This window comes from Hyphomicrobiaceae bacterium (assembly GCA_041397645.1).
Classification (GTDB): domain Bacteria; phylum Pseudomonadota; class Alphaproteobacteria; order Rhizobiales; family Hyphomicrobiaceae; genus Hyphomicrobium_B.
Window position 1 is genome coordinate 173,015 of the sequence record JAWKWE010000006.1, and the last position, 57,671, is coordinate 230,685.

Consider the following 57,671-nt stretch of genomic DNA (forward strand, 5'->3'; position numbering starts at 1 on the left):
GACGATTCCCGACGGTTTGTGAACGAGCCGCACCGCGGATTCGGTGCGGTTCACGTGCTGACCGCCGGCACCTGATGACCGCGCAAACGAGATCTCGACATCGGCTGGATTGATGTCCACCTCGATGGAATCGTCGATCACCGGAAAGACGCCGACGGAAGCAAAACTCGTATGCCGGCGCGCGTTTGAGTCATAGGGCGAAATGCGCACGAGCCGATGAACACCGGCTTCGGTCTTGAGCCAGCCGTAAGCGTTCGGCCCCTCGATTTCCATGGTCGCAGACTTGATGCCTGCTTCCTGACCCGGACTCTCGTCAATAAGCTTGACCTTGAAGCCGCGCCGCTCAGCCCAGCGCATGTACATGCGCGCCAGCATCTGTGCCCAATCTTGGCTCTCGGTGCCACCCGCGCCAGCGTTGACTTCAAGGTAGGTATTCATCCCGTCGGCTTCACCCGACAGCAGAGCTTCGACGGAACGGCGCTGTGCTTCGCCTTCCAGGCGCTTCAACGCCTGCTCGCCTTCTGCGACGCTGGCGTCGTCGTCTTCTGCCTCGCCCAGCTCGATCAGCGTCAGCGCATCATCGTATTCACGCTCGATTCTTTTGAGATCCGTGATGTTGGCCTCGAGCGTCTGACGTTGACGCATGACCTTCTGAGCGGCGGCCGGATCATTCCAGAGTGCAGGATCTTCCGCCTTGGCGTTCAATCCGGCGAGGCGTTCCTCCGCGGTCTCCCAGTCAAAGAGACCTCCTCAGGAGGACGATTGCCTCCTTGATGGCATCTGCGAGCTTTTGCGCTTCTGCGCGCATGGTGGAATCCTCCAAAGTGTGTTCGGGGCGATTTCGTACAGCCTATAGCTGCTCCGCGGTGTTTGGGGCGCGAGATATAGAGAGCGGCCTGGACGATGTAAACGCATCTGCGCGCCGCATCAGTCTTCGTGGCCTGCCAAAGCAGATTACCGGCAGCCACCTTGGCAACTCCAGGTCGTTCTTACCAAACGCCGCCCCGGCCTGAGCCGATCCCGGGGCTGGAGCGCTCGACCGGCGGCGGCGGCGTCGTCCCGGCTGGCGCCGCCTGATAGGCATCACCCGAAGACGCGGCAGTAGTCGAAGGGGTGTTGTTAGCCAGGCCAATCACGGAATAGGCGTCGTCAGGCTCCTCGTTGGGCTTGAAGGCTTCCATGATCGTATCGGTATCTGTCGCGCTGGCGCGCAATCCAGTCTTCAGGCTGATCCGGATGAGCTTGATGCCCGGAGGAATACGGAACGGAACCGGCGGTGTGTCCGCAAGAGCCGTCTTCATGAAGGCACCGAAGATCGGCGCAGCAACCGCGCCGCCAGTATTGCCCTTGCCCAGAGGTTTAGGGGTGTCGTAGCCAACGTATACGCCGACCACCATGTCCGGCGTGTAGCCGATGAACCAGGTATCTTTTTCCTCGTTGGTGGTGCCCGTCTTGCCCGCCAATGGCCGGTTCAACGACTTCAACGATGTTGCTGTACCGCGCTGTACCACACCCTCCAGGATAGAGGTCATCTGGTAGGCCGTGTGCGGGTCGATGATCTGCTTTCGGTCATCAATGAGCTCAGGCTCCGGCTGATGCGCCCACTTCTCGGCCATGCAGCCCATGCACTGGCGCTCATCATGCCGCCAAACGGTCTTGCCCCAGCGATCCTGAATTCGGTCGATGAGCGTTGCTTTCACCTGCTTGCCGCCGTTGGCAAGCATGCAATATGCAGTCGCCATGCGCAGCAACGTCGTCTCGCCGGCGCCAAGCGACATCGACAGCACCGGCAACAGATCATCGTAGATTCCGAACCGGCGCGCATATTCCGTGATGATCGGCATCCCAAGATCCTGCGCCAGCCGCACGGTCATCTGGTTACGCGATTTCTCGATGCCGAAGCGTAGCGTAGAGGGCCCGGCAGAATGGTCCTTTTCGTAGTTTTCTGGACGCCAGATGTCCTGGCCCGGCCCCTGCTCGATCTCAATCGGCGCGTCCAGAATAATCGACGTCGGCTTGTACCCGTTGTCGATCGCCGCCGCGTAAACGAACGGCTTGAACGACGATCCCGGCTGGCGCTTAGCCTGAATTGCCCGGTCGAACTGGCTCATATCGAATGAGAAGCCGCCTGCGACCGCGAGCACACGCCCCGTATGCGGATCCATTGCGACCATACCACCGCTGACCTCGGGAATCTGCATTAAAGACCACGCACCGCGTACATTATTGGGATCGGTGGGGGACACATAGATAACGTCGCCCGGCTTCAGCAGATCGCTGGTCGCCGTTGGCGTCGTTCGCTTGCCGGGTACCTTTGCCCATTTGATCTCGTCGAGCGCAACCTCAACGGCCTCACGTTCCTTGATGAGCTTGCCATCCTGCTGCTTGCCGGGTTTCAAGCCAACAACGGCCTTGGTCTTTTGCGCATCGAGCACCACGCCTAACCGCCACGGCTCGATATCCGAAGGGCTGTCGATAGCGCCGAGCGGAACGCCCCAATCTCCCGAAATGTCGACCTTGGCGACAGGGCCCCGCCAACCCTTCTTGCGATCGAAGGCCACGAGGCCGTCAATCAAGGATTGGCGAGCGATCTTTTGAAGCTTGGGATCGAGCGTCGTTCTGACCGATAGGCCACCACCATAGAGCTTGTCTTCGCCATACTGAGTGAGCAGCGTACGCCGAACCTCTTCAGCAAAGAATTCAGCTGTCGAGATGTGCGCGCCCGTCTGGCGCAGATTCACGGTCAACGGCTTCTTCTTGGCCTCATCAGCCTCTTGCTCTGTGATGTAGCCGTTCTCGGCCATCTGACCGATGATCCAGTTGCGACGCTCGGTGGCGCGCGCCTTGTTGCGGAAGGGATGGTAATTGCTTGGCGCTTTGGGAAGCGCCGCCAGATAAGCCATCTCCTCGATGTTGAGATCCTTGAGCTCCTTGTTGAAATACGTGAGCGCAGCCGCTGCAACGCCGTAGGAGTTCAAGCCTAGATAGATTTCGTTGAGGTATAGCTCCAGGATCTTGTCCTTGGAGTAGGCGCGCTCAATGCGGATAGCGAGGATCGCCTCTTTAAGCTTACGTTCGATTGAGCGTTCGTTCGTTAGCAGGAAGTTCTTTGCGACCTGCTGCGTGATGGTCGAGGCACCCTGCGTCCGCCGGTTGCCGCCACGTAGCTTGGTCTCAATGGCCGAATAGACCGCGCGCGCGATGCCCTGGAAATCGAGACCGCCATGTTCATAGAAGCGGCGATCTTCGGCGGAAAGAAATGCGCCCAGCACACGCTTTGGAATCGAGTTCACCGGCACGAAGATGCGCCGCTCGCGTGCAAACTCGGAGATCAGTGAACCGTCATGCGCGTGGATTCGCGTCATCACTGGAGGCTCGTACTTCGCGAGGCTCTCGTAATCGGGCAGATCCTTGGACGCCTGATACAGCAGCATTCCGACAGCGGCTGAGCCTGCTACGAATAGCAAAACACCCGTCGCAAAGCCGAACCCAAGAAAGCTCAGGAGCCAGCTTTTGCGGCGACGCTTTTTCTTTCTAGGCGCTGCCGGCGGCGGTAGCGGTGGCGGTCGCATCAGAAGCGAAATTCCGTTTGATTGAGAGCGCGTTGTAACGGGTTTACCGCAATGCAGCAAGCGGGCCCCTCCGAAGCCCAACATACCATGGAATATGGCAGCAAGCAGTCCGCGCCAGAGGTTAACTAGCGTTGGACGGCAGTACGCTTGTTGAAATACTGGTCAATCGCCGCCTTGATGGCGCCAGACACCTTCAATTGCCACGCCGTTGTGGTCATTTCGTGCTGATCCTTCGAGTTGCTCATGTAGCCCAACTCGACCAGCACCGAAGGCGCATGGGTCTGCTTAAGCACTTTGAAAGCCGCGGACTTTTGGGGGTCGCGCGACATTACGATGCTCTTTTGCAGGCGCGTGACCAACAGATTAGAAAAATCCGCGGAAAAATTTGACGTTTCCCGCTGCATCAGATCGAACAGGATGTCGCGGACCTCGTCATTGGCTTTCTCCCCTACCCAGGAGAGGCCCGCGATCAGGTCGGAGGCGTTTTCCTTCTCAGCCATCAGCCGGGAACCTTCGTCAGACGCCCGTTCCGACAGCGTGTAGACGGTCGCCCCGCGCACGCTCTCGGCAAATTGTGTCTCCGAAATCGAATCGGCGTGCAGCGATATAAAGAGGTCGGCCCCGAAATCGGCGGACATCTTGACCCGCTTATCCAGCGACACGAAAACGTCGGTGGTTCGCGTCATGCGCACTTCGTAGCGGCCGCTCTTGCGCAAGACATCGGCGAGATGACCCGCAACCGCGAAAACAATGTCCTTTTCCGACACACCATTGCCAATTGCGCCGGGATCGATACCGCCGTGGCCCGCATCGACGACAATGATCGGACGGCCCTTGTGTTTGCCCGGAGGTTTCGGGTCCAGCTTAGGTTCGGAGGGTGCCTCCGCTCCGCTCTCGTCGCGGCGCGGATCGGGTTTGGCCATAGCGGCCGTGAAGGAGGCAGGATCGGTCGTCTTCAACGCAATTTTGAGGATCACAGCGCCCTTCTTGCCGCTTCTTTCCATAAAGGCGGACGCCACCGCGACAGGCTCCGTCGTCTCGATGACGACGCGCGCCTTGTGCTCGGCAAACAGGCCGTAGCGGAACACTTTGATGTGGCCGAGCGGCTTATCCCCGGTTCCAGCCGGCAACCGGAACGCGACGCTCGGCAAGTCAACGATCACGCGGTAGGGGTTGTCGAGGGTGAAAATTTCAGCCGTCACGCCCCGACTCAGGGTCAACGCAAACACCGTTTGATCCGCGCTTTGGGTCAATTGAGCTGCAGTTGCATAGGCAGGAGGGTTGGACGGCACCGCAGGTTTTGGAGCGGCCGATGCGGCACCCCAGATGATGCAGGCAAAAAATGCCAAAGACACAGCCGCCAACCGTGCCGGGCACGAACACGCGCGGATCAGGCCCCTCCAGACCAATTGGGAATTGTTGCATACCATCCGTTTGGTGACGCCCCTTCGCACCAAAAGTCATCCCCTCGCAGTGCTTGCGCCCTATAGAGCGCCAACTCACGACCCCGAGCACGAATCAAAAGTTAACACTTTGTTTTTTCGCAATAATGCTCGTCGAGGCTTGAGCGAATATTACGTCGGACCAAGGCCTTTATAGCACTTGCCACCGGAAGGGCGACCACGTACACTTCCGCAACCGTTCGGTCATGGTTCATGAGCGACAGAACGTGCCTGTGCCTCGTGCCTGTGCATATTGAACCGGCCCAGGGCTCGATCGGCCTGCTGCAACAACCACATCATGTTGCTTTCACAGGTAATCGAGTTCGACCGAACGACCAAACGTAAGACAGTGTGAGGGCGCTTTCGCGGCCCCTCGGCGTCTTCGAGCGCTACTGTCGCTTGTTGTTTAACTCGCGATCAGGTTGCGAACTTAGAAGTTTGGCCACCACCGGTCGTTCCGCAGAAAGAGGGCATCCGGGAAATGGCAGCGATCTTCTCAGTCACGAGAGGACGACCACCGCTCAAGAATTCCAGGCTTGCGCCGCGCAGCTGACGCGGCGGCGCTGCAGGGTTTTTACCGACAGGGGCAATGACGACCGTACGCACCAGCCACGAGATCGCAAAGCCGGATCAACTCCGCGCGCGCGATGACGTACGCCCGGACAAGGCTTCGCGCTTTGCCGGCGGCAGCAGGATGGACGCACGCACGCCGCGCCTCGCTAATCTCCACACAAACAATGCGCGCAGCCGCGCCCCGCTCGCCAGACTGTTCCCGTCGTTTTTCGACGCGGGCGGGCCGCCGGGAACGCGCGCGAAGGAACAAGAGAAATGTCCAACTGCAAAATGCTTATCGATGCGACGCATCCCGAGGAGACCCGGGTTGTTGTTCAGCGCAATGGCCGGGTAGAGGAATTCGATTTCGAAAGCGCTGCGCGCAAACTTCTGCGCGGCAACATTTACCTAGCTAAGGTCACCCGCGTGGAGCCTTCGCTACAGGCAGCCTTCGTTGACTACGGTGGCAACCGCCACGGCTTTCTGGCCTTCAACGAAATCCACCCCGACTATTATCAGATCCCCGTTGCCGACCGGCAGGCCTTGATCGACGAGGAAGCCGCCGCCGAGGCCGAGCTTGAAGCCGCGGCAGATAGACGAGCCGAAGCCCTGGAACGCCGCGCACGCCAGCGGGGCGGCTCAGGCCGCTCCGATCAGCCGCAACAGCAGGGCGAAGAGGCGATTGAGGCCGCCGACGACGACGGCGAAGGCAATGACGAGGAAATTTCCAACATTGTCGACGTGGAAGAAGACGACGAGCAGATCGAAGTCGTTGGCGGCGAAGACAGTGACGACGATGCGCCCACGACGTTTGCGGCTGCCGTCGCTCGCGAGGAGACGATCTCCGAAAAAATAGACGTTAAGATCAACACGTCCGACGAGGATGCCTCGGGCCGCGATAGCGAGGATGGACGCCAGCCGGTCGACGTCACCAGCGCCGAGTCTCCGATAACGGCTATCGCGCACGACGATGAGCCCTCGGCACCGACCGACGGCGACACCGCTGACGATGAGGAGAGCGACGACGACGTTGTCGAAAGCCTCGGCGCGCGAGATCATGCCGTCGATGATCGAGAGCCCGAGAGCGCTCCCACCGGAGAGCATCATCACGGCGAGACCAGCGAGACCGGCCGGGCAAGCGGTGGTTCGGATATGCTCGAAGAGATGCCGGTTCGCCCCCGTCGGCGGCCGCGCAGCTACAAAATCCAGGAAGTCATCAAGCGCCGCCAGGTCATTCTGGTTCAGGTCGTCAAGGAAGAGCGCGGCAACAAGGGCGCTGCGCTCACGACTTATCTTTCGCTTGCTGGCCGCTACACCGTGCTCATGCCCAACACCGCGCGCGGTGGCGGCATCTCGCGCAAGATCACCAACCCTCAAGACCGCAAGCGCCTGAAGGCCATCGCTCAGGAGCTCGACGTGCCGGAGGGTATGGGCCTCATCATCCGAACCGCTGGTGCCGCGCGCACCAAGCAGGAGATCAAGCGCGATTTCGAGTACCTGCTGCGGCTGTGGGAAAGCGTCCGTGACCTGACGTTGCAATCCACCGCGCCGAGCCTGGTTTATGAGGAAGGCGACCTTATCAAACGCTCGATCCGCGATCTCTATAACAAGGACGTGGAAGAGGTCGTTGTTGCGGGTGAAGGCGGCTATCAGGAAGCAGCCGACTTCATGCGTATGCTGCTCCCCAGCCACTCCAAGAACGTGATGCCATACGACGACCCCACGCCACTGTTTGCGCGCTACGGGGTGGAACGGCAGTTGAATGCAATGTTCTCGCCCCAGGTTACGCTTCGCTCGGGCGGTTATATCGTCATCAACCAGACCGAGGCACTCGTCGCCATTGACGTGAACTCCGGCAAGTCGACGCGCGAATTCTCCATCGAGGAGACCGCGTTGGCGACCAATCTTGAAGCCGCCGACGAAATCGCGCGACAGCTCAAATTGCGCGACCTCGCGGGCCTCATCGTCATCGACTTCATCGACATGGAGGAGAAGCGCAACAACCGCGCTGTCGAACGTCGGTTAAAGGATGCCCTGCGCCATGACCGCGCGCGCATCCAGCTCGGACGCATCTCTCACTTCGGTCTGATGGAAATGTCGCGCCAGCGACTACGCACGGGCGTGCTTGAAGGCTCCACCTCGCAGTGCCAGCATTGCCAGGGAACCGGCATAATCCGCTCCACCGAAAGCATCGCGCTTGCTGTCCTGCGCGGTCTTGAGGATGCGATCACCGCAGGCGCACATGTTCCCTTGATTGCAACGACCACCAATGCCGTTGCTCTCTACATCCTTAATTCCAAGCGGCCCTACGTCACCGATATGGAGGCTCGTCACGGCTATTCCGTTACAGTTATCGGATCGGACCGTGTTCATGGCGCCAATTTCACGATTGAGCGTGGACAAGCGTCCGCTGTACCCCAGCGCCGTCCGGAGCGCGCCGCCGTCAATATGGATTGGGGCTTTGAAGGCGAGGACGACGAAGCACCTTCGTTCGAGACCGGTGGCGTCATCGTCGACAGCGAAAACGACGGCGAGGAAGCCTCACGCGAGCGCCAGTACGGCCGCGATGGTGACGAGGACGGCCGCCGTGGCCGCCGTCGGCGTCGTCGCCGCGGTGGTCGTCGCGGAGACCGCAACGACGACAACAGGCAGACTTCTGTCGCCGCGTCTTCCGACGAGGACGATCAGGAGGATTCCGACGCAGTTGGCTTCGACGAGGCGGGCGACGTTGAGATTATCGAGGGCGAGGAAGCCGGTGACACGATCGACAACACCCGCAACGCTGCTGAGAGCGAGGAAGGCGGCGAACGCCGCCGCCGCCGCCGCAGAGGCCGTCGCGGTGGCCGACGCGGACGTGGCGACCGCCATCAGACAGCCGATGCATCGGCAATGCCGCTGTCAGGCGACGACGCCGAAAACTCCGACGACGCAGACAGCGAAGACGTGGTGGAAGCCGCCGAGGGTGATGACGAACCAACTCTCGACCTTTACGTCCCTCAACCCGATACCAAGTCGTCCGAAGATGGAGACGTCGAAGGCGAAGAAGGACAGGTGGAGCAAAACGACGCCACCGAGCGAGCGCCCAAGGCCACACGGGGACGCGGCCGCCAACGTAGCGAACGCAAGAAGCCCGAACGCCTCTGGGACGTTCCCGCCTCCGAGGAAGATAATCAGCCTGGTTCGACGACAGCAGAAGCCGAAGCTGCTGACGCGCCGACAACGTCGGAACACAGCAAGGTATCTGCTATCGAGATTACAACCGAAAGCATGGCGGCGATCGAGACCACTGTCTCGCCTCCCGCGCTCAACGGTAACTCGAATGGCTCTGCCGCGCTCGATGGTGAAACCGCACCTGAAAGCAAAATCGCCGATGAAGGCAAGCGCGATGCGCGACCCCGCCGCCATGAGACCGGATCATCAGAGCCGCGCATCGAGCGCGTCGTGATGCGCCCCAATCAAGGAGAAAACTCCGGCGACGAAACCCCGCCCGCACCCCAACGTAAAGGCTGGTGGCAACGACGGTTTGGTGGCGAGTGAATTCGCTCTCACGACGTCGCGTATTGTTTGGACAATGCAAGCCGGGCCTAAAGCCCGGCTTGTTCCTTTTTCGCCCCATATTCAAGGCAGACCTAAGGGCCGCGCCACGCCCGCAGACGCTTGGCCCCCTCGGCAATGGATTGCGTTGTTCCCGCATACGAGAAGCGCAGGAAATGATGACCGCGTTCGGCATCGAAATCGAGCCCAGGCGTCACCGCGACCCCGGCTTCATCAAGGATCCGGCGAGCGAGGCCCATACTGTCGTCAGTGAGCGCGCTCACATCGGCATAGAGGTAGAATGCACCATCGGCGGGCGCGAAGGTCGTAAAACCAGCGCGCGGGAGCTCATTGAGAAGCAGCTCGCGGTTGGCCGCATAGACGGCTCGGTTGCGCTCCAGTTCATCTAAGGCGTCGAATGCGCCGATGGCTGCGATTTGCGACACCGCAGGCGCCGCGATGAACAAGTTCTGCACGAGCGGTTCAATGACCTTCACCAGCCGCTCTGGCACGATCATCCAGCCGACCCGCCAGCCCGTCATTGAAAAGTATTTCGAGAAGCTGTTTATCACGACGGCGTCTTGCGAGAACTGCAAGGCGGTCGCCGCCGGCTCGCCGTAGGTAAGCCCGTGATAGATCTCGTCTGAGATGAGAGGCACGCCGTGGGATCCACACCACTGCGTAATCTCGGCAAGCCGCTGCGGTGTCAGCATCGTGCCGGTTGGGTTTGCGGGACTTGCCAGAAGCAGTCCGTCGAGATCGCCCGCCGCCTCGATCTGAGGGATTGTCGGCATCCAGCCGGTATCTGGCCCGATCTCGATCAATGCCTTTTCGCAATCGAGCGCCCGCAGGATGTGGCGATAGCAAGGATAGCCCGGCGACGTCAGCCCGACGCGCGCGCCCGCGTCGAATAAAGCCAGGAATGCCAGAACGAAAGCGCCTGACGACCCGGTTGTTACCACGACACGATCCGGCGCGATCGTCAGGCCGTACCAGCGCTTATAAAGTCGTGAGATATTCTCGCGCAATTCAGGTAGTCCCAACGCGAGCGTATAGCCGAGATTGTCACGAGAGATGCCAGAAGTTACCGCTTCGAGTGCTGCGCGCGGAGCCGGGGTTCCGGGCTGACCCACCTCCATATGGATGATGCTGGCGCCCGTCCGTTCGCGCTCGGCCGCTGCGCGCATGATGTCCATTACGATGAAACTCGCTATGGAGCTGCGCTTAGAGGCTTGAATTGCAAGGCTGGGCGGCACGGAAGGATCTACTTTCACGGTTGTAACGTCCTCAAGGTCGTCTTCGACTCACACCTGGAACAATTCCACATCCTGGCCATGATTGGGCGACATTTGTTGGCGCAGCCAATGCTCCCGGTGTGGGGACTAGCCCCTGGGTAGTCCACCAGTGCCTCATTTGACCATCAGGGCGAGGCGACCTACCCTTGCGGCGATGAGTTCGAGGCTGGCAGTGCCTTGCCGCAATTAAGAGGACTTCAATGCGGATGCATTGCATCTTTAGACTGGCAGCCTTGCAGCATGTCGTGATTGGCGCCGTCTGTGCGGCGATCGCGCTGGTCGGCGCGATGCCGCAACGCGCGCACGCACAGAACCTTCCGCTCATCCGCGACAGCGAGATTGAGGCTCTGCTCAACGACTATGCCCGGCCGATCTTCAAAGTTGCAGGATTGGGTAGCGCGCGCGTGCAGGTGCGTATCGTCAAAAACGATAATTTCAACGCTTTCGTGCTCGACGGCCGCAACGTGTTTGTCCACACCGGCACACTCATGCAGGCTAACACGCCCAACGAAGTGATTGGCGTGCTGGCGCACGAGACCGGCCACATCGCCGGCGGTCATATGGCCGCGTTACGTGCGCGTATTGCCAAGGATCAAACCCGCGCCCTGCTCACGCAGATCATAGGCATCGGCGCGATGGTCGCGGGCGGCGTTGCGGGCGGCGACACTGGACGCGACGTGATGGGCGGCGGTCAGGCTGTCCTTCAAGGCGGAAACGAAGTCATCATGCGTGGAATTCTTTCCGAACGGCGCTCGCAGGAAAGCGCCGCTGACCAGGCGGGCCTGAAGTATCTCAATGCCACCAAGCAGTCCGGCCGAGGCATGCTCATCACCTTCGAGCGCTTCCAGCAACAAGAGTACATTTCGGATCAGTACAAAGATCCATTCGTGCGAAGCCATCCGGTGGCGACCGACCGACTTGCGCGGCTGCGCCAACTTGTCGAAGCAAGCCCGTACGCAAAAGAGAAAGATCCTGCAGACTTGCAACTGCGCCATGATCTGATGCGCGCCAAGCTGGCGGGATACCTCGAGCGGCCCGACATCGTGTTCAATCGCTATCCTTCCAAGGATACCTCGCAGCCCGCGCGTTACGCGCGCGCAATTGCAACCTATTTCCGCGGTGGCAACGGAGCGCTAGAGTCCGCGCTCAGCCAGATGGACACACTCATCCACGACCAGCCGAGCAACGGCTATTTCTATGAGGTGAAGGGCGATCTTCTAATGCGCACCGGCAAAATGCGCGAGGCAATTCCATTCATGCGGCAGGCGCTGAAGCTTGCGCCCGACAGCCCCCTCATTCGCGTGCAGCTAGCGATTGCGTTGCAGCAAACCGAGGATGCGGCCCTCCTTAACGAAAGTGTCACGTTATTACGCAAGTCCCTGATCGACGACCAAAATGCCCAGGCTTACAGGATGCTTGCATCCGCCTACTACAAGCAGGGTAAAGGCCCGGAGGCTGATGCCATGACTGCGCAGGCCTACTTCCTTGAAGGAAACCTCCCGCAGTCCCAGATATTTGCGAAGCGAGCGCGAAGTAAGTTGCGTACGGGCTCTCCGGAATGGATAAAGAACGACGATATCATCAACTATCGCCCGCCTGACCAGAACTAGCGTGGCTGAGACGGAAACTTAATCACCTTGCAACGGACCAGAATGCCTATGTCATCGAACGAGAAGACCCAGCGCGTATCGCCATCCGCGACGAAGCGCGGATTCGGCGCACTTAAGATCGCCGGCTGCGCGGCCCTTCTGGGTGTCGGCGCCATGCTGTTTAACGTCATGTCCCGCGAGGCGATCGAGCCGGCGCGCGCTGCTGATGCTTTCAACGATGATCAGAAGGCGGCCATTGGCGCCATCGTGAAGGACTATCTGCTCAAGAACCCTGAGGTCATCCTCGAGATCCAATCCGCGCTCGAGGCCAAGATGGAGAAGGAGCAGGCGGACAAGCTCAAGGCCTTCATGGCCGAGAACGCAAAGTCCATATATCGCAGCCCGAATGCTTCGGTCGCGGGCAATCCCGATGGCGACATTACCGTTGTCGAATTCTTCGATTACAACTGCGGCTACTGCAAACGCGGTATGCCCGAGATCAGAAAGCTGATCGAGAAAGACAACCGCGTGCGCGTCGTATTCAAGGAGCTGCCCATTCTCTCGAAGGGCTCCGACGAGGCCGCCCACGCTGCTCTCGCCGCCAAGCGCCAGGGCAAGTACTGGGAGTTCCACCAAGCGATGCTGTCCAACAAGGGACAGGCAAACGAGGCCTCAGCCCTCAAGGTTGCTCAGTCGCTCGGCCTCGACATGGATAAATTCAAGGCTGACATGGCCAGCAAGGAAGTGGCCGACGAGGTCGATCAGATGAAGGCGTTGGCCCGGAAGATGGGCATCTCCGGCACGCCGCACTTCCTTGTCGGCGACAAGTCGATCCCCGGCGCACCTGAGGATCTACACACCCAGCTGGAAAGCCTCGTGGCCGATTTCCGCAAGTCAGGCTGCGGCTATTGCTGACGGCAGGCGCTTCGCCCGCAAGGCCGAGCTAAAAAATCACCGCATATTCAAGGTGTTGAGGAGCTGAAACTCCTCAACATGCTTCTGCAATGGTGCCCTTTCGCGGCTTCTTGAAAGCTGGTAGACCGCTTGTGGCGTGAAACACCCCGCACAAGTTGCGTGGGTGCACGCCTAACTACCTGAGTTCCTTATTCGCTTTCAACTGAACCCGCCCGTCGATATGGCAAAACCCATCTTTGTTCTCAACGGCCCGAACCTCAACATGCTGGGGACACGAGAGCCGGCCGTCTACGGCAGCGACACTTTGGATGACATCAAGGCGCGTTGCGTGGCGCGCGCCAAGACGCTTGGGCTGTCGGTGGATTTCCGTCAGTCGAATGCGGAAGGCGAACTGGTGGGTTGGATTCAGGAAGCGCGCACCAAGGCACAGGGCATCATCCTGAATGCGGGTGCGTACACACACACTTCGATCGCAACGCTCGACGCTCTTCAGGCGGCCGAGTTGCCGGTTGTGGAGGTGCATCTGTCCAACATTTTCCGCCGTGAAGATTTTCGCCAGCACTCGTTTGTCTCCCTGGCGGCTACCGGCGTGATTTGCGGACTGGGTGCCAGAGGTTACGAACTTGCACTGGAGGCCATGGCAGATCTCGTTAAACGCCGCACCAAGGCTTGACCCTCGAGACTGCGAGGCGCTCCAGCATTCGCACAACAATACGATCAGAAAAGGAAGACTGACGCGATGACGGGCAAAGATCACGGCGCAAAGCCGAGCGCCGAGGGCCAGCTGATCCGCGAGCTTGCCGAACTGCTCAACGAGACGGGTCTCACCGAGATCGAAATGGAAAAGAGTGGGCTAAAGGTCCGCGTCGCCCGCAAGATCCACGTTGCTGCGACCGTACCGATGGCGGCCCAAATGCCCGTGGCGGCTGCCCCAGCAGCGACCGCCGCCGCCCCAGCTGCTAACGCCGGCGCTGCCGATCCCGGTAAGCATCCAGGCGCCGTCAAATCGCCGATGGTTGGAACCGCTTATCGTTCGGCTGAACCTGGCGCTGCACCCTTCTGCGAAGTCGGCTCGAAGGTCTCTCAGGGCGATACGCTTCTAATCATCGAAGCGATGAAGACCATGAACCAGATCCCGGCACCGCGCTCGGGCACTGTCACCGCAATCCTGTTTGAGAATGCCCAGCCGGTCGAATACGGCGAGCCGCTTATCATCATCGAATAACTTGCCAACGACGTACCACTCGAAGCCGAGCCAGAAGGTGCGTGACGATTTCAAAGAGTGACTCAGAAAGCCACCTGCATATGTTCGACAAGGTACTGATCGCCAATCGTGGAGAGATCGCGCTGCGCATTCAGCGCGCATGCAAGGAATTGGGGATAGCGACCGTCGCGGTACATTCCACCGCCGACGCCGACGCCATGCACGTGCGACTAGCTGACGAAAGCGTCTGCATCGGTCCGCCGCCCGCAGGCGAGAGCTATCTCAACATTCCTGCCCTTGTGACCGCCTGCGAGATCACCGGCGCTGATGCGGTTCATCCCGGCTATGGCTTCCTGTCTGAGAACGCCCGCTTCGCGGAAATTCTCGAAGAGCACAAAATCACATTCATCGGACCGACCTCCGAACACATCCGCATTATGGGTGACAAGATCGAGGCAAAAGAGACCGCCAAGAAGCTCGGGATTCCTGTTGTCCCCGGTTCAGACGGTGCAGTCACCAGCGAAGCGCAAGCGCTGAAAGTCGCCGAAAGCATGGGCTTTCCCGTGCTGATCAAGGCGGCGGCCGGCGGTGGCGGACGCGGCATGAAGGTAGCGCACTCCAAGGCCGATCTGGGCCTTGCACTCTCAACCGCGCGCATTGAGGCCAAAGCTGCCTTTAAAGACGACGCCGTCTACATCGAGAAGTATCTACAGAAACCAAGGCATATAGAAATTCAAGTGTTTGGAGACGGCAAAGGAAACGCGGTTCATCTCGGCGAGCGTGACTGCTCCTTGCAGCGCCGACATCAGAAAGTTCTGGAAGAAGCACCCTCGCCTGCACTCAACGCCGCTCAGCGTGCCAAAATCGGCGAAACAGTCGCCGACGCAATGCGCAAGATTAAGTATCGCGGAGCCGGGACGGTCGAATTCCTCTACGAGGACGGCCAATTCTATTTCATTGAGATGAACACGCGGCTGCAAGTCGAGCATCCCGTAACTGAGATGGTGACGGGATACGATCTTGTGCTTGAGCAGATCCGTGTTGCATCAGGGGCGTCGTTATCCTTCAAGCAGGAAGATATCGTGCTTTCGGGTCACGCCATCGAGTGCCGCATCTGCGCTGAGAACGCGAGGACATTTGTCCCCTCCCCGGGCCAGATCAGCTATTGGCACCCACCAGGCGGCTTGGGCGTGCGGGTCGACAGTGGCGCCTATCAGGGCTATCGGATCCCCTCCTATTACGACAGCCTCATCGGTAAGCTCATTGTGCACGGCAAGACGCGAAATGACTGCCTGATGCGCCTGCGCCGGGCGCTCTCCGAGTTTGTGATCGACGGGATCGACACAACCATTCCCCTGTTCCAGGACCTCGTGCGCCAATCCGATATCGTTGACGGTCTTTATGACATCCACTGGCTCGAAAAGTACCTGGGAATGAAATAAGGTTCTTGCAAGCCGCGATGCGCGCGGCTTCAATTGCCTCATTGAGCGTTTTTTCGAGACTGGTCGATGGCGTCGCACGACGAACCTGCGATGGAGATCACCCCGCAGGTTCTCCTTAAAGCCTATAGTTGCGGCATCTTCCCAATGGCGGAAAGTGCCACTGACCCTGCTTTGTATTGGATCGAACCGCAGCACCGCGGCATCCTTCCGCTTGAGAGCGCGCGCTTTCCGCGCCGGCTACTGAGAACCGTGCGCACGACACCATTCCAAGTCAAAATCGATACCGATTACGAAGGCATTATCGACGGATGCGCGGCGCCTCGTCCCGGACGCACGAGCACATGGATCAATAGCCGCATCCGCTCACTTTATCGCGAATTGTTCGATATGGGCGCTTGCCACACTGTTGAAGTCTGGTCTGAGAACCGGCTTGTCGGTGGTCTGTACGGCGTCGCACTCAAAGGCGCGTTCTTCGGCGAGAGCATGTTTTCCTACGAGCGCGATGCCTCGAAGATTGCCCTCGTACATCTCGTTGCGCGCCTGATCCAGGGCGGTTTTCGTCTCCTCGACACCCAATTCGTGACCGAGCACCTCAGACAGTTCGGCACCATTGAAGTCGACCGAGATGCGTTCCAACTGCGTTTGGAACATGCGCTTCAGGTGAACGCCGACTTCTTCAGCCTGCCGGCCAGCCCCGACATCAACGACGTCGTTCGCATTGTCGAAGGCTAAGCTGGAGCCCGATCCGGCTTGTTCCAGGCGTAACAGCCCCTCCCGTCTTTTGATGACATTTTGCACCCAGTGAACGGCGTCGCGCCGCCACTAGCTAAACAACGCCCTTCGCATGGGCTTCACCAAAGTTTCAGGAGATTTGCTTGATGTCTAAGACTTCGACCATCGTTGCCGCTCTGGCTCTCGTAGGCACGCTCGGCGTAGGCGCCGGAAGCGCCAGCGCCCATGGCCACTTCCATGGCTTTCACCGTCCTCATGGTCTGTTCTTGAGGGTGGGCCCGCCGGTGCGCGACTGCAGCTTCTATCGTGAGATGTGGGAAGACACCGGTCTGCTGCGTTGGAAGCGTCGCTACTTCATGTGCCGAGGTTGGTGGTAAGCGAGCCGCCCGGCTGGGCCCGAACTCCTCCCTCTGCCGGGCAATCTTCGTGACACCACCGCCGCCGGTCCCAGATATTTCTCGGGATCGGCGGCCTTTACTTGTCTTAACCTTCCTTGCGCCCCCAGGGATACTCACAGCGAACACAAGCCGCAGACGTGCTTGTTTCCATGGGCCAATCTGCGAACGCCAGAAAAATTCGCTCCTTGGCTCAAGGACGGAGAATAAATCCTGGGCGCCGTCGTTATCAGTGCGTTGGTCTCACGTTGTCTACCCGCAAAGGCAGGTGTGAGAGCCGCAAAACGTCTCGACTGGTTTCGCGTAGAATTCGAGACGACGCTGGTGGGACAGGACCCCGCATCCTGTCCCACTAATTTTTTGTGCAGCCCCCTGGAACCGGGAACGCCAACTCAAGTTTCCTCTCAATAGCCCGGTGATGTTTTCCGAACGGAGTGTATTGAAACGCTCAATTAACGAGAGCACTGTGGGCTATCGGTCCGGCCTCGCAACGACCGGACGGGACACAAGGAGGCAACAGTAATGCGCGTATTAGCAACAACGGCGCTTGCACTGATGACCGCGTTCTCGGCCATGACAGTGAGCGCCAACAAAGCCGAAGCCCGCTACTACAGAGGTGGTGCAATCGCATTCGGCGTGGCGTCCGCGGTCGTCGCCGGCATCGCTCTGTCACGCTACAATCGATACCGCTACAATAGCTACTATGACGATCCATATTACGACGACTACTATTACGCTCCCCGGCGCTATTACAGCTATGGCTATTATGCGCCTCGCCGCTACTACGGATACTACGGTCCGCGCTACCGCTATGGCTACTACCCTCGCGCACGCGGCTACGCATATGGATGGCGCCACCGTGTGGGTTATCCGGGCGCTCGCGTCCATTATCGCCACCATGGATATCGACGCTGACAAGCGCAACGCAGTTCCAGCGATTGAGGCCCGCCGCAAGACGGGCCTTTATCGTTTCTGGACGTTGATAATATCCTCAGCCCCCAGCGCGCTAAGGGATCATTCCCACTCGATTGTGCCTGGTGGCTTCGACGTCACGTCATAGACGACGCGATTAATTCCGCGAACTTCGTTGATGATGCGCGTGGCGGTGCGGCCCAGAAAGCCCATGTCGAAGGGGAAGAAGTCGGCTGTCATACCATCAACCGACGTAACCGCGCGCAAAGCCAGAACGTGGTCGTAGGTTCGCCCGTCACCCATGACACCCACGGTGCGCACAGGTAGAAGAACCGCGAACGCCTGCCAGATTGCATCGTAAAGCCCGGCGCGACGGATTTCGTCCAGATAGATCGCATCGGCCTTGCGCAGAATGTCCAGCTTTTCATGTGTGATCTCACCGGGAACACGGATAGCCAACCCGGGACCGGGAAACGGATGGCGACCAACGAACGCCTCGGGCAACCCCAACTCGCGACCCAGCGCGCGCACTTCATCCTTGAACAACTCGCGCAGCGGTTCCACCAACCTCATATTCATGCGAGCCGGAAGGCCGCCCACGTTATGGTGCGATTTGATCGTTACCGAAGGCCCGCCGGTAAAAGACACGCTCTCGATCACATCAGGATAGAGTGTTCCTTGAGCGAGAAATTTTGCGCCGCCGATCTTCTTGGCCTCGGCTTCGAACACGTCGATGAAATGCTTGCCGATTGTCTTACGTTTTTGCTCCGGATCCGCGACGCCAGCAAGCGCTGTGAGAAACTGCTGAGAAGCGTCGACGTGAACGAGCGGAATGTTGTAGTGATCTCGAAACAGCCCGACGACTTCCTCCGCCTCGCCCTGGCGCATGAGCCCGTGATCGACGAAGACGCACGTCAGCTGATCGCCGATTGCTTCGTGAATCAAAACGGCGGCAACCGCGCTGTCGACGCCGCCCGACAGACCGCAGATGACACGCTCGTTGCCGACTTGCGCACGGATGCGCGCTGTCATTTCTTTCCGATAGGCAGACATCGTCCAGTCGGACTTCAGGTCCGCTATGCGATGCACGAAGTTGGAAAGCAGACGTGCGCCGTCAGGGGTATGAACGACTTCGGGATGAAATTGCACGGCATAGAATCGGCGTTTCTCGTCTGCGACTGCCGCAAACGGTGCGTTTTCGCTGGTCGCAATCACTTCAAAACCGCTCGGCAGTTTCGTGACACGATCACCATGGCTCATCCAGACCTGATGACGCTCTCCCTTCACCCACACGCCTTCAAAGAGCGGGCTGTCCCGCATGACCTCGACGAGCGCACGGCCAAACTCGCGATGATGGCCGCTCTCGACTTTGCCATCGAGCTGCGCGGCCATGGTCTGCTGGCCATAGCAAATGCCAAGCACGGGAATATTGGCGGTGAATACCGCTTCAGGTGCCCTTGGGCTTGCATCCTCGGTCACAGACGCAGGCCCGCCCGAAAGTATGACCGCCTTGGGCTTCAGCTTGTCGAAAGCCGCGGTGGCGTTTTGAAAGGGGTGGATCTCGCAATAGACGCCTGTCTCACGCACGCGCCGCGCGATCAGCTGCGTGACTTGGCTGCCGAAGTCGACGATGAGAACGGTATCGGTCATGGGATGCGGGTTCGATCCTGAAAGGACAACGGAACGCTCTACGGGAAGAGCTTGAAGGGATAGACCACCCTGCCGAAGCGGGGTCAAGGTGGCCGGCACGAGGGGCCCGTTTTGCCGCGGATCTATAGCAAAATTTGCGGGGAAAAACGCGCCAATCCGCGTTCAGACTGGGAGTACGCCAGGGTTCATCAGATAGATCGCCGCGTTAAGCGCGCAGGCAAACGTGACCCAAAGGAGGTATGGAACGAACAGGTAGGCGGATAGGCGTTCAACGTGCCAAGAGGCGACGATAAAGCAGAGTATGGATCCCCAAAGTACGCACACATCGATAAGCGCCAAAGCGATGTCATGACGGCCGAACATCAAGTACGACCACAAACCGTTAAGGACGAGGCCAACTGCCCACAGCGCGAGTGAAATACCAACGCCCTGACGCTTCCATATCAGCCAGCCCGCAAGGGCGACCATAAAATACAAGATCGTCCACGCTATCGGAAAAAACACATCGGGCGGCGTCCAGGACGGCTTAGCCAGCGCATCATACCACGGGCCCGGCGCAAATTGCGCGCCCGACGTCGCTGCGACACAGACAAGCGCAATGAAGAAGATCAATGAATTATAGCGCAATGCCCCCTCCCAGGGCCGGCGAGAAATTTGGTCTCCAGCAATCTCTTCTAGACAACGCATATAATAAAATTGGCTAGCGGCTCGACTAAGCGGGAAGTTTCGTAATTGATTTTATAACCTCTCCAACGTGATCCAACACCCAGAAATGTCCCTCACCCTTAATGGGCCTGTAGTCGCAAAACGGTAGTATGCTCGCTAGATATTCGCTGGCCTCCAACGGAACGATTCCATCCTCCGTTCCCTGCCAAATGATCGATGGCATCGTGATACACGCTGCATCGATGCCCCAGGAGCGGCCGTAGATGGCGAGATCGGATGTGCCCCCACTGGATCCCTGCTTGAATGCTTCCGACAGCAAGGACGCGAAAAAGGCGCGTATCTCCGGGCGTGCGAACAGCAACGCATCCGAGCCGCCCGATATGCGTGCTCCAATGCCCGACACAGTTATGGGAGAGCGCTTTATCAGCTGACGCAGCAGCGCCGCGACGGGATTCGTCAACCAGAGATCCTGGCTGATGTGCAGAAAGAACCTGCGCTGAAGAAATGCTATCGGCTTTGTCTTGCCTTGCGGCGAGTTCTGATAGTCAGCCACTGGTCCCAACGGCGACACCAGCGCCAATCCGCTTATCCGCTCTGGCATTAGCGCCGACAGCGCGACCGCATAGGGCGCGCCCCCCGAAATACCAAGAACCCGAAAACGGGAAAGCTGGAGCGCATCGACAAAACGCGACAGCCATTGCGCGCGCGTTGCTAGGGCTGGATCGCGATCCGGCGGCGTGAGCCCGTAGCCTGGGCGATCCGGCGCGATGATCAGCACCCCTTGCGCGCGCGCCTCCTCGTCCGCAATCGAGAACATCAATCGGCAAGCCGGCGCACCATGCAGCGCAAGCACCGGCATACCGTCTGGATCGCCGTAGAGCCCGTAACCCACGGTGCTGCCATCGCAGAGCTGGACAAGCATATTTTCTTTGTCGGCAGCCGGCATTCATGCCTCGCGTGCGGGACGAGAGCGTGCCGCCAGCTCAACCCGCGCGTTTGAGAATTGCGATGAAGAAACCATCCGTGCCATGCATGGCCGGCGTCAACACCAAATGATCGCTTGAACCATCCGCCGAAGCGGGCGGTTCGCCCGGCAGACATTCGCGCCAGACATCGCCAAAAGGCACGGTGGCAAAATCGTCATGCTCGGAAAGGAAGGCGGCGATTTGGTCGCAGTTCTCATCGGCCAGCAAAGAGCAGGTCACGTAAACCAGACGCCCACCCGGTTTCACAAGCTCGGCCGCCAAAGCCAAAACCTCGCGCTGCTGCTTTTCGCGATCTGCCAGGTTGTTCGCCTTCAGCTTCCATTTGGCGTCAGGTCTGCGCCTCCAGGTGCCCGTCCCAGTGCAGGGCGCATCCACGAGAACGACATCAAAACGCGGGCCGAGCGCCAGCAATGCTGCCTTGTCACCCGCCCGCAAAATCTGCGCGTTGCGCACACCGGCACGCTTCACCCGCTCGAAGATCGGCTTCAGACGCATGCGATCTTCGTCGTAAGCATAGATCTGTCCGGTATTTTGCATGACGGCAGCCATGGCAAGCGTCTTGCCGCCACCACCGGCGCACAGATCTAGCACCTGCTTGCGCGGCCCCGCGCCAGCGAGAGCTGCTGCAATCTGGCTGCCTTCGTCCTGGATCTCACACCAGCCTGCCTGGAACGCGGCTTCGGCCTGAAGGTTGGGCGTGCGTTGCGGTCCCGAAGGCGGCGGAACCCTCACGCCCAGCGCAGAGTACGCGGTTTCCTCTGCGCCGAAGCTTTCGAGCGCCTTCAGAACTTTCTCCCGTGTCGACTTCAAACTGTTGACGCGAATGTCAGCGGGCGCGCGCTTGCTCATCGCAACGCCCTCCTGCGCAGCGCGGGCTCCAAACGCATTGACAAACCTTGGCCAGAGCCACTCAGGAACGTTGGCGCGTACATACTCAGGCGCATCATCAAGGGCGCGCGTCAGTCCATTGCGTTCGGTTTCATCCAATGGAGGCGGCGAATGATTTTCTCCGTCGCACGCCGCGATAACTGCATCTGTGCTCATGCCAAGAGCATCTGATGCCGCGCCCAGAGCGAGCGCACGAGGGGCGTCGCTTTCCATCGCCCACGCTATGGCGCTCTTCCGGCGCATGGCATCATAAACGAGGCCGCCAATAGCGTTGCGATCACCCGATCCGGCGAAGCGGTGCGCTTTGCCCCAGTCGGCGAGCGCGGTTGCCACCGGCTGATGACGATTGAGAATTGCGTCGAGAACCTCGATCGCTGCCGCGATCCTTGCACCTTGCTTCATGGATCAGGAGCCCGCGCTCACGTGGAGGAAGAGCCATACCCACATGGCAAGTACGATCAAACTGCCCGCCACATAGACGATAAACCGATGCGGTACAAAGTTGTAGGTCGTGTGGACGAAGGCATGAACCAGTCGGGTGATCACAAATGCCCACGCCAGACTCACCATCAGTGCATCGACCGCGCTTGTAATCATCGAGAACGCGACGGCCGCGTAAAACAGCATCGGAATTTCAAGCTGGTTCTGAAAGGCGTTCGAGAGGACGCCTGCCCGCTCAGGCCATATCGGCTTCAGCCCGGCATGGGCACCGCGCTGAACCGTTTGCGCCCGCACGGACTTGAAACGCTCCAGCCCCATCCAGATCAGCAGACCGAATGTCAAAGCGACCTGCACGAAGACTGGATAGAGAATGGCGACGTCCATTGCCTCTTCCCCACTCAGCCACCGGTTCCAGGGTAATTCGGGCTTTCGCGCGTAATTAGCACGCCGTGAGCATGGCTCTCCCTGATCCCGGCGTTGGAAATGCGTACGAATTTCGCCCGCTTCTGGAACTCAGGCACCGTCTTGGCGCCCAGATAGCCCATGCCCGCCCGCAGGCCGCCGACGAGCTGGTGCACCACGGCTTCCATAGGCCCTTTGTAGGGAACCTGGCCTTCGATGCCTTCGGGAACGAGCTTCAAGGTGTCGCGCACTTCCGCTTGGAAATAGCGGTCGGCAGAACCGCGCGCCATCGCGCCGACCGAGCCCATGCCGCGATAGGCCTTATAGGTACGTCCTTGGTAGAGGTAGGTCTCGCCAGGCGCCTCGTCGGTGCCTGCCAGCAAAGATCCGACCATGACGCACGAAGCGCCGGCGGCAATCGCCTTGGAAATGTCGCCTGAATACCGGATGCCGCCATCAGCGATGACCGGCACTCCCGAACGGGCGGCTTCCTTGGAGCACTCCATGACGGCGGTGAGCTGCGGAACGCCGACTCCCGCCACAATCCGTGTCGTGCAGATCGAGCCAGGGCCTATACCGACCTTGATCGCGTCGGCACCAGCGTCGATAAGCGCCTTGGTCGCATCAGCCGTCGCCACGTTTCCGGCGATAACCTGCACGCTGTTGGACTTCTTCTTGATCCGGGCCACCGCATCGATCACGCGGGCGGAATGTCCATGCGCCGTATCGACGACAATGACGTCGCAACCCGCAGCAATGAGGCTTTCGGTGCGGTCAAAGCCATCATCGCCAACCGTCGTGGCGGCGGCGACGCGAAGACGACCCTGGTCGTCCTTGCAGGCGTTGGGATGCTTGGCCGCCTTTTCGATGTCCTTGACGGTGATGAGCCCGATGCAGCGGTAGTCGTCGTCCACCACAATGAGCTTTTCAATGCGGTTTTGATGAAGCAGCTTCTTGGCCTCATCCTGACTCACCGAGCGTTTGACGGTGACAAGCTTCTCCTTGGTCATCAACTCCGAAACCGGCTGATCGAGATCGGTCGCAAAGCGCACGTCACGGTTGGTCAAAATTCCGGCGAGCTTTCCATTCTTCTCAACGACCGGCACACCGGTGATCCCGTTCTTTGCCATCAACTCAAGCGCTTCGCGCAGAGACATCGACGGATTGATGGTTACCGGATCGAGAACAATGCCGCTCTCGTAGCGCTTCACTTGAGCAACGTGTTTGGCCTGATCTTCGATCGACAGATTACGGTGGATGACGCCAATACCGCCCTCCTGGGCCATCGCGATAGCAAGCCGGGCCTCTGTCACCGTGTCCATTGCCGACGAGAGCAGGGGGATATTGAGCCGAATGGCTTTGGTAAGCTTAGAGGCCACATCGACCTGCCCGGGCATGACCTCGGAAGGTCCGGGGACGAGAAGGACATCGTCAAAGGTAAGGGCTAACCCAGAATCGAGCGCGAAAGGGCTCGAGGCCATGATTCTTCTCCGATTTTCTGGGGGGCGACACGGTCTTGCGCCCCAGGGGCGAACAATGTCGCTGGGGCTATAGCACCAACGTAGAGCAAGGGGAAGCCACCCGGGGCGCGGCAAAAGCAATGTCCTGTGCGGACAAGAAGACTTGCTCTGCCCTCCCCTCGCCGTGAGCCCCAATCCCAGCAGAGGTGACGCAGCCCCCTGTCATACGCCTGTTGGAAAAACCTGAGATTTCTACACGTGAGGGGCGAGTAGCCCCGTGAGATTCGAGCCCTGCAATGGCGCTATCGTTAAAAGGCAACCTGGCCGTTCTAGCCCTTGCTGCTCTGAGTTGTGGCCTTGTCCCCCTGATGCCAGTCTCCGACCCTGCGGAACGGTACTTGGCCGTCGTCCAACGTCCCAAGGCGGCGCTGGCATGGGCCCAGGCACAGTGCCCATCTGGAGCAGACCTCCAGAACCGGGCCGCGCGCATTCAGGCTGAAGACCTGATGCTCGTGTCGAGCCAGTTGGACTCAGCTGTTCGAAACACCAGCCTCGAACATGCCTGCAGGCAAGCCCTCGACGCCGCGCATGTGGCCTCGACGAGCCCGCAAAACGAGGCAGACGCCCAGCGCCCTATCTTCTCGCAAGTTTTCGCGGCGGGCCGGTAGTCAAACGCTCCTCAAACGCCGCGCTAAAATCGCTCCACCTACGCCGGCAGAGCAACCGCGGCGTGAAGCATCGACGGCGCGTGGGCCGCATATCGTGAGAACACGGCCGGGTCGTTGTGAACCTTAGCTTGCACCTGGGCGCCCTGGATCATTCCCATAAGCAGTTCGGCGATGGCGGGCACATCCGCTCCCTCGACTTTCAACGATTGCAGATACTCATCCACTATAGGCTGCAGCGTTTTGGTAAGCCGCTCGATCGCCTTCTCTGCGCGCTCGCGCACGACCGGATCCGTGGCGGCCATCTCGAGAATAATATTGCCGATAAAGCACCCCGATGCTGAGCCATACTCAGCCTGCCACGCAGTGTTTCGCTCCTGTGGAATATCGAACACGCCCGAAACCTTCCTGGCGGGTGGAAGGGCGCTATTAGCAACGTTTGCAAACTGCTCTGCCACCGCGCTGGTATAACGATCGATGATCTCTAACAGCAGCGAAATCTTTGACGGAAAAAAGTGATAAAAAGTGCCCTTGTTGACGTGCGCAACCGCACAGATCTCTGCGATGCCGACCTTGTGAAAGCTGCCTCCGAGAAACAGCACTGACGCGGCCTGGACCATTCTTTCCCGACTATCATTCATTAGTTACTCACGCCCTGCGATCATTCCGAGCCATTTTATGACACTCTCGCACAAAAATCTTTGTATCGCATACAAAACATGACTTTCGATCAGAAATAAACTCGACGTCCCTCCAATCGGAGAGGGATTGGCATGCGCGAGCAACAAAATAATCCGACGTCGCATAAATTGCAAATCTATGTTTATCAAGATGATAAGCATGGTCCAGACAAAGACGTATATTAGAAGGCCGCCACTCAGCAGATGTTATCCATGCCGGATCATTGATGGTATAGCCACTTCAGTGGCTAGCAGCGACATGCGTCAGACGTTGCTGCAGCGAGCCATTCGAACATCGTTCAAAAACGGCGCCATCGCGACGTCGCAAGGCTCTACAAGCTTGGCAGCCAATGGCTGCCCATAGCACCGCCGAGACAGCGGCAGAGCCAAAGAAAGAACAAAAAGAACAAGATGCATGGGTGTCGAAGCACGACAGCTGCGCGAAGGCGGACGAGATCCGTTCCTGCACGATGTCAGGCACGACGCATCTATATGCTTCGCCAGAGTTACGTGGACGCGTGGGGGGCAATCTCGGCGACGCTCATCAATACCAGCGCCGTCTATGTTGAATGGTCGGTTCAGTAATCGTACTTGCTCATTGAGGATGCACCTCTGAGGCGAAATATGAGGGCAATTTGGACTACGGAAATCGGTCGTTCTGGACCAAAGGCAAGAGCGCGACCTTCAGCGAGGAGCATTTAGGCCGAGAAGGCCCTACCCCTTCTTGCGCACGTAGCTTCCAGGCGCGTCTTCGATAATGCCAAGAGTATTTCCCGCGGCGCGAGGGGCTGCAAAGCCGCCAGAGCGTTGCGCCAGCCATTCTGCCCAGTGGGTCCACCAGGAGCCCGGGTGCTCCTTTGCCGACGACATCCACTCTTCGAGGCTTTGCCGCGGCTTCAGGGGCGCGGTCCAATACTGATACTTTGCTTTGGCTGGCGGATTGACGACCCCGGCGATGTGGCCTGAACCTGACAGCACGAATTCCACGTCGCAATCGAAGAGCTGCGAGCCCTTGAACACCGAGGCCGCGGGCGCGATGTGGTCCTCCCTGGTCGCGAGCTCATAAATGGGAATGCGCACCTTCTTGAGATTGAGCTTGATGCTGCTCAGCGTCATTTCCAGGGGCGCGCTCTTCTCGGAACCCTTAAGGCCTCTCAGATAGAAGACAATATGGTCTTCATTCGTCTTCAAGTGGTCCAATTCACGATTGCTGTGGCCGCGCGAGGATGGCTGGCGATCCGTCAGTGCGAGTTCGCCCTTGGCCAGCTTGTTGGAAGCGTAGAACTCGCGCAGATAGAATTTGTGGTTGGCGGCCGGCATCCGCGTGGAATCCTGGTTCCAGTACAGAATGTCGAACGCAGCAGGCTTCTTGCCCAGAAGGTAGTTATTGACGACGTAAGGCCAGATGAGGTCCCTCGGACGCATCATGTTGAAGACCGTGGCGATCCGCGAGCTGTCGAGATAGCCACGGTCTTTCATAAGCTCTTCGATCCCGGCAATGTGCTCGTCGTCGGTGAAGATTGTAAGGTTGCCGGCGAGCGAAAAGTCGAATTGCGTTGTCAGGAACGTTGCTGAGGAAAAGCGCTCCTCTCCACGTTCGGCGAGATAGGCCAGCGTCGTCCCCAAAAGAGTGCCACCAATGCAGTAACCGAGCACGCTGCAACGCGCGACGCCCGTTTCCCGGCTGACTGCGTCCGCCGCCGTCAATAGCCCCTCAGCGACGTAATCTTCGAAATTCTTTTGAGCGAGACGCTTGTCCGGGTTGACCCACGAGATCATGAAAACCGTGAACCCTTGCGAGACTGCAAACTTCACGAAGCTTTTCTGCTCGGAAAGGTCGAGAATGTAGTACTTGTTGATCCAGGGCGGCACGATCAGAAGAGGCACCTCGCGCACCTTGTCGGTGGCAGGCTCGTACTGGATCAGCTGAAACAGCTCGTTCTGAAAAATGATCTTGCCCGGAGTGACGGCGAGATTGCGCCCCACTTCGAACGCGCTCGTATCCGTCTGGCTTATCGTGAACAGGTCGCCGGACTTTTCCAAATCGGAAATAAACTGCTTCATGCCGGCGATGAAGTTTTTGCCTTTTGAACCAAGCGCCTCGCGCATCACCACCGGGTTTGTCATCGGGAAATTGGACGGTGACATCGCGCTCGTCATGAGCCGCAGATAGAACTCGGCCTTATCGCGCGTTTTCTCGTCCAGGCCGTTGGTTTTGTGCAAATACTCCTCAGCCCAGTTGGAGGTGAGCAGATAAGCTTGCTTGCAGAAGTCGAAGTACGGGTTGCTGGACCACTCGGGATCCTTGAAGCGATTGTCGGCGGGCTCGGGTTCGACAACCGGTTCGACATCTTCGCCCAGCGCCCGGCGCATTGAGGCACTCCAAAGCTCCACATACGACATGTATAGGGCGCTCTGCGCTGCCATCATCCGCGCCGGGTCGCTCATCCAAAAATCGGCAATTTCGCCTAGCGCTCCGGTGGCCGAATACAGATCGCGGACTGCCGCCTGCGCATCGCCGCTGGCACTCGATCGGGCCAGCAAACCTGACATCGCGCGTGCCCATTCGGCGAAGAGGCCGAGCGCATTGCACACCAGCTCTTCGGGCTCACCGGCCGACGAGACACGTTGATCGGTCTTGGAGGTCGAATCCGTCATCGTCGGCAAAAAAGTCCAACAATTATAGCGTCGAATAAAATTATCGTTGCCCTCCAACATCAGCCGGTCGCCACCGCTGAAGGACCGGCCGTCGGGCGAAACTCTGCGATTCGGAAAGGGTGTGCCAGTGCACCCGGGATGCAGCGCAACAAAAACGCGCGAGCGCGTTATCCCTCAGACACATCTGCCAAATTTTGATGCAGTTGCGCTTTATAAAGACGCGGTGCGAAGCGGCACCAAGAGGTTATTCCGCGGCCTCGATAAACTCGCGTCTGGGGTGCAGCGCAAGTTCGTCCTCGGCGCCGTTGTTGATCGAGACGGCACGTTCGATCTCCGAAATGAAAATCTTGCCGTCCCCGATCGCGCCTAGACGCGCGCCGCGCACAATGGCTTCGATCGCCGCATCCACATCCGCGTCGACGACAGCCACCTCGACTTTGATCTTATCCAGAAGCTCTGGAATTTTGCCCTCACCCCAGAACGTATCCACCAACCGGGGTTGACGGCCATGGCCGCAGCAAAGTGTGGCCGTCAGACCTTGTATGCCGGTGGACAAGAGCTCTGACCTGACCTGCTCGATACGAAAGGGCTGAACCATCGCCGCGATCATGAACATCGACATCAGTATCGCTCCCGACATTTTTTAGTCTGTCGGAGCTACTCCGCATAAAACGTGCCGAAATCGAAGTAGCGAAAATCCAGGCAAATCGGGCGTTGCACTGTTCGTGAGCACCCCGAATTTTGAGCAATTCGCCCAATTTTACAGCAGACCCAAACAGTGCAAATTTTTCGCTGTTACTCAGCAGGCTGAGGCGCGGGCTCGTGCGACGGCTTGCGGCGACTGCCAACCGTCGAGAACCAACGGCAGATCACATAAAAAACCGGCGTGAAGATCAGACCGAACAGCGTTACACCGATCATGCCCGAGAACACCGCCGTGCCCAGCGCCTGCCGCAGCTCCGCACCGGCGCCCACGGCCCACACCAGCGGCACAACACCGAGAATAAAGGCCAACGACGTCATCAGGATCGGCCGCATACGAAGCTGGGCTGCCTGCTTGGCCGCTTCGAAACGATTTTTGCCAGAGTTTTCGAGTTGCTCGGCGAATTCAACGATCAGAATCGCGTTTTTGGCGGCCAGACCTATGAGAACAATGAAGCCAACCTGAGTCAGGATGTTGTTGTCCATCCCACGCAGGATAACTCCCGAAATCGAGGCCACGAGGCTCATCGGCACAATCAGAATGATCGCCAGCGGCAGCGTCAAGCTTTCGAACTGCGCCGCGAGAACCAGGAACACGAAGGCGACACCAAGTGCGAAGGCAAACACCGCAGCGTTACCCGCACGGATCTGCTGGAAAGCAAGGTCCGTCCACTCGTAGCTGAAGCCGGGAGGCAAGGTTTCGGCAGCCATCTTCTCCATGATGTCGATCGCCTGGCCCTGCGAATAGCCCGCCGCCGCCGAACCATCGAGTTCTGCCGCCGGATACAGATTGTAGCGAGGCACACGTGATGGTCCGGAAATATCCGATACCGTCACGAACGATCCCAGCGGGACAGTATCTCCGTCCGCATTACGCACCCGGATCGACAACACGTCCTTGGGGTTCATGCGGAATTGGCTATCGGCCTGCGCGGTCACACGGTACGTGCGGCCCAGCAGATTAAAATCGTTCACGTATGCCGAACCGAGATAGGTTTGCAGTGTCGAGAACACGTCGATCACATTGACGCCGAGCATCTGTGCCTTGACACGATCGACGTCGAGATAGAGCTGCGGCGTGGCGTTCTCGAACAGCGAGAACACCTGCTGCACACCGGTTGTCTGCGCCGCCTTGCCCATCATCGCGCCAACCGCCTGCTGCAGGGCAGCGGGGCCTGCCGCATTCCGATCCTGCACCATCATGCGGAAGCCGCCCGCATTGCCGATGCCGCGCACGGGAGGAGGTGGCACGACGAGCACCAGCGCATCCTGGATGGACGAGAACTTGGCCAAGAGCGCCTGGCGGATCGCGGTGGCGGATTGTTGGGGATCCTTGGCGCGCTCTGCGAACGGCTTCAACGTCACAAACACAGCGCCAGCGTTCGAGGCGTTGGTGCGCGTGGCGCCGGAAAAGCCGATGAAGTTCACCGCATGGTCGACGCCGGGAACCTCAAGCGCCAATTCCACGACCCGCTTGTTTACAGCGTCGGTACGGGCAAGTGCTGCCGCTGGTGGCAACTGCGTAACCGTGATGAGGTAGCCCGCATCGAGCTGCGGAATGAAGCCGACGGGCGTTTTACGGAACTCGTTAAGACCGAACGCAATGATGCCTGCGTAAACGATCAGCATAATAGCCGCAAAGCGAACGACCTTTCCGACAACCCAGCCGTAGCCGGCAGACATCTTGTCGAAGCCCCAGTTGAATCCCTTGAAGAAGGTATGAACTGGCCACATCAACAAGGACGGCTTCTTGTCATGAGCATTTGGCTTGAGCAAAAGCGCGCACAACGCCGGAGACAGTGTCAGCGAGACTATAAGAGAGATCACTGTCGCACCGGCAATGGTGAGCGCGAACTGCCGGTAAAACTGGCCCGCGATGCCCGTGATAAAAGCCGACGGCGCAAACACCGCGGTCAACACCAATGCAATCGCAATCAGCGCAGTGCCGACTTCGTCCATCGTCTTGTAGGAAGCGTCCCGCGGACTCATACCGAGCGCCATATTCCGCTCGACGTTCTCGACGACGACAATGGCGTCATCGACCACGATACCGATCGCAAGAACCAGGCCGAACAGAGACAGGTTGTTCAGCGAGAACCCAAATATCGACATCAGGAAGAACGTACCGATAAGCGATACGGGAATAGCAACAATGGGGATGATGGCCGCGCGCCATGTCTGCAGGAATAGAACGACGACGATGACGACGAGTAGGATTGCTTCCAGGATCGTACGCACAACGGCATCAATAGACTGCTGGATGAAGTCCGTCGGGTTGTAGACGATGTCGTACTTCACACCGGGCGGGAAGCTCTGCGACAGCTCCGCCATCGTTTTCTTGATCTTTTCCGCCGTAGCAATAGCGTTAGACCCGGGAAGCTGGAAAATGCCGAGCGCAACGGCAGGGTTTTCATCGAGATACGAGTTCAGCCCGTAGTCGAGCGCGGCCAGCTCGACACGGCCGACATCCTTGACGCGGACGACAGAGTCTGCCGACTTCTTGACGACGATTTCCCCGAACTCGCTGGCATCGGCCAACCGGCCCTGCGCCTGCACGGCAATCTGAAAAGCCCCCTGCTTTGGCACAGGGGGCTGATCGAGCACACCGGCGGCGACCTGGATGTTCTGTCCCTGCAGCGCGCTGACGACGTCGCTCGACGTCAGGCCCAGCGACTGCAGCCGATCAGGATCGAGCCACACGCGCATCGAGTAATCGCGCCCGCCGAACACGGTTATCGAGCCAATGCCTTCGATGCGGCTCAGCACGTCAACAACATTCACGCTGGTATAGTTGGAGATGAACAACGTATCGCGCGACTTGTCGGGCGACAGCATGTGCACGACCATCATAAGGTCGGGGGAAGCTTTCGCAACCGTAACACCGATATTGCGCACGTCTGCGGGGACGCGCGGCAGGGCCGTCGACACGCGATTTTGAACCTGAACCTGCGCGATGTCGAGGTTAGTTCCCAGATCGAAAGTCACCGAAATGGAGAAGCGCCCATCACCCGTCGAGTTGGACGAGATGTAAAGCATCTTCTCCACACCGTTGATCTGCTGTTCAAGCGGTGCCACCACCGTTGCAGCAACGACCTCCGCGCTTGCGCCGGGATACTGTCCAGATACGGTCACGACCGGAGGCACGATCTCGGGATACTGCGCAATCGGAAGCCGCCCGACGGCCACCACGCCGAGAATTATGAACACGAGGGAGATCACCGCGGCAAAGATCGGCCGATCGATGAAGAAGTGCGAAATCTTCATGGGCGAAAACGCCTTGTTCAGTTAGTCTTGACGGCCGTCCCTTCAGGAGCAGCCTGCGCGGTCGATTGCTGCGGCGACACTTTCGAGCCGGGGCGAATGCGCATCAATCCGTTGACAACGATGAGGTCATCGGCCGTCAGTCCGGCGGTCACCACCCGCATGCCGTCGATCTCAGGACCGAGCGTCACGTATTTCGGTTTGGCAACGTTGTCTTCGCCGACCGCATAGACGAACTTGCGCACCTGTTCGGTGCCGATAGCTGTATCGGGCACAAGCAGAGCCGTCGCCGGGGCGGAATTTGGAACTTTGATCCGTCCGAACATGCCCGGCGTCAGCTTGCCATCCGCGTTAGCGAATTCTGCGCGCACGCGAATCGTTCCCGAAGACCGGTCGATCGCATTATCGATGAAGTCGATCTTGCCCTGATGACCGAAATCGGTTTCTCCGATGAGTTTCAGCGCTACGGGTACGGATTTCGTGCTGGCATTCGCCATGGCCGGCTCGTGCGCCGACATGAAGCGCACATAGGACTGCTCATCCATGGTGAACTCGAAACGGATCGGATCGATAGAAACGATCGTTGCCAGCAGTGTCGTTGAGCCTCCCGAGCCACCGGTCACAAGGTTTCCCACCGACACCCGTCGATCACCTATGCGGCCGGCAACGGGCGCTTTCAACTCTGTGAACTGAAGATCGAGCTCAGCTTGCTTGACCGCCGCGTCCTGTGCTGTGACCGCAGCCTGCGCCACATTGTAGGCCTGCACGCGCTGGTCATAGATCTGCTGCGTGATCGTCGAACCCTTTACGAGCTGATCGCCACGTTTCAGCTCGCTGTCGGCATAGGCGAGATTAGCCTCAGCCTGCGCACGCGCCGCCTTCACCTGCTCGAGCGCGGCCTCGAATGGCCGGCGATCGATGGTGAAAAGCGTTTCGTCGGCTTTAACGAGCTGCCCATCGGTAAACTGGATCTTATCCAGATAGCCAGAGACGCGGGCACGCACCTCAACGTAGTCAACGGCGGCGAAGCGGCCGACGTACTCGTCGAAATCAGCTACGACCTTGCTAACGGGACGAGACACCGTAACGGCTGGAGCAGGCGGGGGCGATGCTGCCGCCTGCTTCTGCTGAGAGCCGTCTCCACAGCCCGTCAGCACGAGAGCCAGCGAGAGCGCGGCTGCTATCGGCGAAAAATAGCGCAATGCATGCATACCTGTTCTGGCTCCAGACCCTGCCCGCGACTCAAATGCAGTTTGATACAATCAGTCGTGACGGCAGGGGAATAACGTGCTAGATGTTACTGAGCGGTAACATTGGACTTACTGATCGGTAACATCTTCGTCAAGAAACAATGCCGAGATTAGACCCATCAAGAATGCATGTCGGGAATGCGGGTTCGGACGAACTCGCCGAGCTTCCCCCGAAGCAGCGGATTTTGAATGCCGCTTGCAATCTCTTTTATCGTGAAGGAATCAACGTGGTAGGCGTCGAAGCCATCGCGGCGGCGGCGCTGACCAATAAGATGACGCTCTACCGGCACTTTGGTTCCAAAGACGATCTTATCGTGGCCTATGTCACCGAGATCGCCAACCGAGGCAACGAGGCCTGGGATAAACTCGACAGGCAACATCAGAATGAACCTGACAAGCGACTCAATGCTTGGGTTGATTATGTTGAGGACGCACTGACCAACCACTACCAGCGCGGCTGCGCGCTCGCGAACGCAGCAATCGAGCTACCGGCGCTTCATCCTGCCCGGGAGGTGATTGAGAACTACAAAGAACATAAGCGCAGGAACCTCGTTCAGCTTTTTACGGCAGCGCGCTATCGCCATCCCCAGATTCTCGCCGATGAAGTCTTTTTGTTGTTTGAAGGAGCGCGCATCAGCTTGCAATGCGGCGGCAAGATTCCGGTAACCCGCGTCGTCTCGATGCTGCGGGACCTTCTCGCAAAAGCTCCTAGGAAGTCGCGAGCCTGACAAGGCTGACATTTTCGCCTTTGCCGCTGGCGGTATAACGGGCACTTCAATCCGCTCAAGGATTGCGAAGGCAGCGGCAACCTCATTGACCTGTCAAGATTGTTTCTCTCGGCCGTTCGCGCGATCGCGAGCCTTGCCCTGCGCGGCGACGTTGGTCAAACTAACGCTGGTGCCAATCTCACACTGATAGGCGTCATTTCAGAACGCTTGATATTGCCAACCTTTTATTGCTGAGTTCCGGAGGCATAATGAACAAGATCCTGGTCGCAACCGACCTTTCAAAAGGAGCGACACTCGCACTCCAACGGGCGGCGCTAATCGCGAAGTCCACAGGCGCGAGCCTTGAGGTCGTCCACGTGCTCGACAGCGTGTGGCCGGATGAGGAGCTGGATCGGCAGCAACTAGCAGCGCGCGACATCATTGCGAGCCATCTACCGTCGGATCTTGCGAAAACTGCCGAAGTTACAACACAGATCCTGCGTGGACAGGACTATGTTGAGATCGTGAAACGCGCGACGGATGAAGCAGTGGACCTCATCGTGCTGGGCGCGCATCGCAACAAGATCCTGGAATTATTCCGCGGAACAACCTCTGAGCGCATCATCAGGCTGGGTCATATTCCTGTTCTTGTGGTGAACACCGCTGCGAAAGAGCCCTATCGGCGGCTGCTACTTGCCTACGATTTTTCGCCCCATGCTCAACGCGCCCTGCAATTTACCGCCGAGTGGCTGCCCGAGAGTGAGATCCACCTCGTGCACGCGATGCACGTCCCCTTCAAAGGATTTTTGGGGCAGGAAACCCAAGAGCAATTTGTCGTCGAAGAGCGGGAGAAAATAGCGCGCACGATCGACAATGACATCTCCGACCTCAAAAAAAAGCTCGGAGCATCTTGCCCAACCTTCAAGGTGAGCATCAACGAGGCCGAGCCTCAAACCATGTTGCAAAATCTTGTGAGAGAAACATCCCCCGATCTGCTCGTGCTGGGAACCCACGGACGCACCGGCATTCTGCACCTAGTGCTCGGCAGCACTGCTGAAGAGCTCATCGCCATTGCTGCAGTTGACGTTCTAGCTGTGAATGCTTAGCACGCGCTCATGATTGCAGTCTGGACCGAATTCCTTGGCATTTCGCTCGCGATTGTCGTTGCAGGCTATCTGCTTGCCCACTACGGCGACGTTATTGCTGAAAAAACCGGGATGAGCGGGACCTGGGTCGGCCTCATTCTCGTTGCAACGGTGACGTCGCTGCCGGAGCTGGTTACTGGCGTATCGGCCGTCACTCTGGCGAACGCGCCGGACCTTGCCGCCGGCGACGTGATGGGAAGTTGCGTTTTCAACCTCTTGCTGATCGCGTTGCTCGACTCAATTCATCGCGAGTGTGTCATCTACGAGAAGGCCAGCCGCGGGCATATTCTTGCTGCAGGCTTTTCGATCCTCCTGGTCGGCCTTGTCGTCTTCAGCATACTGTCGGGCGATGCTGCAATTAGTATCGGCCACATCGGTATTTATACACCGGCGATCATTGCGCTCTATTTCATCGCCGTCCGGGCAGTTTTCATCCAAGAGAAAAATGGAGCCGGAACGCCCAGTCTCGATCTGCGCTACCAGGACATCACTTTGCGCTCCGCGCTGATCCGTTATTGTCTGGCGGCAAGCGTCGTCGTGGCCGCTGGCATTGCGATGCCACTCGTCGCGGACAAGCTGGCCAAGACGATGGGTTGGAGCCAAACCTTCGTCGGCACATTGCTGGTTGCCGTCGCGACTTCGCTGCCCGAGGCGGCATCGACCATCGGCGCAGTCAGAATCGGAGCGCTTGACCTTGCTATCGGCAACCTGTTCGGCAGCAACCTGTTCAACATTCTGGCGCTTGCCATCGATGACATTGCCTACGCCTCTGGTCCACTTCTATCGCAGGTCTCGCAGGCACATGCACTATCGGGTGTATCTGCGATGATGATGACCGGAGCGACAATCCTTGGCGTGCACTACCGTCCTAAGAAGCGCATCCTGAAAGTTGCGGGCTGGGTGAGCTTGGCGCTTGTTCTCACCTACGTGCTGAACTCGTGGGTCCTCTACCTGCGCGGAGTCTAAAGCTCAGCGCGGCCAAAAGTGCGTTATGAGTGCAAGACTCGCCTGAATGGCTGCATTGCTACCATTCTGGCTTGCCGCAAAGCGGCGAATAGTTATGATCGTCATCATGCGCCGAAGCACTTATCATGCTCCATTGTTCAGAGGGGTTCCTATCCCTCTGCCTGCTCTTCATGAGCTTTGCCTCGGCGACGGCGACCGTCCACCTTGGCCCAGAAAGCGCTGATCCAGCTGTCAATCTGACGACCTTCAACGTCCACACAAGGCCCTGAGAAGCTGCAGCCCGATGCTCGCGCATCTTATCTCCAGAATGTTCAGGTGAAGAAGACGTGCCCACGCAGCGGGTCGCGGTTTGCCCTGCCATCCTGCGTGCTTGCCGGCCTCGTCTTTTCCGCAGCCACGTCTGGTCACGCCATTCCGTTACCACGTGCTGTCGAGGTCAGACTGCCTAAGCCCGGCAACGACGGTAGCACCGCGCAACGCGGCAAGGATCCCTTGGAGCGTCCGCCCTGTCGGGCTGCTTGAGCGTGGCCGCCACTCCGGCGTTAGACCGTCAAAGCAAAACCATTTCAGGATGAAGTCATGTCAAACCACCACGCGCCTTCGCGCGGGGGGCATGGTGTTGGCTTGAGCCTGCGCGCCTTCGCCGTCAGCACGTCGTTGCTGTTGGCCGCTTGCAGCCAAGTCCCCGCACCTCAGCCGCCGCTCGAAGAGCTTGCCCGAACGCGATATCGAAGCCTGCCTGAGGAACCGTTCCCGATCGCAGAAGTGCCGGCTACGCGGATCAAACCACAGTACGTCCGCCAGGTAGTCGCCTATGAAACCCACTATCAACCGGGCGCAATCGTCGTCGATCCAACCGAACATCACCTTTACCTGGTAATGCCGGACGGAAAAGCGATGCGATACGGCATCGGTGTCGGCCGAGAAGGTTTCGGCTGGACCGGAACTGCAACGATTGCCCGCAAGGCGCAGTGGCCGAAATGGACACCACCAACAGAGATGATCGCTCGCGAGCCGCGCCTTGAGCCGTATCGCCATGGCATGGCGCCGGGTCTGGATAATCCACTCGGCGCACGGGCCCTTTATCTCTTCCAGGACGGCAAAGACACGCTGTACCGGCTGCACGGAACAAGCGAGGTGAGCTCGATTGGCCGCAACGTATCAAGCGGCTGCATTCGCCTTTTGAACCACGACATCATCGACCTCTACCGGCGCACGCCCGTCGGCAGCAAGGTCGTTGTGCTGCAGGGAGCAAACACGATCGCACACCAATCATCACCAGACGCATCCACACTTCATGGAGATAGAAATGACTCGTAATGTCGCCCTTTCAATGGTCGCCCTTGCGGCATTCGCCGCCCTCATCCTTCCTGCTGCAATCCGTGCAGGCGAACCTTCTAGCGCAAGTTTTTCTTACGCACCGCAGAAGGTCGTCTTTCACAACAACGGACGCGGCGACGATAGTGCCAAATACTTCAAGGGACTTCTACGTAACATCACAAACAACATCGAGGCTGTTGGAAGAGGCCGCATCGACATCAAGGTCGTAGACCACAGCGATGGCATCAAACTCTTTCAGTTAGCCAATACCGACGCAGAGCTTGCAAAGACCTTGGATGAACTGCGCGCAAAGGGCGTGCAGTTTCTCATCTGCCGCAATACGCTCAAGGAGCGCAACATCGACTGGCATACGCTCTATGGCGTGAAGGAGGCTGATCTGGTGCCTAGCGGCATCGCTCATCTCGTCTATCTGCAACAGCAGGGCTATGCCTACCTGCATCCCTAAATTCAGACGAATTCGACCGGCGCAATCGTCCAGAGAATTGCGCCGGTCGATAGCCCCTCTATGGCCCGAGCAACCTATCCAGAAAGGAGCGAAGTTGATGAATTGCAGCCACCGGATTGAACTTCTTTAAGATCATCGCGCGCACAAAAACGCCATCCAGATACGTCGAGATGAAGGTTGCTGTCTCGTCAACATCCAGCGATCGGAAATCGCCGGATCTCAAGCCCGCCATGAGCGTCTGGCGCAATACGTCCCGTTCCTCGTCGTAGAATTTGTGTATCGCTTCGTCGATCCGCGACTTGCGCCGTGTCGCCTTGGCGTAGTCGATCGAGATCATGATCAACTTGGCGATCGTATCGAACTGAAGGATATGCGTATCGAGCCAGCCGTAGATTATGTCGCGCGGATGGTCCAAACCTTGGCGCGAAATTCGAAACTGTTCGAATGCTCTTTCGACAGCCAACGTCACGGCGCTACGGAACAACTCCTCCTTGCTACCGAAATAGTAATAGATGAGCGCTGGATTGAAGCCGGTCGTGTCAGCGATGTCCTTCGTTGTAACCGACGAGAACCCTCGCTGAGAGAAAAGCTCAAGAGCCGCTTCCCTAATCTTCACCTCGGCGTCCGCTGTAGCAACGCTGAGCTTTGGGCGACCTGCGCCCGAGCGCCCCGAACGAGATCTCGCGCCGGCCTTGCGGCCACTCGCGCGCTGCTGCTTCTGCTCCCGCCTCATCCGTTCTCCCTGCGCATTTTCTTTTCTCATCCTTGTTTCCTTAAACGCGTTCGCGGCTACGCTCAATGCCTGACACCTGAGCATGTTGGTGGCTGCAATGCTCAAACTATGCGCAGTTTTGCGCGCTTTTTTACTTGAATGGAAAATTAATTGATCATTTAATTAATCGCAATAGCCACTGACGCTGCCCTCTTTCCACGCTGCGTTTTGGGGCTCCCTTGAGGCGACCGGAATGATTGTGATGGATGCAGGACCGCTAAACATCGCGAACAATTCAACGACGTCTGTGACGCGCAAAACGCCGGAGCCTAGCCCCCGGCGTGCTTTGTGGAACATCCGCGCCGTGCTTTCCTCGCGGCTCTATTTCGCATTCGCGTGTCTCGGCATCGCCCTGCCCTTTGCCATCTGGATGGCGTTGGTCGCCGGCGCGGCGGTGCCAACGGTATTCATGCCTTCACCGACGCAGGTCGTGACCCGATTTATCTCCTGGCTAACGTCCGAAGGCTTTGGCGCAGATCTGTGGATCAGCGTCGTTCGTGTTACCAGCGGCTTCCTATTATCCCTCGTACTCGCATTGCCGTTGGGATTGTTGTGCGGAACTTTCAAACCCGTCGAAGCGACGCTCGAACCGGCGATGGACTTCGTGCGCTACATGCCTGCGGTCGCATTCGTTCCGCTCATGCTTCTGTGGTTCGGGGTCGGCGAAGGCTCGAAGGTCGCGGTTATCTTCGTCGGCACCTTCTTTCAAATGCTCCTGATGTTCGCGGACGACGTACGTCGCGTCCCGATGCAGCAGATTGAAGCTGCGCAGACCATGGGTGGCAGTCGCCGGGAAATCCTGTTCAAGGTTATCTTCCCCTCTGCCGCTCCCGCGCTTCTGACCAGCTGCCGCATCACGCTTGGATGGGCATGGACCTACCTAGTCGTGGCTGAAATGGTGGCTGCAAACTCTGGACTTGGCTACGCGATCCTCAAAGCTCAACGCTTTCTGCAAACCGATAAGATTTTCGCTGGCCTCATCGTCATTGGACTAATCGGTCTTCTGCAGGACCAGCTTCTGCGCGCGCTTCGGACCGTGTTGTTCCCTTATCTGAAAGGGCACAACTCATGACCAAGGCCATCACAGCAAACAACGTGACCAAATCATTCGGTGGGGTCACCGTTCTAGACAGAATCCGCCTCGATATAGCACCGGGAGAGTTCGTTACCATCGTCGGCGCGTCCGGATGCGGAAAGTCCACCCTTCTTCGCATCATGGCAGGTTTGGAGTTTGCCGATAGCGGTACTATTGCGTGCGGAGACCAGCGCATTGATGGCCCCGGCGTGGAACGCGCCATGGTCTTCCAGGATTACAGCCTGTTTCCCTGGCTAAACGTGATCGACAACGTCATGTTCAGCCGCCGCCTTGCTGCCAACACAAGCGACAACCTGGCTCTGGAGCGCGGAGCCGAGGAGCGCAGAGCCGAATCCCTGCTTTCCCTTGTAGGATTGTCGAAGGCCAGAAATACCTTCCCATCGCAATTGTCGGGTGGCATGCGACAGCGCGTTGCAATAGCTCGCGCGTTGATGTCGAAGCCATCGATCCTATTGATGGACGAGCCATTCGGCGCTCTCGACGCACAGACGCGCGAGGTGATGCAGGAGCTTGTGCTTGACGTCGCGCGCAACGAGGGAACGACGATCGTCTTTGTGACACACGACGTCGAGGAAGCCATCTACCTGGGCGCCCGCGTCGTTCTCATGTCTCCGCATCCCGGACGCATCGACAGCATCTATCGCGTTCCCTTCGGACAGTCGCGCAACGCCGACATTCGGCTCGATCCGCAATTCCTTGAACTCAAGCGCCGCATCATGGGACGCGTGCGCGAGACAGTCACGGCATCGTTTTCCACCGACGACGCCCACGCATCCGGGTGAGCGCATAAGGCGCCCTATCCGATTATATGAGAGGAGTAGACTTAATGTTCACTGGTTTAAGTTCGCGACTGCGGAGTGCTGCACTCGCGGCAGCCGGATTGGCTGCATTGCTCTCAATCCCCGGTGTCCCGCAGGCCAAGGCCGAAGAAAAGGTAACGTTGGCCACTGTGGCGTGGATCGGCTACGCGCCCTTTTATGTCGCGGTTGAGAAGGACCTGTTCAAGAAATACGGCGTAAAAGTCGAGCTTAAGGATTTTGCGGACCCGGCTCTGATCCCCGCGGCGTTGGCGAGTGGCGGCATTCAAGGCGCCATGTACACCTACGATCAGGTCATCAATCTTGTGGCCAACGGAAACGATTACCGCGTCGTCATGCCGATCGACTACTCGAACGGCGCTGACGCAATCATCGCGTCGAAGTCGATCAAGATACTGGCTGATCTGAAGGGCAAGCAGGTCGCCTATCCCTTCGCTACCTGCGACAATCTCCTGGTGGCATACGCGCTCAAGTCCGTCGGTTTGACTGAAGCCGACGTGCAGGGCCTCGACACAACGCCCGAAAACGTCCCCGCCGCGCTTGTCGGTGGCGCTTCCGCAGGCGCCACATACGAGCCCAACGTCAGCAAGGCTTTGAAGCTCGAGGTGGGTGACGGCTTCCATTCCATCTATACCTCCGCCACCTCACCAGGACTCATCACCGACGTGCTCTATTTCCCTGCTTCCTACATCGCTGCGAACGGCAAGACCGTCGAGGCCATTATCAATGGCTACCTCGATGGCCTGAAGTACCTCAAAGAAAATCCAGACGATGCTTATGCTATCGTCGCGAAGTACTTTGCCACCACGATCGAGGACGTGAAGGAACAAGCCAAGGGCGTTTACAACGTTCCTATGGCGGAATGGGCCGGCTACTTCGGACCGCGCAATGACGCCAAGTCCTTCTACACCACAGGCGCGCTTATCGCTGAGATCCTCGTCCAACGCGGACAAATCAAAGCAGCCCCGAAGATCGAAGACACCTACACGAAAGTGTTTGTCGAAAAACTCGCTTCGGCGAAGTGATCAGCCGGCGTGGCGGCTTGCGCAGTGCGAGCCGTCTGCCTCCCCTGCAGTTGCAGACCATCCGCAAATGGAGAATGACCAGTGGATGCCCTAGTCGAAAAGAAGTCTGACGGCCCCAGCGGGGGTCTAGCCGAAACCGGTGTGAACTATATGCTCGCAAGCTATGTCGACATGCACGGCGTATCGAAAGGGAAGGTCGTCCCGATCGCCCATCTCGATCGCATGATGTCGGGATCAGAGCTTTGTACCGGAGCCGCACTCGACGGCGTGCCTCAAGACGTCAGCGATGAGGAGGTTGCAGCACACCCCGATCCCAACTCCGGCATCGTCCTGCCCTGGAAGAGAGACGTCGCATGGTTCGCCAGCGACCTGTGGTGCGAAGGAAAGCCGTTCGAGGCTTGCAGCCGCAACATCCTAAAGCGTGCCCTCGCGAAGGCGGCCACAATGGGTTACGCAATGAACCTCGGCATGGAGGCGGAGTTCTTCGTTCTAAAAGACGATCCCGTTCTCGGTTACAGGCCGATATCGGATCGCAAGAACCTCGAAAAGCCCGCGTACGATGTTTCTCGCATGTTGGACAACATGGGCTGGATGGATGAACTCGTGCAGGCCATGAACAGTCTGGGCTGGGACGTCTACAGCTTCGACCACGAAGACGGTATCGGCCAGTTCGAAATCGACTTTAAGTACTTCGACGCGCTCTCAATGGCCGATCGCTACGTATTCTTCAGGTTGATGGCGCACGAGATCGCCCGCAAGCACGGCGGTTTTGCGACATTCATGCCCAAGCCATACGCAGATCGTGCAGGCAGCGGGGCGCACTTCAACATGTCGCTTGCCGACATCAAAAGCGGACGCAACGTGTTTGCCGATGCAGCGGACACACGCGGATGCGGTCTATCCAAGCTCGGCTATCAATTCCTTGCCGGCGTATTGAAGCATCTCCCGGCGATCTGCGCAGTCGTTGCTCCAACCGTAAACAGCTACAAACGGCTCGTCCTCAAGGGCTCGATGTCTGGCTTTACCTGGGCGCCGGTCTGGGCGTGTTACGGCAACAACAACCGTACCAACACGCTACGCATACCGCTCGGCGGCGGGCGCGTAGAACTGCGCGCAGCAGACAGCTCGTGCAACCCCTATCTTGGCGCCGCGCTCGTCCTGATGGCTGGGCTCGAAGGCATCGAACAAGATCTCGATCCTGGAGATCCGCATCTGGAGAACATGTACCTCAAGAGCGAAGCGGAGCTGAAATCCCTCGGCATTACGCATCTGCCCCGCACGCTGGAAGAGGCGCTGGACGCATTCGAAGCCGATCCGCTGACCAAATCGGCATTTGGCGAAAGGATGTGGAATTCGTGGCTCGACTTCAAGCGTGACGAATGGATGTCTTACATCAATCACGTCAGCGACTGGGAAAAAGCACGCTACCTCAAATTCTACTAACGCAACACGCATCTCAGAAGAAGAGCGCAAAGACATGCAATGGGGCGAGCGGACATGGTGTGAGCTACCGGCGGATTTAGCAGCTGCAGAAAACTGCGCGTTGCTTCCCGTCGGAGCTACCGAGCAGCATGGGCCTCAATTGGCCACCGGCATGGACTATGTGCTGGCCGACAAACTTTGCAAGGAAGTGGCTGCAAGGACAAAGGTTCCCATGCTGCCACTTCTCGCTTACGGCTGCTCCCTCGGCCATAGCCGGCGGTGGCCCGGGACGATCTCACTACAGCCGATCACATTGATCAATCTCGTCAAGGAAATCGGCGACTGGGCCTATATCAGCGGCGTGCGCCGGTTATTTATCGTCAACAGTCATGTGACGAACGCGGCCCCGTTGCGATGCGCTCTGGAGATGCTTCGTGCGGAACACGACGATCTTGCTGTCGCCTTGATCAACACTCCTCACATCAGCAAACGCGTCCGCCGGGTGTACTTCGCGGATGGAGAAGATTGGCATGCAAATGCGGCTGAGACATCGCTGATGATGGCCGTTGCGCCTCACATCGCGCGGGCCGAACTGAACGCATCAACCGATGACGAAGATCGAACCGGCGGACTGGTCTTTTCGCATCCCGTGAACAGGACCAGCCGAAACGGCGTCACCGGCTTCCCCAGCCGTGCGAGCGTGGATGAGGGGCGAAGTCTCTTCACGTGGATGGTGGAAGACCTGAGCGCGATCGTGGAGCGCGGCAAGCAGGAGCGGCCACCGCTGACCGCTTCCTACAATGAGCGCGCTTGGTGACTTGCTCAGAGTTCAGGTCATGCAGGCTTCCGCCTTTGCTGCTTTTGAGCTTTGCTTCGCGACGGCGGCACGCCGTGCGCACGCGAATGCCTGAAGTTGTATAAGACCATTGGTGCCCAAGACTGTGGCGCTCCCGCCCTCCCAACCGTCCGCGATTCAGCTAGGGTTGCCAAACACGCAATCTCGATGAACCGCGACAGGGGGAGAAATTGGTTAGGAACGTCAAGCCTGGAACCCCAGCTTGTCGAAGCTTGACCGGATGCCGATACATGGTCGGCGTCTTCCTGCTCGCCACGTCTGCCAATTTGACCAGCGCCTTGGCTGACACGGTTGCGCCCGTTCGATCAACGCCGTCTTTCGCTGATACAGGAACGCTCGCAGCTTTTTTCTGGGGCGCTGGTAACGCCCTGGATGCATCTTACGACAGAGTGCAACAGTGGAAGGCGGACAATCACATCCCCATAAGTTTTGGCGCACAACACTGGTGGCACATCGATGCCGGTGACCACCTGTACGGCAACGGCTACGGCCTGCCAGGGCTGCGGGGCACATACTACTACTTCGTCGCGTTCGACCCTTCGATGAAGGTTGAGGGCAACGGGATCGTGGACGAAATAGGCTTCCACAACCAAACGCGCTTTCGTGACAGCGGTGACAAGCTTCGCAGTTTCTATAACGACACGATATGGACCTACGAAACCTACGCCTACGCCAAAACCAGCGTGGGACGATTCAAGGCCGGACAGATTGTGCAGGAATTCGGCATCCCTTGGGACAATAGCTGGTGGGAAGCCGTACCGTTCTTCGATGGATATCGATCGAATCCCGCATGGGGTTTCAGCTGGGATCGCAACTGGAACGTATCGAACAAGTTTAGCGTCGCCAGCACGCTTCAATACTTCATCATCGACGATCGCGTGAGCGGTGCCTTCGCCGACGCGAACGCTGAAGCGTCGCCGCCACTTAGCGAGCGCAATACTTTCAACGTTCGCCTTGTCCCACAATGGACCCTGAATGACGACACCAAGATCAAACTTGGGCTTTCCGCTCTAACGCGAGAAATCGACCACGCCGGTTTTCCAAACGTCGATTCAAGACAGACGGCTTTTGCTGTCGATCTTACCTACACTTGGAACAACCTTAGTGTTTACGGGCAATACACAAACTCTCACGGCGCCATCACCCCGGCAAGGTACGTCTCCGGCGGACCGAGCGATAAGCAGGAAAGCGTCGAAGTAGGCTTCAATTATACGCTTGGCCCAGTCTCCGCGCGCGTCAATTATTCTGAAGGCTGGGACGACAACCCGTCGGGTCATCAGTACATTTTCAATCCCGGGCTTACATTCCAGATTTCCAAGGGCGTGACTGCCTACGCAGAATACGTCAAATGGAATGTCACCGACAGCACGGGCACAACGACAAGGTTCGACGACGGTTACGAACTCATTCTCGTCTGGAACTACTGAACCATCAGCTTCGAGTTCAGGCTGTATGTTTTCGCCCAGGCCGGAACGAACCGATGGCTACTCCATCGACAAGATGAAAGAGCGCACCACCGGATAGATTTCTTTCTCCCATCGCTTGCCGTTGAAGGTTCCGTAGTGACCGACGTTGGCTTGTAGATGGTGGCGCTTGAGGTGAGGCCTCAGTGAAGAGCAAAGGTCATGCGCGGCTGAGGTCTGCCCGAGTGCGCAGATGTCGTCACGCCCGCCTTCGACTGTCAGCAAGGCTGTTTTTCGGATCACGCCCGGATCCACCTTGCGGCCACGATGCGTGAAGCTGCCGGTCGCCAGTTCCGCCTTCTGAAAGACCCTGTCTATCGTCTCGACATAAAATTCCTCGGTGAGATCGAGCACCGCAAAATATTCGTCGTAGAACGTCTTGATCTTTTCTGCTTCTGCAGTTTCGCCTGCGGCCAGGTGTTCATAAAGCTTCTGGTGGGCAGCCCTGTGCCGCTCGAGGTTCATCGCAACGAAGCTGGAAAGCTGAACGAAGCCGGGATAAACGCGCCGCCCTGCCCCCTTAAAGCGATCAGGAACGACGCTGGTGACGACCGTTTTGAACCACGCCAGGGGCTTGTCGTTGGCCAACTCGTTGACGGCTGTTGGGCTTTCCCGCGGATCGATCGGTCCGGCCATCAGCGTCATGGAACGCGGCGTGGCCGGATGATTATCGGCTGACATGACGGCAGCCGCAATGAGCGCCTGAACACAGGGCTGACAGACTGCGAGGAGATGACACCCCGGCCCAATTTCTTCGATGAAGCGGATAATATAGTCAACGTAGTCTTCGACACCGAAGCGCCCGGCATCAAGCGGAACGTCTCGCGCATTCACCCAATCCGTGATGTAGACATCATGGTCGCTCAGAAGCGTCTGAACGGTCTTGCTGAGCAATGTCGCGAAATGACCCGAGAGCGGCGCAATTACGAGGACGCGCGGCTGAGGTGTGTCTACGTCCTTGGCAAAGTGCAAAAGCTGACCGAACGGAAGATCAAGGGCGACCTCTTCTTTCACCTCGACCAGCGCATTGCCTACCATCACCTCGCGGATAGCGAACTCTGGACGCACGTGCGTCAACTTCAACCTCTCGACCATTTCAAGCCCGGCGTCGAAGTGCTTCCTCGCGGTCCCGACGAACGGCCAAAAATGGTCCGACGACATCGCGCGCATGTGGGTCGCAGCCTGCCGCATTGCGGCATAGAAGTCGTCGTGAAGCTGATAGGTTTGATAAAGCATTTAGCAGTCTCTTCTCCGTCAGCCCAAAATTTAGGCGAATTACCAAGCGCTTGTCTCGGACGGATGATAGTGCAAGACTTGTTGCGCTGCGAGATGAATATTAGGTCAGTTTGAACAGGAATTGCGCATGACCAAGGCCACCGCGACGTTGACCATATCGTCGAAGAACTATTCATCATGGTCCCTTCGCGGCTGGCTGCTCTGTAAGATGGCGGGGCTGGAATTCGTGGAAAAGCCCATCGCGCCGGAAGACGCCGAGGCGCGCCAAGAGCTTCTGCTGCTTTCTCCTTCGGTCCGCGTACCACGCCTGACGCATGGCGATGTTACTGTTTGGGACACACTTGCGATCGCCGAATACGTCGCCGAGATTGCACCCGAAGCCCACTTGCTCCCCGCAGATCAAGCTGTGCGCGCCCATTGCCGCGCTGTCTCCGGTGAAATTCATTCGGGGTTTTACAATCTGCGCTCAGCCTTGCCGATGAATCTCAAGTCACGGCACTCGTCTTTCAAAATCTTTTCCGGCGCGCGGCCTGACGTCGAAAGGATCAAGGAGATCTGGTCAGAGTGCCTTGGAAAATACGGCGGCCCCTATCTGTTCGGCAACTTGACGATCGCCGACGCAATGTATGCCCCGGTCTGCACGCGCTTTCATACCTATAGCGTGGCGCTGCCGACTGAGCTTGCCGCATATTGCGATCGCATACTCGATTGGCCGCTGATGAAAGAATGGACCGACGCCGCCATTGCCGAACCAGACGAGATCGTCGAACTTGAGGTTGAGTTCTGACGTTAAAATATTCGGCTTTATCTATTTCTTTGGCTCAGTCGCGTCGGCAAGCGAACGCGACTTTGTCATTACCCGGCTGTTAAATTTCTCCGACCCCGCACCTCGTGGCCACGATCCGGAACAAACGGTGCTATTGGAAATTAATACAGATATTACCGACGTTGAGCAGAAGTGGGCTATCTTCGGTCTCTGACTAAGCGTTCAGCTACCGTTCAAACTCGTTGGAGTTCAATTGCTGAGGACAAGCTGGGAGGACTGATATGAAATCATTCATTTGCGCCTTTACGGCAGTTGCAATCGCGAGCTTTGCTTCGACAACAGTGCGCGCAGCCGATTTGGATGAGGTCTACGACGAACCAGATGCGTACGTCGAGAGGGTTCCGCCACGGCCACCCGTCGTCGTTTACGTAACACCCCGGTACTACGATCCGGGTTATTACGATGATGACGCGACCGTCGTGACGATCCATCCGCGTCGCGCTTACCGGCCATATCCGTACTATGCACCCTACCCCGTTTACCGCGCCTACCCCCGCTATCCGGCCGGGTACTATCCTTATCGCTGGGGACCGCGCTTTAACGGCTGGCACCGCGCGGGCTGGGGTCCCCGCCGTCGGTGGTGACCCATCACTGCAGGCTCGCTATCTGGGATTGTTAGACCGATCACGACTCTCGTAGAGACCGCGGTTTGGATGTGCACGACTGAAATTAGACCGATCTCGTCTGGGCTCGGAAGCCAATTCCTCAAGTGCAGCCATGTCTAAAATGCGTAGCTCTGCATCTGACACGTTTATCAGTCCGCTCTGCTGAAGCCTCACTAAGGCATCGGAGACTGCATCGATATCCAACTGGAGTTGTTTCGCCACATAGCCCGACGACATGTCCTCACTCACGACAAGCGGATCACGACCTTCAGAAGAATTGATACCGGATACCGCAGCCAAGTAATTTGCGACCCGTTGGATCGGAGACGGCAAATCGGCATTCAGCGACGTGTCCTTCAGATATTTGAATTCACGCTCTTTCGCCTCAGCCAACCTGAAGAACAATTGGTCATCATTCGCCAACGCATCCTCAAGTTCGGCTTCACTGATAGCGCGTACATAGGTGTCTGCTATGGCTGCTGCGGTACTTACGTGTTTTCCGAGCGACCCCAATCCTATGATGTCGCCGGGGAATGCAAACTCAATGATGTCGTACTGTCCCAGCGTCGAAGGGCTGTAATGGCAAAGGGCACCGGTCTCGACCACGTATAGTTGACGCGGCTCTCCGCTGCGAAAGAGCATCGTGCCTTTGGGAACATGCCGCCGAAGCGCACCTTGGAATTGAGACTCTTGTTTGGGAGCGCGAACCGAATTATCGGCCGTCGGAGCAGCACAGACCTGTGGCTCCCAGCTCGCGTACTCAATAACTTTCATGCGACGCACCCAATATGGACACGTAGCACCCTACCCGCCTAACCCCAGGTTAAGTCTGCGCCGACCAGCTCCGAAGTCAAGCACCTAACCCATTATGGTCTAATGGAGAATTAGCTTCGAAATAATATTTGATCGCTCAATCTCAAATTTCGGTGCGGATCCACATTCAACGACGTCTTGATGCCACTTTTGCCCCGTTCGATAATAACCGCCGAAATTGAAATGGGGTGCCAAGCTTCGCCAATGGCGTTTTAATGAGCTTGGCCAGGAATTCATTAGTTTCTGATATGTTGCGGTTATTTGGGCCGCACTTTTCGATGAGCTCCCGTGCCACGGCGGGCTTCTTTCCGTGGCTGCCCGCATGGGCGTTTCCTCCCTAGACTAGGGCCGCAAACCTGCGGCTCTTTTTTTCGCCTGAGACCTAATCCCATCAACTAGTGCAGATCTGGAATGCAATGATGATGAAACGCTGTGTTGTAGTCTTGGCTCTACTGAGCGCAGCAGCCACACTCTCACCCAATACACTCAAAGCTAATGACAGCACCGCTGAGCTTGGTGCTGGAGGACTCATCTTTTCGAAAAATGATGATGTCGAGATGACCTCCGAAGACCTTTTCGTGTCTCGCGAACAAATCATTGTTGACTACAAATTTTACAATCGATCTAGCCACGACGTCACTTCTCTGGTCGCGTTTCCCCTGCCTGAGATTGAATATCAGGCCGACGCCGACGTCGGAATTCCATCGCCAGACTCCGTGAACTTCGTCGACTTCGTAACTCTTGTTGAAGGTCGGCGGATTGAGGCCGACGTAGAGCTGAAATCTAACGTTCAGGGCGTCGACAAAACGGAGGAGCTGAAAAGGCTAGGAATGCCGCTGAACCCTTATCAAGCTAGCAGCGTCATTAACGCCGCCAGCAAAAGCGTTCTCGATGAAATGCGACGGGAAAACCTATTGGATGAAAACAATCAGCCGCTTTGGAAACTCAAGACGGTCTTCTACTGGCAGCAGACATTCCCGAAGGGTCGCACGATCGAGATCAGCCATCGCTACAAGCCGATTGCGGGCGGATCTGTGATGACGAGCATTCACCACATACCAACGAACGCTGATATCCGAGAGGACTACAAAAAGTACTGCGTAGAGCGGTCATTGATCGACGCGGTCAACCGCTCCATCAAGCCCGGCGAAGACTATCCGCGGTTCGGAGAGTTAAATGTCGAATACATCCTCACGACGGGCGCAAATTGGGCATCTCCAATTCGCCGCTTCCGCCTCGTTGTGGATAAAGGTTCACCTCGCAATCTGGTGAGCTTCTGCGGCGACGGCGTAACAAAAATCACTCCGACGAGATTTGAGATCACCGCAACGGACTTTGTCCCCAAGCAAAATCTGGAAGTTCTAATCCTGACACCCGGTGACGAGACCGAGGGTCGAGAGACTGATGTCACGGAACGTCGAGACTTTGGCTCTTTCACTTGCGCGGACCTTTGGCAGGCACGTAACGCCATCTTCAAGGCGGAAGGGTACTGTTTCAAAACATCACGCGCGATCTCGCAATTCGGCAATTCCGGGTGCAAGTACGACGACATTAAACAAGTGCCGTTGTCCGATGCAGAGCGCAATGAAATTGCCAGTATCAAGAATGCAGAGAGATTGAAACACTGTCCCCGCTGAGACGGATCTGTTCAGCAGGTCAACGCTCAGGTGTCATTCGACGCGCAATGGCAACTCAATCCCATGCACCCTGACGTATCCCGTTGCATCAAGCGTCGGGCCTTGAAGAAATTGCTAGCCGACGTCATGTTTCTGGAAGTGCGGGACGTAACGCGTTTCGCACAGCATCAAGAGACGGACATTAAGTCCGAGCCAACCTGCCAACCCTGGCAAGGTGGAGCCGCGAAAGCGGGATGCGGTCACAACAGTGGCAACGAAGAGGGCAAAATGCCGAAGCAAATCTCGCCAATAGAATCGTTGATACGCTCACGGCTCAATGATCTTGGGTTGACTGAGGCTGAGTTTCTGCATCGTCTCGGCTATCGAAAAATGCACACAGGTCAACAGCACCTTCGGCGATCACACCCGCCGCACGCTTATTCAAAGACTGCCTGAGGCACTCGAGTTACCACCGACTGTGGTCAGGACGGCCTTTGGAGGTGAGCTGGGCGGCCGCGCGATGCCAATAATGCTGACGCCAGCCCAATATCACGAGCGTCGCGAATCTTTCTTCGCCTCTCTTGGACCTAACCCGGGAACCACGATGATGGGAATGTGGGCTTGGGGAGATGCCATGATTAAAACATTTCATCAGAGCTTGCGAGCTGAGAATACGTGGTTTGAGAGTTCTGTTTCTCGTGAATATATCGCGCTGCGCGATACGCCCTGCGTTCAATCGTTCTTGAGCGGTGATCCCGACTTCATATCGTTAGATGCATTCGACTCTTTGGTAAATAAAGCTGTCGGGCAGGCGTTCGGGGAACCGACCCACATATTCGAACTCCATCCAAAATCCAGAAAAAACGTCTATGCACGCCATCGACTGACGCTGGGTCGGGTTCTCGTTCAAAGAGACATTGTCATCCATGGCAAGAGATACAGCTTCAAATTCTATACATAGTGATGTCATGACTAGTATCTTGCCGTCCCCCTGCCATAATGGCCTCCGCTGCAGAACCGCACTCCCCCCGGGGAAACGGCTGTGGCGGGGGCACCCTGATCCCTGCGTAATTGGGTGATCAGGGTGCCTTTCATTTGGGGGCAGATCCACAGGACAGACGGTCAGCCGTGACGAGACACCGTCTCGCGGTGGCAATCAGACGTTACGTTGTCCTCGTCACGGCTTCGAAAGTTTAGGGACTTCCAACCCAGTCACAGATGCCAGACGCGCCTTGGAAACTGTGACAATGAACCATTGCTAGGATAACGAGGCTTACCGCCCTATGAAGATTTGGTGAATAGTTCGCAATGAGAACCGGAAATGGCTTCTTACAAATGCGTGCCCCCAAGAAAGCATTGCCGACCAATCACGGAACGTCCGTACCATCACTATTCTCGGCGAGGGCATGACCTGGGACCAGGAACTGCCGTCGCTCGTCCGCTGAGGACAAAGCTGGAGTTCATTCGCCAACTGATAGTCACGACGCAGCATTCTTGATGCTCATCGCGGGAGTGAGAAATGAGGCGCATTAAACTACTTTGATGGTCGGCTTCGCAGTCTCTCAAGTAATCCCTGGCCCGAAAACCCTGGAGCAGGTCAGCGCCGCCACTCGCATTTGTTACCCGTCCACGGACCTCGCTGCATTTCATGTATGTGGTAATGAACTTTCATTCCTCCATGGGGTCCCTCAGTGGGACTACTGACTTCAAAGCATTGGGTGCCTTCCGGAGGATCACCACGCCGTCGTAGGTCCACGACGGCGATCGGGTACGCCCCCCCCCCCGCACTGCACGAGGAGTCAGGCGTTGCTAATCATCGGGGGTGGGTCCATCGCTTGACCTAGCCTGCGATCGGTATCTTCAGTGGCCGCTCAAGGTTTGGAAATACCCGTCTGTACCGAGTTCGCCAGAAATTCCTTCACATCGTCGCTTAAGCTAACCTTGTCTTTTATGCTCTCGAATTCAGTCGGTGTGATCCGGACCCGTAGACCTTCTTGTGACGCCAAAGTTGGCAGAATCTTCAATCGCTCTCCATACTTTGCATTGCCGAGAACCCATACTCTGCCTCGACCTTCGAAGTCGAGTATGCCGATAACAGAACCGAATTCACGATCGTTATAATACTGAATACGCTCTTGGATAGGTTGATTGCGGCCTGCCATCTCTGCGGCCTGCACAACAGACCACTCTCTTTTGGAAGCGTAGTCTTGCTCAAAAACATATACGCTCGCAATGACCACCATTGCAAAAACTATCAAAGCTATTTGCCAAGTCCGCATCCCGGCGCTCACTTGTTAAATTCGAACACATTGGGTGGAGGACCATCTTTCGGTATGTAAATGGTGCGGGTCGTGCTGCGGTTTACAATGTTAGAGACCGTACCTGGAAACATGCACCCCATTCCGGATAAGTCGAAGTTGGTGCAACGCCGGAGTGCTTCAAGAGTGCGACATGCGCAAGTATCGCCGGTTGTCCAATGCGGCAGTTTCGGCGACAAAGTGTTCAAATAGTTTCTGATGCACCTTTCTTCATCGGGTGTCGTCGGCAGAATTTGAATTGTTTGGTCTCTCTTCTTCGATTGCGAAGTCACGTAATTCGAGACGCTGGACCCCAATGGCGTATTGTTGCCAAAGCTATAAGTTCCACACTTCGTGCAGGTAACTGCCGTATGACCCATCGGGTTGCCCGGCACTGCACCTCCTGTGATCACCGCCGTTTCTAATCCCCAGAAATCGACTAGCGCGTTGGGAGCACTCCGCGCATAAGCATACACACCCGGGCCATCTATAAACCCCAGCGGATCGGGCTGTGTGTAGCGGCCGAGGCTGGGATCGTAATGCCGATGCCAGTTGTAGTGCAAGCCGGCTTCCAACTGGAACCACTGGCCGGGGAAGCGGGCGTTGAGGGTTTCGGCACCTGAGAGCGTGTAGGCGCCGCCGAAGGGACTATAGAGGGCCGACCAGGCGACCGCGCCCGAGGCATGCGTGATCTTCGTGGGCCGTCGTTGCAGACCATTCGCGCATCCTTGCAGCGCCACCACGGCGAGGCATTCGCGCTGCATTTGCAGTACCCGATCCGGCCGCGCTGGCAAGAAGGAAGGCCTCTCAGAGTATTTTCCTCATTAGAAGCCCCAACAGTATCCCCGGGACAACAGTAGATAAGGCCGTAATGAGAAATATAAGAAATGCTGATTGCAAACCCTTCAAACCAGGAAAGTCAGTTCCATATCCCAGTTGCTCTATCACCAGATTGGCAAGCGGACCCAAAATAATGATTGGAACGATCAGTAGAAGCGCCTTGAGCGTAGCTTGCTCGACGGAGAAATAAGAAACTAGAAGTGCTGCCAAAAACGGAAGCAAATAGAGGCTCTTCCGCCCAATTTCCGCATATCCCTCGACACCATATGCCCATTTCTCAAATGTGAGTCCCAAGGTAAACCATACCAACAGCAGCATTAGGCCCACAAGCCAAATTTTCAGATCGCTCATCTCTAATTTCTTGTCCTGGAAAACTCAGTTAAACGGCCAATTGTTCGGGAAGCTCTGCGGTGGAACGGTTCCGCCACAAGCGTCCAGCGCTCGTTGGACGCAATGGCAACAGTTATTTCTGGCGATCGAGTACTGTGTACATCGTCTCATCGCATTTCGCAGACAATTATCCCGTTCGGGATCTTGTTCGCGGGTACATTGGGTTTGCGGGTGTTCGGGCTCGGCATCGGGACCCACTCCGTTCGGGTCGAAGCCGATGGTGGTTCCATCGCTGAACCTCAGATAGCAGTGCCGATATCCTGTAAACCCGATGTTCCTCAGCGGCCTGTGACACATCTGGAAAAGGCCCGTGATATCGACATTTTGCGGCGGGCTTGATCCCGCATACGCATATACCCCCGGTCCATCGACGAAGCCGAGCGGATCGGGCTGGGTGTAGCGGCCCATTGTAGGATCGTAATGCCTGTGCCAGTTGTAATGCAAGCCTGCGCCAGGTTACGCGACGCGGACAACAATCGAAAGAGCCCGGCAAGCCGTCGAACTGCTCCAAGCCTTTCACCGGTCGCTACCCGTTGGCGTAACGCCGGGCTGCAGGGCACCAAAACTCTATCGCTCCGTCAATCTCATCACTCATCGCATCACGATCAGGAATCGTCTTCGAAATGAATTTCAAGAACTTGCAGATGGTGCTCTTTTGATCGGAGCTCAAAAGCGATATTAGTATTGGTCCATCGTTTTCATCTTTTAGGTTGAACAGACGATAGACTGTATAGTCAGTGACGCTAGATGACGGATTCTTGATTGCGTACAACATAAACTGGGGTAACACGAACGCTAAGCCCTTGGGCGTGAACGCCGATAATGAATTGCGAAAATTTTCGATATCGCTCGCCAAAATTTGCGTTGCATCGAGTGCTTCTAGCCGAGCCAGCATAGCTGCAATGTCTTCGACCTCCCAGTGGGAACGCTTGATGCTGACGTCAAGAGGTGGCCGAAAGACATCCGAAAATGCGGACCTAATACAGACAGCTAGAGCATGACCATCAGAACTTACGTCTATCATCGCTTAAGGATCCGGAATAAAATTACTTGGTAGCTGAACGCAGATGTTGCATTTCTTCTGTTTGGCAATTCGGAGGCACTTTTTGATTTTGTTTTCCTCATCAGGGATGCGCTGCCAATGGTCTTGATCTTCGGGATCAAAGCAATTTGCGGTCAATCGGGACTGCGCCAGTATACATTTGGCTGCGTTGGAAATTTTATCAACAATATCCGAGCACTGATCATTGTCTCCGTGGCAAGTTTCATTCCTCCATTTACAATATACTTTCGTTTGGAGCTTTAACCAGTAGCACTGAGCTAGGCTGCCCCCGCTACCTGGTGGCGTGGAGGGTGGGTCGATTTGAGGGTCGGGAACGTTTGGCGGAAGCCACTCATCAACCAGTCCCGTCGGGTCCACTCGCAATATCGGGCTGTTATGGACATACGCATACACACTCGGGCCATCTATAAACCCCAGCGGGTCGGGCTGGGTGTAGCGGCCGAGGCTCGGATCGTAATGCCGATGCCAGTTGTAGTGCAAGCCTGCTTGCTTGATGCGCCTTCCGACTCACGTTCCGCGAGCCGGCCGGAAGGCGCGCAACATCTGGAACCACATCAACACCGGCTTGCCGAGTGTTGAGCAACAAAACTGTCCGGGGAAGCGGGCGTTGAGGGTTTCCGCACCTGAGAACGTGTAGGCGCCGCCGAACGGGCTGTAGAGAGCCGACCAGACGACCGCGCCCGTGGCATCCGTCATCTTCACAAGACAGTTGAGCCCGAGTCCGGACCAGACAGAGCGTATTCAGGTCGTGTTAAATTTTGCCTGTAGCGCCTCATCAACCAGCGTTTCGAGTTGTCGGTACGTTTCGACGCCAGCAGCATAAGGAATTGCTCGTGGAAATGCGATTTCTACCGGCAGGCCGCACCATGTGGCCCCAGGATAGGCCTCTCCTATAAGTCCTCTGAGAGCGTCGAATGCTAGCATTACTGATTGCATCTCATCGACGCCGAAAGCACTCGCTTGCTTTGCTAATAGTCCTGCCGCACTTATTCTGATGGCGCATTGGAACTCCATTGAGTCAATACGGATTGGCTGATCAATCTCTATCAATATTTCCTGGTCTGAACCGGCGAATGACATCGAGCGACGCAAAATCGCGTTACCATCCATTTGTTCTACTCCCAACTAAAGCGGAACATCGAGACAGTGATTATTGTAACAATAGCCAAGGCAGCCGGCCGTGCCCAAATATGTAGCTGCCCAACAAAGCGCCTTCGCCTGGGGTGGCATTGGTGTAACTCTGCAGAAATTTTCCATCGTCGTCTTCCCTGCATTGCATGCGCGTATGCACTTTTGACAGGTATCTTTCAAACAGACCCTAGTCTCACTCGGTGGGAAAGATTGTGAGGACGATTGCCGCCCGTCAATATCGATGTACTCATGCGGTGAACTTTTCACATAAGCAAACACCCCCGGCCCATCGACGAATCCGAGGGGATCTGGCTGTGTGTATCGTCCAATCGATGGATCGTAATGCCTGTGCCAGTTGTAGTGCAAGCCGGCTTGCTTGATGCGCCTTCCGACTCGCGTTCCGCGAGCCGGCCGGAAGGCGCGCAACATCTGGAACCACATCAACACCGGCTTGCCGAGTGTTGAGCAACAAAACTGTCCGGGGAAGCGGGCGTTGAGGGTTTCGGCACCTGAGAGCGTGTAGGCGCCGCCGAACGGGCTGTAGAGAGCCGACCAGACGACTTACTTGATGGCGCTTCGGATGCCCACTCGCATCCGCGCCGTTTTTCTTTGCGCTTCGGATGCCCACCAGCGCTCACCGGACGGTTGAGCTGATCACGCTCAACACCGGCTTGCCGCGTGTTGACCAACAAAAGTCCCGGGGAAGCGGGCGTTGAGGGTTTCTGAACCCGACAGCGTATAGGCGCCGCCGAACGGGCTGTAGAGGGCCGACCAGACGACTTACTTGATGGCGCTTCGGATGCCCACTCGCATCCGCGCCCGTGCGTGACCCGCGCGTGGGAGAAATCTCGGCCTCCGGCATCCAGATGTACTCGCGCCAATGCGCTTCCGGCCAGCTCGCGGAACGCGAGTCGGAAGGCGCATCAAGCAAGCCGGCTTGCATTACAACTGGCATCGGCATTACGATCCAACAATCGGACGATATACACAGCCAGATCCGCTAGGGTTTGTGGATGGGCCGGGGGTGTTTGCTTACGCGCGGGGTGCGCCTCAGCGATATGTCGACAAGGATGGGAGAGAAGTTATCGTCTTGCCGCACCCAATTTTGATACCCATCACTATAACAGCCCTGTATTGCTCCGTTTATCCAGAAAAGTGTCGGAAGATCATTGATCAATGCCTATCGTTGTTTAAGCCTTCAAATACCGGTGGAGGCGGCGGTGGAGATGATGATGACGATGATCCTTGCGCAAAGCAACAAGAGCGAGATTTCAGTATTTGCAGATTGCTCCCAAACCGAACGAACGCGCAGAAAGCTGTCCGATCTAGGTGCTGGGATAGCGCCGACGCTCGATACGGGGCGTGCCGTGCCGGCAAGACGCTTCCACCTCTTATTACATGGTGAATACATGACGAAGACTATTATCGCTCGACGGACGCTGCACGTCGGTGCTACTCCAGTCGAGATTTCTGTAGAATGTCCCGTTCTCGACGGAGAGGATTAT

At 57.5% G+C, this 57,671-nt stretch carries 51 protein-coding genes and 1 riboswitch (2 of these 52 running past the window's edge); of the genes, 26 read left to right on the forward strand and 25 right to left on the reverse strand.

Going from position 1 to position 57,671, the window contains the following annotated elements:
• The 3 genes from prfB to R3D51_16785 form a co-directional block, all read right to left on the reverse strand.
• A protein-coding gene (gene prfB, locus R3D51_16775) for a peptide chain release factor 2 (protein MEZ5901135.1) occupies positions 1–808 on the reverse strand; the annotation gives its coding sequence in 2 pieces (ribosomal slippage) (positions 1–738 and positions 740–808; 1,131 coding nt in all); it reaches 324 nt to the left of the window's first position.
• 181 nt (positions 809–989) lie between these two features.
• Positions 990–3,572, reverse strand: a complete 2,583-nt coding sequence (locus R3D51_16780) for a penicillin-binding protein 1A (GenBank protein MEZ5901136.1) — start codon at positions 3,570–3,572, stop codon at positions 990–992.
• A 125-nt stretch (positions 3,573–3,697) separates the two neighbouring features.
• Positions 3,698–4,864: an N-acetylmuramoyl-L-alanine amidase gene (locus R3D51_16785; GenBank protein ID MEZ5901137.1), complete on the reverse strand. Its 1,167-nt coding sequence runs from the start codon at positions 4,862–4,864 to the stop codon at positions 3,698–3,700.
• A 978-nt stretch (positions 4,865–5,842) separates the two neighbouring features.
• Between R3D51_16785 and R3D51_16790 the strand changes: the two genes are divergently transcribed.
• Positions 5,843–9,103, forward strand: a complete 3,261-nt coding sequence (locus tag R3D51_16790) for an Rne/Rng family ribonuclease (protein ID MEZ5901138.1) — start codon at positions 5,843–5,845, stop codon at positions 9,101–9,103.
• A 92-nt stretch (positions 9,104–9,195) separates the two neighbouring features.
• On the opposite strand, the gene R3D51_16795 is transcribed toward R3D51_16790, so the two are convergent.
• Positions 9,196–10,296, reverse strand: a complete 1,101-nt coding sequence (locus R3D51_16795; GenBank protein MEZ5901139.1) for an aminotransferase class I/II-fold pyridoxal phosphate-dependent enzyme — start codon at positions 10,294–10,296, stop codon at positions 9,196–9,198.
• A gap of 299 nt (positions 10,297–10,595) precedes the next feature.
• On the opposite strand from R3D51_16795, the gene R3D51_16800 reads away from it, so the two are divergent.
• The 8 genes from R3D51_16800 to R3D51_16835 all read left to right on the forward strand — a co-directional run bounded on the left by R3D51_16800 (position 10,596) and on the right by R3D51_16835 (position 17,587).
• Positions 10,596–12,005, forward strand: coding sequence for a M48 family metalloprotease (locus R3D51_16800; GenBank protein MEZ5901140.1), 1,410 nt, complete (start codon positions 10,596–10,598; stop codon positions 12,003–12,005).
• A 48-nt stretch (positions 12,006–12,053) separates the two neighbouring features.
• Positions 12,054–12,899, forward strand: a complete 846-nt coding sequence (locus R3D51_16805) for a DsbA family protein (protein ID MEZ5901141.1) — start codon at positions 12,054–12,056, stop codon at positions 12,897–12,899.
• A 220-nt stretch (positions 12,900–13,119) separates the two neighbouring features.
• The gene (gene aroQ / locus R3D51_16810; protein ID MEZ5901142.1) at positions 13,120–13,572 is read left to right on the forward strand and encodes a type II 3-dehydroquinate dehydratase; all 453 of its coding nucleotides are present in this window, start codon (positions 13,120–13,122) and stop codon (positions 13,570–13,572) included.
• 66 nt (positions 13,573–13,638) lie between these two features.
• Positions 13,639–14,124, forward strand: a complete 486-nt coding sequence (gene accB, locus R3D51_16815; GenBank protein ID MEZ5901143.1) for an acetyl-CoA carboxylase biotin carboxyl carrier protein — start codon at positions 13,639–13,641, stop codon at positions 14,122–14,124.
• An 80-nt stretch (positions 14,125–14,204) separates the two neighbouring features.
• A complete protein-coding gene (accC, locus tag R3D51_16820; GenBank protein MEZ5901144.1) occupies positions 14,205–15,545 on the forward strand; it encodes an acetyl-CoA carboxylase biotin carboxylase subunit in 1,341 nt (446 codons plus the stop codon).
• Between the two features lie 66 nt (positions 15,546–15,611).
• Positions 15,612–16,277: a leucyl/phenylalanyl-tRNA--protein transferase gene (gene aat / locus R3D51_16825; protein MEZ5901145.1), complete on the forward strand. Its 666-nt coding sequence runs from the start codon at positions 15,612–15,614 to the stop codon at positions 16,275–16,277.
• A 146-nt stretch (positions 16,278–16,423) separates the two neighbouring features.
• Positions 16,424–16,654, forward strand: coding sequence for a hypothetical protein (locus tag R3D51_16830; GenBank protein MEZ5901146.1), 231 nt, complete (start codon positions 16,424–16,426; stop codon positions 16,652–16,654).
• Positions 16,655–17,194: 540 nt separating this feature from the next.
• Positions 17,195–17,587: a hypothetical protein gene (locus tag R3D51_16835; GenBank protein ID MEZ5901147.1), complete on the forward strand. Its 393-nt coding sequence runs from the start codon at positions 17,195–17,197 to the stop codon at positions 17,585–17,587.
• A gap of 99 nt (positions 17,588–17,686) precedes the next feature.
• Here the strand turns inward: R3D51_16835 and guaA are convergent, their stop codons facing one another.
• The 6 genes from guaA to guaB form a co-directional block, all read right to left on the reverse strand.
• Positions 17,687–19,234 carry a glutamine-hydrolyzing GMP synthase gene (guaA, locus tag R3D51_16840; GenBank protein MEZ5901148.1) on the reverse strand — a complete coding sequence of 516 codons (1,548 nt, stop codon included), beginning with the start codon at positions 19,232–19,234 and terminating at the stop codon, positions 17,687–17,689.
• A 162-nt stretch (positions 19,235–19,396) separates the two neighbouring features.
• The gene (locus tag R3D51_16845; protein MEZ5901149.1) at positions 19,397–19,861 is read right to left on the reverse strand and encodes a TspO/MBR family protein; all 465 of its coding nucleotides are present in this window, start codon (positions 19,859–19,861) and stop codon (positions 19,397–19,399) included.
• 85 nt (positions 19,862–19,946) lie between these two features.
• Complete coding sequence (locus tag R3D51_16850; protein MEZ5901150.1) at positions 19,947–20,846, reverse strand: alpha/beta hydrolase; 900 nt, start codon at positions 20,844–20,846, stop codon at positions 19,947–19,949.
• Positions 20,847–20,883: 37 nt separating this feature from the next.
• Positions 20,884–22,176 carry an RsmB/NOP family class I SAM-dependent RNA methyltransferase gene (locus R3D51_16855; GenBank protein MEZ5901151.1) on the reverse strand — a complete coding sequence of 431 codons (1,293 nt, stop codon included), beginning with the start codon at positions 22,174–22,176 and terminating at the stop codon, positions 20,884–20,886.
• A 3-nt stretch (positions 22,177–22,179) separates the two neighbouring features.
• Positions 22,180–22,599 carry an MAPEG family protein gene (locus R3D51_16860; GenBank protein ID MEZ5901152.1) on the reverse strand — a complete coding sequence of 140 codons (420 nt, stop codon included), beginning with the start codon at positions 22,597–22,599 and terminating at the stop codon, positions 22,180–22,182.
• A gap of 14 nt (positions 22,600–22,613) precedes the next feature.
• Positions 22,614–24,098 (reverse strand): IMP dehydrogenase, encoded by a 1,485-nt coding sequence (gene guaB, locus R3D51_16865; protein MEZ5901153.1) that lies wholly within the window; start codon positions 24,096–24,098, stop codon positions 22,614–22,616.
• Between the two features lie 275 nt (positions 24,099–24,373).
• Between guaB and R3D51_16870 the strand changes: the two genes are divergently transcribed.
• Positions 24,374–24,745 (forward strand): hypothetical protein, encoded by a 372-nt coding sequence (locus R3D51_16870; GenBank protein MEZ5901154.1) that lies wholly within the window; start codon positions 24,374–24,376, stop codon positions 24,743–24,745.
• Positions 24,746–24,783: 38 nt separating this feature from the next.
• Here the strand turns inward: R3D51_16870 and R3D51_16875 are convergent, their stop codons facing one another.
• The 5 genes from R3D51_16875 to R3D51_16895 all read right to left on the reverse strand — a co-directional run bounded on the left by R3D51_16875 (position 24,784) and on the right by R3D51_16895 (position 33,254).
• Positions 24,784–25,362 carry a TetR/AcrR family transcriptional regulator gene (locus R3D51_16875; GenBank protein MEZ5901155.1) on the reverse strand — a complete coding sequence of 193 codons (579 nt, stop codon included), beginning with the start codon at positions 25,360–25,362 and terminating at the stop codon, positions 24,784–24,786.
• Between the two features lie 774 nt (positions 25,363–26,136).
• Positions 26,137–28,080 carry a class I poly(R)-hydroxyalkanoic acid synthase gene (locus R3D51_16880; GenBank protein ID MEZ5901156.1) on the reverse strand — a complete coding sequence of 648 codons (1,944 nt, stop codon included), beginning with the start codon at positions 28,078–28,080 and terminating at the stop codon, positions 26,137–26,139.
• 244 nt (positions 28,081–28,324) lie between these two features.
• Entirely contained in the window at positions 28,325–28,702 is a 378-nt protein-coding gene (locus R3D51_16885) for a P-II family nitrogen regulator (protein ID MEZ5901157.1), read from the reverse strand.
• 173 nt (positions 28,703–28,875) lie between these two features.
• On the reverse strand, positions 28,876–32,046 hold the full coding sequence (locus tag R3D51_16890) for a multidrug efflux RND transporter permease subunit (GenBank protein ID MEZ5901158.1): 3,171 nt from the start codon (positions 32,044–32,046) through the stop codon (positions 28,876–28,878).
• A 17-nt stretch (positions 32,047–32,063) separates the two neighbouring features.
• Positions 32,064–33,254 (reverse strand): efflux RND transporter periplasmic adaptor subunit, encoded by a 1,191-nt coding sequence (locus R3D51_16895; GenBank protein ID MEZ5901159.1) that lies wholly within the window; start codon positions 33,252–33,254, stop codon positions 32,064–32,066.
• A gap of 224 nt (positions 33,255–33,478) precedes the next feature.
• Between R3D51_16895 and R3D51_16900 the strand changes: the two genes are divergently transcribed.
• The 5 genes from R3D51_16900 (at position 33,479) to R3D51_16920 (ending at position 37,897) form a co-directional block, all read left to right on the forward strand.
• A complete protein-coding gene (locus R3D51_16900; GenBank protein ID MEZ5901160.1) occupies positions 33,479–34,021 on the forward strand; it encodes a TetR/AcrR family transcriptional regulator in 543 nt (180 codons plus the stop codon).
• 248 nt (positions 34,022–34,269) lie between these two features.
• The gene (locus R3D51_16905) at positions 34,270–35,106 is read left to right on the forward strand and encodes a universal stress protein (protein ID MEZ5901161.1); all 837 of its coding nucleotides are present in this window, start codon (positions 34,270–34,272) and stop codon (positions 35,104–35,106) included.
• A gap of 9 nt (positions 35,107–35,115) precedes the next feature.
• Positions 35,116–36,111 carry a hypothetical protein gene (locus R3D51_16910; GenBank protein MEZ5901162.1) on the forward strand — a complete coding sequence of 332 codons (996 nt, stop codon included), beginning with the start codon at positions 35,116–35,118 and terminating at the stop codon, positions 36,109–36,111.
• Positions 36,112–36,690: 579 nt separating this feature from the next.
• The gene (locus tag R3D51_16915; GenBank protein MEZ5901163.1) at positions 36,691–37,431 is read left to right on the forward strand and encodes a L,D-transpeptidase; all 741 of its coding nucleotides are present in this window, start codon (positions 36,691–36,693) and stop codon (positions 37,429–37,431) included.
• Positions 37,421–37,897, forward strand: coding sequence for a DsrE family protein (locus tag R3D51_16920; GenBank protein ID MEZ5901164.1), 477 nt, complete (start codon positions 37,421–37,423; stop codon positions 37,895–37,897). Before R3D51_16915 ends, R3D51_16920 begins: the two co-directional genes overlap by 11 nt.
• 58 nt (positions 37,898–37,955) lie before the next feature.
• On the opposite strand, the gene R3D51_16925 is transcribed toward R3D51_16920, so the two are convergent.
• On the reverse strand, positions 37,956–38,660 hold the full coding sequence (locus R3D51_16925) for a TetR/AcrR family transcriptional regulator (GenBank protein ID MEZ5901165.1): 705 nt from the start codon (positions 38,658–38,660) through the stop codon (positions 37,956–37,958).
• Positions 38,661–38,871: 211 nt separating this feature from the next.
• Between R3D51_16925 and R3D51_16930 the strand changes: the two genes are divergently transcribed.
• The 6 genes from R3D51_16930 (at position 38,872) to R3D51_16955 (ending at position 45,313) form a co-directional block, all read left to right on the forward strand.
• On the forward strand, positions 38,872–39,741 hold the full coding sequence (locus R3D51_16930) for an ABC transporter permease (protein ID MEZ5901166.1): 870 nt from the start codon (positions 38,872–38,874) through the stop codon (positions 39,739–39,741).
• Positions 39,738–40,547, forward strand: a complete 810-nt coding sequence (locus R3D51_16935; GenBank protein ID MEZ5901167.1) for an ABC transporter ATP-binding protein — start codon at positions 39,738–39,740, stop codon at positions 40,545–40,547. The genes R3D51_16930 and R3D51_16935 overlap by 4 nt, the downstream gene beginning before the upstream one ends.
• A gap of 44 nt (positions 40,548–40,591) precedes the next feature.
• Positions 40,592–41,608, forward strand: coding sequence for an ABC transporter substrate-binding protein (locus R3D51_16940; GenBank protein MEZ5901168.1), 1,017 nt, complete (start codon positions 40,592–40,594; stop codon positions 41,606–41,608).
• An 81-nt stretch (positions 41,609–41,689) separates the two neighbouring features.
• Positions 41,690–43,051: a type III glutamate--ammonia ligase gene (gene glnT / locus R3D51_16945; GenBank protein ID MEZ5901169.1), complete on the forward strand. Its 1,362-nt coding sequence runs from the start codon at positions 41,690–41,692 to the stop codon at positions 43,049–43,051.
• A 34-nt stretch (positions 43,052–43,085) separates the two neighbouring features.
• A complete protein-coding gene (locus R3D51_16950) occupies positions 43,086–43,847 on the forward strand; it encodes a creatininase family protein (protein ID MEZ5901170.1) in 762 nt (253 codons plus the stop codon).
• A 269-nt stretch (positions 43,848–44,116) separates the two neighbouring features.
• Positions 44,117–45,313, forward strand: coding sequence for a hypothetical protein (locus R3D51_16955; GenBank protein MEZ5901171.1), 1,197 nt, complete (start codon positions 44,117–44,119; stop codon positions 45,311–45,313).
• 57 nt (positions 45,314–45,370) lie between these two features.
• Here the strand turns inward: R3D51_16955 and phaZ are convergent, their stop codons facing one another.
• Positions 45,371–46,585, reverse strand: coding sequence for a polyhydroxyalkanoate depolymerase (gene phaZ, locus R3D51_16960; GenBank protein ID MEZ5901172.1), 1,215 nt, complete (start codon positions 46,583–46,585; stop codon positions 45,371–45,373).
• 127 nt (positions 46,586–46,712) lie between these two features.
• Here phaZ and R3D51_16965 point away from each other — a divergent pair, with 127 nt between their 5' ends.
• Together R3D51_16965 and R3D51_16970 are read left to right on the forward strand one after the other, a co-directional pair.
• On the forward strand, positions 46,713–47,372 hold the full coding sequence (locus tag R3D51_16965) for a glutathione S-transferase family protein (protein ID MEZ5901173.1): 660 nt from the start codon (positions 46,713–46,715) through the stop codon (positions 47,370–47,372).
• 260 nt (positions 47,373–47,632) lie between these two features.
• On the forward strand, positions 47,633–47,995 hold the full coding sequence (locus R3D51_16970) for a hypothetical protein (GenBank protein ID MEZ5901174.1): 363 nt from the start codon (positions 47,633–47,635) through the stop codon (positions 47,993–47,995).
• Between the two features lie 18 nt (positions 47,996–48,013).
• On the opposite strand, the gene R3D51_16975 is transcribed toward R3D51_16970, so the two are convergent.
• Positions 48,014–48,790, reverse strand: a complete 777-nt coding sequence (locus R3D51_16975; GenBank protein MEZ5901175.1) for a Crp/Fnr family transcriptional regulator — start codon at positions 48,788–48,790, stop codon at positions 48,014–48,016.
• Between the two features lie 461 nt (positions 48,791–49,251).
• Between R3D51_16975 and R3D51_16980 the strand changes: the two genes are divergently transcribed.
• Together R3D51_16980 and R3D51_16985 are read left to right on the forward strand one after the other, a co-directional pair.
• A complete protein-coding gene (locus R3D51_16980; protein MEZ5901176.1) occupies positions 49,252–50,466 on the forward strand; it encodes a DUF4424 family protein in 1,215 nt (404 codons plus the stop codon).
• A 159-nt stretch (positions 50,467–50,625) separates the two neighbouring features.
• A riboswitch (SAM-I-IV-variant riboswitch) is annotated at positions 50,626–50,734 on the forward strand.
• Between the two features lie 240 nt (positions 50,735–50,974).
• Complete coding sequence (locus tag R3D51_16985; GenBank protein MEZ5901177.1) at positions 50,975–51,406, forward strand: hypothetical protein; 432 nt, start codon at positions 50,975–50,977, stop codon at positions 51,404–51,406.
• Between the two features lie 910 nt (positions 51,407–52,316).
• Here the strand turns inward: R3D51_16985 and R3D51_16990 are convergent.
• The 7 genes from R3D51_16990 to R3D51_17020 form a co-directional block, all read right to left on the reverse strand.
• Entirely contained in the window at positions 52,317–52,724 is a 408-nt protein-coding gene (locus R3D51_16990; protein ID MEZ5901178.1) for a hypothetical protein, read from the reverse strand.
• A gap of 8 nt (positions 52,725–52,732) precedes the next feature.
• Complete coding sequence (locus R3D51_16995) at positions 52,733–53,506, reverse strand: RHS repeat-associated core domain-containing protein (protein MEZ5901179.1); 774 nt, start codon at positions 53,504–53,506, stop codon at positions 52,733–52,735.
• A 43-nt stretch (positions 53,507–53,549) separates the two neighbouring features.
• The gene (locus R3D51_17000; GenBank protein MEZ5901180.1) at positions 53,550–53,933 is read right to left on the reverse strand and encodes a hypothetical protein; all 384 of its coding nucleotides are present in this window, start codon (positions 53,931–53,933) and stop codon (positions 53,550–53,552) included.
• A 24-nt stretch (positions 53,934–53,957) separates the two neighbouring features.
• A complete protein-coding gene (locus tag R3D51_17005; protein ID MEZ5901181.1) occupies positions 53,958–54,416 on the reverse strand; it encodes an RHS repeat-associated core domain-containing protein in 459 nt (152 codons plus the stop codon).
• An 82-nt stretch (positions 54,417–54,498) separates the two neighbouring features.
• On the reverse strand, positions 54,499–54,996 hold the full coding sequence (locus R3D51_17010) for a DUF6714 family protein (GenBank protein MEZ5901182.1): 498 nt from the start codon (positions 54,994–54,996) through the stop codon (positions 54,499–54,501).
• A gap of 546 nt (positions 54,997–55,542) precedes the next feature.
• Positions 55,543–55,731, reverse strand: coding sequence for a hypothetical protein (locus R3D51_17015; protein MEZ5901183.1), 189 nt, complete (start codon positions 55,729–55,731; stop codon positions 55,543–55,545).
• A 45-nt stretch (positions 55,732–55,776) separates the two neighbouring features.
• Positions 55,777–56,145 carry a hypothetical protein gene (locus R3D51_17020; GenBank protein MEZ5901184.1) on the reverse strand — a complete coding sequence of 123 codons (369 nt, stop codon included), beginning with the start codon at positions 56,143–56,145 and terminating at the stop codon, positions 55,777–55,779.
• 1,190 nt (positions 56,146–57,335) lie between these two features.
• Between R3D51_17020 and R3D51_17025 the strand changes: the two genes are divergently transcribed.
• Positions 57,336–57,671 carry the 5' portion of a hypothetical protein gene (locus R3D51_17025; protein ID MEZ5901185.1) on the forward strand. It continues 189 nt past the right edge of the window, so only the first 336 of its 525 coding nucleotides appear in the window; the start codon lies at positions 57,336–57,338; the stop codon falls past the right edge of the window.

What these genes read in the sequence shown, in the direction of transcription:
- R3D51_16780 (MEZ5901136.1), bottom strand. Translation starts at nt 3,572, where the DNA reads ATGCGACCGCCACCGCTACCGCCGCCGGCAGCGCCTAGAAAGAAAAAG.
- R3D51_16790 (MEZ5901138.1), top strand. Translation starts at nt 5,843, where the DNA reads ATGTCCAACTGCAAAATGCTTATCGATGCGACGCATCCCGAGGAGACC.
- R3D51_16795 (MEZ5901139.1), bottom strand. Translation starts at nt 10,296, where the DNA reads ATGGACATCATGCGCGCAGCGGCCGAGCGCGAACGGACGGGCGCCAGC.
- R3D51_16800 (MEZ5901140.1), top strand. Translation starts at nt 10,596, where the DNA reads ATGCGGATGCATTGCATCTTTAGACTGGCAGCCTTGCAGCATGTCGTG.
- R3D51_16805 (MEZ5901141.1), top strand. Translation starts at nt 12,054, where the DNA reads ATGTCATCGAACGAGAAGACCCAGCGCGTATCGCCATCCGCGACGAAG.
- aroQ (MEZ5901142.1), top strand. Translation starts at nt 13,120, where the DNA reads ATGGCAAAACCCATCTTTGTTCTCAACGGCCCGAACCTCAACATGCTG.
- accB (MEZ5901143.1), top strand. Translation starts at nt 13,639, where the DNA reads ATGACGGGCAAAGATCACGGCGCAAAGCCGAGCGCCGAGGGCCAGCTG.
- accC (MEZ5901144.1), top strand. Translation starts at nt 14,205, where the DNA reads ATGTTCGACAAGGTACTGATCGCCAATCGTGGAGAGATCGCGCTGCGC.
- aat (MEZ5901145.1), top strand. Translation starts at nt 15,612, where the DNA reads ATGGCGTCGCACGACGAACCTGCGATGGAGATCACCCCGCAGGTTCTC.
- R3D51_16830 (MEZ5901146.1), top strand. Translation starts at nt 16,424, where the DNA reads ATGTCTAAGACTTCGACCATCGTTGCCGCTCTGGCTCTCGTAGGCACG.
- R3D51_16835 (MEZ5901147.1), top strand. Translation starts at nt 17,195, where the DNA reads ATGCGCGTATTAGCAACAACGGCGCTTGCACTGATGACCGCGTTCTCG.
- guaA (MEZ5901148.1), bottom strand. Translation starts at nt 19,234, where the DNA reads ATGACCGATACCGTTCTCATCGTCGACTTCGGCAGCCAAGTCACGCAG.
- R3D51_16850 (MEZ5901150.1), bottom strand. Translation starts at nt 20,846, where the DNA reads ATGCCGGCTGCCGACAAAGAAAATATGCTTGTCCAGCTCTGCGATGGC.
- R3D51_16855 (MEZ5901151.1), bottom strand. Translation starts at nt 22,176, where the DNA reads ATGAAGCAAGGTGCAAGGATCGCGGCAGCGATCGAGGTTCTCGACGCA.
- R3D51_16860 (MEZ5901152.1), bottom strand. Translation starts at nt 22,599, where the DNA reads ATGGACGTCGCCATTCTCTATCCAGTCTTCGTGCAGGTCGCTTTGACA.
- guaB (MEZ5901153.1), bottom strand. Translation starts at nt 24,098, where the DNA reads ATGGCCTCGAGCCCTTTCGCGCTCGATTCTGGGTTAGCCCTTACCTTT.
- R3D51_16870 (MEZ5901154.1), top strand. Translation starts at nt 24,374, where the DNA reads ATGGCGCTATCGTTAAAAGGCAACCTGGCCGTTCTAGCCCTTGCTGCT.
- R3D51_16875 (MEZ5901155.1), bottom strand. Translation starts at nt 25,362, where the DNA reads ATGGTCCAGGCCGCGTCAGTGCTGTTTCTCGGAGGCAGCTTTCACAAG.
- R3D51_16880 (MEZ5901156.1), bottom strand. Translation starts at nt 28,080, where the DNA reads ATGACGGATTCGACCTCCAAGACCGATCAACGTGTCTCGTCGGCCGGT.
- R3D51_16885 (MEZ5901157.1), bottom strand. Translation starts at nt 28,702, where the DNA reads ATGTCGATGTTCATGATCGCGGCGATGGTTCAGCCCTTTCGTATCGAG.
- R3D51_16890 (MEZ5901158.1), bottom strand. Translation starts at nt 32,046, where the DNA reads ATGAAGATTTCGCACTTCTTCATCGATCGGCCGATCTTTGCCGCGGTG.
- R3D51_16895 (MEZ5901159.1), bottom strand. Translation starts at nt 33,254, where the DNA reads ATGCATGCATTGCGCTATTTTTCGCCGATAGCAGCCGCGCTCTCGCTG.
- R3D51_16905 (MEZ5901161.1), top strand. Translation starts at nt 34,270, where the DNA reads ATGAACAAGATCCTGGTCGCAACCGACCTTTCAAAAGGAGCGACACTC.
- R3D51_16910 (MEZ5901162.1), top strand. Translation starts at nt 35,116, where the DNA reads ATGATTGCAGTCTGGACCGAATTCCTTGGCATTTCGCTCGCGATTGTC.
- R3D51_16915 (MEZ5901163.1), top strand. Translation starts at nt 36,691, where the DNA reads ATGTCAAACCACCACGCGCCTTCGCGCGGGGGGCATGGTGTTGGCTTG.
- R3D51_16920 (MEZ5901164.1), top strand. Translation starts at nt 37,421, where the DNA reads ATGACTCGTAATGTCGCCCTTTCAATGGTCGCCCTTGCGGCATTCGCC.
- R3D51_16925 (MEZ5901165.1), bottom strand. Translation starts at nt 38,660, where the DNA reads ATGAGAAAAGAAAATGCGCAGGGAGAACGGATGAGGCGGGAGCAGAAG.
- R3D51_16930 (MEZ5901166.1), top strand. Translation starts at nt 38,872, where the DNA reads ATGGATGCAGGACCGCTAAACATCGCGAACAATTCAACGACGTCTGTG.
- R3D51_16935 (MEZ5901167.1), top strand. Translation starts at nt 39,738, where the DNA reads ATGACCAAGGCCATCACAGCAAACAACGTGACCAAATCATTCGGTGGG.
- R3D51_16940 (MEZ5901168.1), top strand. Translation starts at nt 40,592, where the DNA reads ATGTTCACTGGTTTAAGTTCGCGACTGCGGAGTGCTGCACTCGCGGCA.
- R3D51_16950 (MEZ5901170.1), top strand. Translation starts at nt 43,086, where the DNA reads ATGCAATGGGGCGAGCGGACATGGTGTGAGCTACCGGCGGATTTAGCA.
- R3D51_16955 (MEZ5901171.1), top strand. Translation starts at nt 44,117, where the DNA reads ATGGTCGGCGTCTTCCTGCTCGCCACGTCTGCCAATTTGACCAGCGCC.
- phaZ (MEZ5901172.1), bottom strand. Translation starts at nt 46,585, where the DNA reads ATGCTTTATCAAACCTATCAGCTTCACGACGACTTCTATGCCGCAATG.
- R3D51_16965 (MEZ5901173.1), top strand. Translation starts at nt 46,713, where the DNA reads ATGACCAAGGCCACCGCGACGTTGACCATATCGTCGAAGAACTATTCA.
- R3D51_16970 (MEZ5901174.1), top strand. Translation starts at nt 47,633, where the DNA reads ATGAAATCATTCATTTGCGCCTTTACGGCAGTTGCAATCGCGAGCTTT.
- R3D51_16975 (MEZ5901175.1), bottom strand. Translation starts at nt 48,790, where the DNA reads ATGAAAGTTATTGAGTACGCGAGCTGGGAGCCACAGGTCTGTGCTGCT.
- R3D51_16980 (MEZ5901176.1), top strand. Translation starts at nt 49,252, where the DNA reads ATGAAACGCTGTGTTGTAGTCTTGGCTCTACTGAGCGCAGCAGCCACA.
- R3D51_16985 (MEZ5901177.1), top strand. Translation starts at nt 50,975, where the DNA reads ATGCTGACGCCAGCCCAATATCACGAGCGTCGCGAATCTTTCTTCGCC.
- R3D51_16990 (MEZ5901178.1), bottom strand. Translation starts at nt 52,724, where the DNA reads ATGCGGACTTGGCAAATAGCTTTGATAGTTTTTGCAATGGTGGTCATT.
- R3D51_16995 (MEZ5901179.1), bottom strand. Translation starts at nt 53,506, where the DNA reads ATGCAGCGCGAATGCCTCGCCGTGGTGGCGCTGCAAGGATGCGCGAAT.
- R3D51_17000 (MEZ5901180.1), bottom strand. Translation starts at nt 53,933, where the DNA reads ATGAGCGATCTGAAAATTTGGCTTGTGGGCCTAATGCTGCTGTTGGTA.
- R3D51_17010 (MEZ5901182.1), bottom strand. Translation starts at nt 54,996, where the DNA reads ATGATAGACGTAAGTTCTGATGGTCATGCTCTAGCTGTCTGTATTAGG.
- R3D51_17015 (MEZ5901183.1), bottom strand. Translation starts at nt 55,731, where the DNA reads ATGACGGATGCCACGGGCGCGGTCGTCTGGTCGGCTCTCTACAGCCCG.
- R3D51_17020 (MEZ5901184.1), bottom strand. Translation starts at nt 56,145, where the DNA reads ATGGATGGTAACGCGATTTTGCGTCGCTCGATGTCATTCGCCGGTTCA.